This is a genomic window from [Mycoplasma] cavipharyngis (assembly GCF_042984175.1).
GTDB lineage: Bacteria > Bacillota_I > Bacilli_A > Mycoplasmatales > Mycoplasmoidaceae > Mycoplasma_N > Mycoplasma_N cavipharyngis.
The window spans coordinates 980,414-1,034,253 of the sequence record NZ_CP155569.1; the positions used below are offsets into that span (position 1 = coordinate 980,414).

A 53,840-nucleotide genomic window follows, 5' to 3' on the forward strand; every position below is an offset into this window, starting at 1 on the left:
ATTTCCTTACTTTAAAACTGAGTTTTATTATAAAGATTAAATTAATTAATCACTAGTTAATTTTAAAGATAATCTTGTTAATAAAAATTAATCGTTTTTTTATTTGCCCTTTAGATAACACTTCATTATCACTTAGTTGATTAAACCAGTGAGCATAAATCCAGCGATCAAGTGATGCAGTGGCTCATAACTTGTATGAGCCATAGGCGGGAGTATTTGTTCCCTCCAGTTTCAAGCTGTTAATGTTAGCATTTGTATCAATACTATCAGAAACATCAGCCACTTGATAAGCAAAATCACGGTTAATGCCCCCTAAATAAGTGTGGCTGAAAAAGGGTGTTTTATCTCCTCCAGTAACCAATCCCGCTAAATTCGCTCCAACTCAAATTCGGCGAAAATAAGGGTTGAAGGTGGTATTGTCTGAAGAAGATCCAATTTGGTTGTTTCATGGAAAGATGGGTTTGCCCATCACATTTGTTGGGTTGTTTTTGATCATAATTTGCTTGGAGGGGGAGCTGGCTCCCCCTACCAGACCACCCCCACTTCCACTTCCCCCACCAAACCCATACTGAATCATCCCTGTGGGACCTTCCCGATCGTTTTCACCAACCGTCAACTTCGGTCACAAATACCAGCTGTCAGTTTGTTTTTGCTGTGGTCAAAAATCAAGCAACTGGTTGTTAGCAAAACTAATTTTAGGTAAAGTTTGATTGACATCTGCTAGACCAATTCGTTGGATTTTGTCGTTGGCAAGACCTGTACTACCAAGACTAAACCCATCTGACTTCTCATTCACCCCTTTCGTACTATAATACTTATTCCAATTCTCAGGATTTGGTCCAGGTCCGTGCATAGCATCATAAAACATGTTGTTTGCCACCTTCATTAATGATAAATGATAAAACCAGAACTGCAAGTAAGGTAGAGGTTTAATCCCTAATGGAGGAACATATTTGAGTTTGTTACTACTAAAATTAATATTAGTAAATAAGTTGGGAGAAACGGGGAATACCTCAATTTGATTATGACTAAAGTCAATATTATTAATGTCTTTAGTGATCATTAAGCGGGTGGAACCAAAGTTGAGGCCTTTGGAACGGTTAGCATTATTACTTCCTTGGATTAATCCATCTGAGTCTGTAATAATGCCACTTGATGAGTCAAACATCATGTTATCATTCGTGTTGTTGGCATTCATATTTGTGCTTGGATTCACCTGATTAACATACACTCCTCCTTCCTTATTATTAAAATAAAAGTTGTCAGATGAGATGGCAGCAAGGAAGGAGGGGTAGTACAATAATTAAAAAAATCACTGTTATTCTTACAAACAGTGATTTGATTAAATATTAAAATTATTAAATTAATTTTAATAATTATTAGAACTGATATTTGTTTTTAGAGATTCAAAAGTTTTTTGAACAAAGTTTTTCAGAAAACCATCTGCAGTTTGATTTCCATTTCAATTAAAATCATGGACAAAAATTGCTTCAACTACTTGGGCGATAAATGTTTTAACATCATTTAAAAATACATTAGAAGTATTAATTTGATTAAAATTCAATTGTGCTAATTCTGGAATATTAAAATTATTTATTTCATTAATTTGTTTTAGAGCATCAATTAATTTTCTGAAAAAATATCCAGGATTTTCAACAATTAACTCAGATAAATATTGATTCAATTCTTGATCCTTTTTAAAGAAATCAATAAATCTAGTCACTTGATCTTTACTTCAAGTAGTTTGAATTGATAAATTATGTAATGCATTGGCAAGATTAGTTAGTGTAATTGGACTAATATTATCAACATTAAAAAAGATTAATTTATTAGTAACATTAGTTGCTGTTTGATATTTCTGATTTATTCGATTTTCTTCATCGATTAGATCTAAATTATCTTCTAAGTTGTTATAAAGATCAGTTAAAAACCCAGGATTATTATTCAATCATGTTAAAAAATGAGAATAATTATCGTTTTCTTGAAGAAAATTATTAAATTTAGTTTGATCTTTTAACCCTAATCATTCTTGAAGAAGTAATTGGTATAAATTAATCCCACCTTTTTGAGCAAACTCAATAAAAGAATGAGATTTATTAGCGCTTTTTCAAATTGTATTTAAATCTCTATCGTTTGAAATTTGTTCCTCTTCAATTTTTTTAGAAACGCTATTACTATCAGTCAAAATTGTTCTAATTAAATCTTCATTAGAAAGATCAACATCAAAAATTTTTCTAAATTGATTATTATCTTCTAATAAATATTTTTGATTTCAATTATGATTTAATTCAATTCATTGATCTATCCTATTTTGAGAATCAGTAGTTTGATTTAAACTTAATTTTAAGAAAATATCTTCAGCAATTCTTTTTTGACCATATTCAGTTGGATGAATATCAAATGGATTATGAGCAAATTTTTGACGATTTTGATTTCAACTAATAGAATCATCAACATGAATGAAATTAACTTGAGTTTTATTAGCCACATTTTTAATTGCTTTTAAATTTAGATCATCTAGAATGGATTGACTAATATTATTTAAATGAGAAAAAGATTCTGATGATATAGTTTTGCCAAATTCGCCTAGAGATTGATTAAATTTTTCAAGAACTTTTTGATTTATAACTTGATGAATTCTTAATAGTGGCATTGGATAATCAGTAATCACAATTTCTGCATTAGAATTAATTTTTTTGATTACACTAATTAAACTTTCATACTTATCTCTAATTGATGATATTCTGTTTGTAAATTCGGTTAAAAAACTTGTAGAAATCGACAAATAACCAAGCGGACTATTAAGTGAAGGGTCTAAAATTGAATTCAATAAATCATTTGTGAGAGAAAATCAATCATTAGCGCCTAATGATATGCTAATTAAATTTGCGCCTTTAATTTTAGTAATTAATTTTGAAAAATTACTTGAATCAAAAGTACCAAAATAATTTGTAATCCGATCTTTATAAGGATTTTCACTAATCTTATTTTGATTTAAGACTGATTTAAAATAACTTAAACGAGCATTTTCTTCATAATCACTTGGTTTATGATTTAAAAAATATAGTCAATCATTAATTTGTGATCCTGAAATTGCTAAATTATCAAACTCTTCTAAAGCAAGAGAAGGTGTATTTAAAATATAATTAGCTAAAAAAGCAGGATAACTTCAACCACTAACTTTTTGATTAGATTTATTAAAACTACCACTTGCTTCAATGCCACCTAAATCAGCATTATAACCAGCAGCAACTGAATCACCAATTGCAACATATTTTATTTGTTTTTTAATCTAAATTCTTTAGAAGTAGGATCATTATTATTATCTGATTCTAATTGATCATTTAATGATGATGGTGGTGATTGATCTTGTGAATCATTTGAACCATTATTAGAATTTTCAGAAGATCGATTTGAACCATTTGAAACAGGATCATCATTCTGAGATGAAGGGTCAGTAGATGGTTTAAAAGATGGGTCAATATTTGATTTTGTAGCTGTTGAACAAGCTGATAATAATAAAGTTGTTGTAACAACAAAAATAAAACCAAATCCAAAATATTTTTTTAATTTTCGTTTCAACATTTGATCTTGATAAAAATTAAAATGCCACAAGCAAAATTAGCATCTTAAAATTTACTCCTTATATTTTTAATTAGTTATTAGTTAATCCAAAATGGGATCATATTTTATCACAATGATCAATTATTTATTTATTCTAAATTATTGATCATTAAAAAATTATTTTAGTTTAGTATTCACTAATAAATTTTTTTGGATTAATGATTGAAAAAATTAAAATCCTAATTGTAGTTTTTTTAAATCAATGGAAAAACTAATTTCAAGCAAAAAATAAAAAATTTTTGACGTCAATTTTTTCACCGTTTAATTGTACTAAAATCAATTTTTTGTGATTTAGCAATCCGTTCATGAAATGCTTGAGAATGAATTGCAGCCATTTTTTTAGAATAAATTAATAATACTGTTTCATAATTTAAAAATAAAGAACGAAAGTCTCAATTATATGTTCCTGTATAAACTAATTTTTCATCAACAACAGTAATTTTTTCATGATTAAAACCATAATATTCATAAATTTCAATTCCTGATTCTAATAAGGTTTCATAATAAAAACGATTCATTGATAAAACAACTTTAGTGTGATCAGGTTCTCTTGGGAAAATTAATTTAATTTTAATCCCTGAATCAGCAGCAATTTTTAAAGAATTAATAATACTTGAATTTGGGAAAAAATATGGTGTGGCAATTTCAATTTTACTTTTAGCTTGTAAAATAATTTGGTTTAAATTATTGACAAAAATTTTTTCATTAACATCAGGTCCTGATTCAGCAAATTGCATAATCATATTATTTTGATTATTAGTTGGACGATAAATTTGAAAGTATTTTTCTGGATGATTGATTAAAGTATTATTAGTTAGTAAATTACCACAATGAAAGTTTCAGTCATAAGCAAATAATAAGTTTAAACTATTAACAATTGGTCCTTCTAAATAATAACAATAATCATTTAAAGGAAATTTATCTTTAGAAATATTGAAATAACAATCAGAAATATTAGCACTACCATAAATAGCATATTTATTATCAACAATTAAAACTTTTTTATGACAACGAAAATTAAGTAAGGAAAAAGTTTTTCAATAATGAAAGCCATTAAAATAATAAATTTCAATTCCTGCATCTCTAATTGCTGCTAATTTTTTTTTGCTTCATTTGTTAAATGCACCAATATAATCAACAATAATTCTAACTTCAACACCTTGTTTAATTTTTGTTTTTAAAATATCAAAAATTGCATCTCAAACTAATCCAGGATGAATTTGATAGTATTCTAAGTGAATGAATTTTTCAGCCTGTTGAAGTGTTTTAATAATTTCTAATAATGATTGATGGGGTTTAGCAAGAAACTTGACATCATTATTTTGATATACTGGTCGATCACAAGCTTGATTTAAATACTCAAAAACTAGTGGCATTTTTTTATTGTTAGAATCTAACTTAATTTTTTCAAAATCACTAAAATCTTCATACTGATTAAATTGTTTTAAATCATGACGATATTCTGCTAAACTTCTGCGTCTAATTCCTGAAACACCAAAATAAACAAATAAAGTTTGGCCTAAAAAGGGAATCAAAATAATTCATAAGATTCATAATGATTTAAATGATTCATAACGTTTAGAACTAATAATATAATTAGCAAGAATGATCGAAACTAAATAGTTAAATAAAAATGCTCCAAGAATAATATAATTTTTAATCGGTTGTTGGTTTTTAACCCAAAAAGAAAAAAAGAGAATGTAGATTACTACTAAAAAAATTGAAGCAATAAATCTAATTCAGATTTTTTTTGTGCTAACCATTATTAGAAATTAAAATCTTTCTTATAATATTTTCTACTTTCTTGCATAAGAGTAATTTAATATTAGACATTTTTAGATCATATTTTTTCATCAATTAAACTAATTGAAAAAATGTTGCATCTAAATATTAAATTTAGACACAACATTTTATTAATTTTAATAATAAGTTATTTAGTGAAAAATAAACTAAATTTAACCTATTTAAAAGGTGCTAAAATTTTATCTTTTAAACTAAATTTAGGAAATAATTTACGTGGTAATTTAATTAACAATACAAATGAGATAATTAAAACAAAAATATAACATGCAAAAATAATCATGTTACGACGGTTAGTTGCTTTTAGTTTGTTAGCTAAATATTGAGGATCTAAAATTTTATCAGGACCACCATATTCTGCTTCTAATTGCATAATTTGTGATTTTAGTCATAAACTTCTAATCACATGTAAAAATAGAAAAATAGTAGCAATAATTCCAATAATAATTAAATAAGTTCTTAAACCAAAATTACCAGTATCAGTTTCAGAAAATTTAGTTACTAATTTTGCTGATTCAGCTAAAGTTTTCTGACCACCAACATATCAACTATTAATTGCAAAAACAGCAATGAAAATTAAAATCACTGATAAAACTAAAGTAACATAAACAGCTGCTGCTAATCAAGCTAAAGAATTTTTTCCTGTTCTTAGTAAAACATAAGTTCTTTTAACATAATAAGTTGGTTCACTAGGAAATCCTGTTTCTTTAACTTTAGCATTTTCTTTAGCAAAACCTGAATAAATAATAATATTATTAATTCAAATTCAAATGATAACGCCATAAATAAAACCAAATGGTAATAAAATTGGCCAGTAACTAGAATTTAAATCTAATTGAATTTTTAAAACTCTTAAGTCAAATGATGGATAAAAAATTGCTAGACATAAAAGAATAAAACAAGCAGTTGCTGCTAAACCAACAATATTAGCAATAAAACAAGAAAAAATGCGAACATGAAACGCTCGAACATAAAAAATTGGTCGAGTGTCTTTTCTTCTATTCGCTTGAATACTTGATGAAGGAATTTCTGAATGGTGATAAGACTGTTTTGTTGCAATACCACTTTTTTCAGTTTGATCAGATCTTGGAATCGTTTGGTTAATCATATTTTTAAGCAAAAATTTTTAATTTCTTTTTATTTTGTTTTCAAGGATAGTTAATTTTTTCAGCAACACTATTAGCAGTATCTTCACCAACTAATTTTTCAACTACAGTAAATGCTAATTCAAAAGAATTACCTGAAGCTTGTGCAGTAATTAAATTGTTTTCAATATGCACTGGAACATCTAATCATGAATCTTCAAAACCACGTAGTAAATTTTTATCATTATAAGCAGTAAATTTTGTTTTACGAAACTTAAGATCTTCAATCACTGTATAAAAAACAATTGGTGCTGCACAAATTGCAATTAATCATTTATCTTTTGTTGCAGCAAATTTTTTAATTGCCTCATGTAATTTTGATTCACCAATGTTTTTTTGGGTTGCTGGTGGAATTAAAAAGCGATCATATCCAGGTCCACCAGGTAAAAAAATGGCATCATACTGATTAAAATTAACCGTGTTTAAATTGAAGTTAGTGTTAACTTTAACACCAGAATAAGCAAGGGTAAATCCATTACGAACTTCACAAACAATAATATCAACAACAATGCCAGAACGTTTTCAAATATCAACAGGAATGAATAATTCCATATCTTCTATTTGATTTACTGTCATTACAGCAATTCTAACTGCATTTTTTTTTGCCATAAATTAATACCTACAGTATTTCAAATCAACTAACTATTTTCAAGATTTGATTTTAGACTCTTAATTATAACATATTAGCATTTTTCAAGGATTGATATTTATCCCTCAATCTGATTTTCAATTTAGATAACTAAAATCTTTAAGTTGGTAATTTTAAATCTTAAACTTAAGATTGTTTAATTTTTTTAACTAAACAGTAAAAAAATAGTTAATTTAGATCAAAAAAGATCAATTAACAATTAATTTTTAATATAATGATAGGGTAATGTTGCTAATCATTAATGTTTAATTTTTAATTAAGAAGTGTGAAGTTTCTTTTTGAATAATTCATAACTATTAGATTTAGCATTAATTGTTTTTATCACTTTATAAAAATTAAAAAGTTAATTAAAACTAATATTATTAAAAATTACAAGATTGTTGACTGGATTGCAGTTGAAGGTTGATCAATTAGTTGTTATCTTATAATTTATCTTATTAGCAAATGATTAATTTTTAACTAATTTTAAAACTAGATTTATTTCTGAAATTATTTAGAAATTTGATGTTAAATTAAATCTATAAAAGATAAAAAATTAAAAAGTAGTTTATTTTTCTTGTTGCAGTTAATCTAAAAATAGTATTTTCGACTGTTTGATTGAAGTTTTAATTAGATAAGTTCTAATTTTATTGATTTTTGTTTTAGACTTTGTGACTAATAATTAAGCAAGCTTTAGGGGTTTAAAATTATTAAGCCATTTTGGAATTAATCAATTTTAAACGCTTATATGATGTGTTAATTCAAGTTGAAGAAGTTATCAGTAAAAGATAAAAAGTTACTAATTCAAAATAATTTTAAATTTGTTAAATATGTATTTTATGATTAATCAAACAATTAATCTAAATTAGCAATTTGTTTTTAGCATTTTTGGTCTAAGTTAATTGATTTTTGAAAATAATTGAAGTTTAAAGATGGTCTTTAAAAATTAATTAGTTGATTGTTAGTTATCATGCTTAATAAAATTTAAAATGACAAATTTTTAGTAAGACTTAGTGATCTTAAGGACACAATTTAGTTTGTTAAAGTAAAAATCAATCATTGATAAGTTTAATTTTATTGAAAAATCAAAAAACATAATTTTTGGCGATATTACAACTAAAGATTGTTTAATAGCATCTATTGCTTCTTAAATAGCAAACATTTAAAATGACCCCAAATTAGGGGTTATTTTTTTATTTACTTAAATTAAATTTAAAAAATAATATTTTATAATTTGAATCATACTTTTATGAACCAAAATGATCCTAAAATTATTATTGCTCTTTCAGGTGGGGTTGATTCAGCTGTAGCAGCAGTATTATTAAAAGAAAAACACCAAAACTTACATGCTGTTTATATGCGTAATTGGGACAGTGCTTTAAATCATGATTTATTAGGTCATAAAAAACAACAAAAAGGATGTAATGACGCAAATGATTTATTGGCTGTGAAAAAAATTTGTCAGCAATTAAACATTCCCTTAAAAGTTTATAATTTTGTTCAAGAATATTGAACTGATGTTTTCTTACCCAGTTTAGAACAACTAAAAATTGGTCAAACACCTAATCCAGATGTAGCATGTAATCAAAAAATTAAGTTTGGTGTTTTACTTGATCAAGTCTTAAAAACTTTTGGTAATAATATTAAAATTGCTACAGGACATTATGCTAAAGTTGAAAAAATTAATGATCAGTATTATTTAGCAACTGCAGCAAATCAATGAAAAGATCAAACTTATTTTTTAAACCAATTAGATCAAAAACAATTAAGTTATATTATTTTTCCACTAGCAAATATTGCTGATAAAAAAATGGTGCGAGCTATTGCTAAAAAACATCATTTAGCAGTTTGAGATAAAAAAGATTCAACTGGTATTTGTTTCATTGGCAAACGTAATTACAAACCTTTCATTCATAATTATTTAGATTATCAAAAAGGTGAGATTATTGATGTTAAAACTAAGCAAGTATTAGGGATTCATGATGGTTTATCTTTTTATACGATTGGACAAAGAAAAGGATTAAATCTTTCAGGACAAGAGCAACCAACATTTGTTTGTGCTAAAGATTTGACTAAAAACCAACTTTTTGTTTGTCGTGCAGATTTAATTGAAGTGTATTTATCAAAAACCAAAACACAAATTAATCAGATGCACTGAATTAATCAACCTTTAAAAATCAATGATCAAGTTTATTTAAGGTTTCGTCATACTGGTACTTTACATTTAGCCACAATTGCAAAAATTGAAGCTAAACAAATTTATTTGCTTCATAACAAAATTAAAACAACTGCTCCTGGACAATATGTTGTTCTATACTCTTTAGATCAAAAATATTGTTTAGGTGGAGGAATATTAGAAAAATAAGATTGTTAATAAAAAACTTACTATGATTAAATTAACTAGTCAAGAACTAAGAGAATTATGAATTAATTATTTTCAAAAAAATCATCATTTATTTATCCCACCACGATCAATTATTCCTGATAATGATCCATCATTATTGTTCATTAATTCTGGTATTGCGACATTAAAACAATATTTTTCAGGTCAAGTTGAACCACCAAGTAAAAGATTGGTTAATGTTCAAAAAGTAATTCGCACTAATGATATTGAAAATGTTGGTCTAACATCAAGACATCATACTTTTTTTGAAATGATGGGTTATTTTTCTATTGGTGATTATTTTAAAAAAGCAGCAATTAATTTTTGTTATCAGTTTTTAATTGAAGAACTAAAAGTCGATCCAAAATTACTTTACATTACTGTTTATCAAAATGATCAAGAAGCATATCAAATTTGAACTGATTTAGGAATTGATTCTAATCATATTATTAAGTGTGATCAAAAACGGAATTTTTGAGATGTTGGTAATGGTCCTTGTGGTCCTTGTAGTGAAGTTTATTATGATCGGGGTGAAATTTATGATCCCAAAAAACAAGGAATACAACTTTTTTTAGATGATCTTGAAAATGATCGTTACATTGAAATTTGAAACATTGTTTTTAGTGAATTTAATAATGATGGTAATAATCATTATCAACCACTATTACAAAAAAACATTGATACTGGTGCAGGTTTTGAACGCATTTTAGCAATTAGTCAAAATGTGCCAACTAACTTTGATACTGATTTGTTTCAATCAATTATTGTTGCAATTGAAAAGTTTGGGTGTAAACATTATCAAATTAATAATTACTTCATTAAAGATCATTATCAAACTAAAATTAATTATCTTTATAAAGTGATTGCTGATCATTTAAGAGCAATTGTAATGATCATTAATGATGGTGTTATTTTTGATAATAAAGGGCAAGGTTATATTGCTCGTAAACTATTAAGAAGAATTGCTGGGTTTGCTAAAATTTTACAATTATCTGATCAATTTTTAACTGCTGGAATTATTGCTGTGATTGAAAATTTAAGTTGTTATTATTCTGATTTAATTGATCATCAAAATAAAACAATTACTTTAATTAAAAATGAATATCAACTATTTTTAAGAACATTAGAACAAGCTTGAAAAGTTTTATCACAAGTAATTAATCAAGCAACTAGTAGGAAATTAGATAGTTATCAAATTTTTAAATTAATTGAAACGCATGGTTTTCCTAAAGAACTTTTAGATGAAGTATTAGATCAAAAAGGTTATCATTATGATCTTGCTGACTATCAAAAATTCTTTCAAGAACATCAAAGAATCTCAAAAAAACTAAAAAATATTAATGCTTTAAAAAACCAAAATAATAACTTAATGCAATTTGATCAAGTAACTAAATTTGATTATTTAAACCACCAATTAACTGCTAAAGTAATTGCTTTGTTTAATCAAGATTGAGAAATGGTACAATCACTAAAAAATGAACCAGGTTATGTTATTTTAGATCAAACACCAATTTATGCACTATCAGGTGGACAAGAGTGTGATTATGGTTGAATTAATAACTTTTATGTTAGTGATGTTTTTAAATCAGTTCACAACCAAAACGTTCATTATTTAGCTAATGTCACTTTAGATTTAAACCAAGAAGTAGTTGTTAAACATGATCAAGTTCGAAGACAGCAATTATCACGACAACACTCATCAGAACATTTATTACATGCTGCACTAAAACAAATTTTAAATCCTAACATTAAACAAGAAGGTGCAGCTAAAGCAGTGAATAAAATTAGTTTAGACTTTAGATGACACATTAAACCAACTGATCAAAATTTAGTTGCTTTTGAACAATATGTGCAAAATAAAATTGCTGAAAATCATCAAGTTGTTACTGAACTAACAACATTAGATGATGCTAAAGCCAAAGGTGCTAGTGCTTATTTTGAAGATACTTATAAAAAACAAACTGGCTTATTAAGGTTAGTAAAAATTTCAGAAGATAGTCTTGAATTATGTGGGGGCACTCATGTTCAATCAACTAATCAAATTGAAGATTTTTTAATTATTGGTTTAAGTTCAAAAGGAGCAGGTTCATGACGGATTGAAGCTGTTTCAGGTAATCAAGAAATTAATAATTTTCTAGTTTTGCAAAATCAAAAATTATTTGATCAATATCAAGAATTATTAGATAATTTAGCAAAAATTAATTTAGCACAATCTGAAATTAATCAATGAACTAAAAAATGAAACCATCAAATTACTAAAAATAATTGAATTGCTAATAAAAATTGTTTAAAAGAATTAAAAGAATTTAATAATCAACAAATGATTGTTTTTAATCAAAACCAAAAAAAACAATTAGCACTAACTTTAAAAGAACAATTATTAAAACAAGATAGTCAACAATTAATTCATTCCATTAGTTTAGTTGATCAAGATCCAAAAGCAATTAATCAAGCAATTAATAGTTTTTTTAATGAACTAAATGATTATTTAGCAATTGTTTTTAATGTTAAAAACAATACTCAACAATATTATTTAGCAGCAAGTAAATCATTTTGAACTAAAAAACAAACTTCAGCAATTGCAATTGTAGAGCAAATTAATCAAAAAATGCAAGGTTCAGGTGGAGGTAGATTTGAAGTTGCTCAAGGTAGTTTTAGTCAAGAATTTAGTAGTGATGATGTCATTCAATTAATTAAAACTAATTTACTTACAAAAAAAGATTAAGTATTTTCTTTTTTTAATGATTTTTTTAGTTTCATTACATCTAAAGTTTCATCTGTTAAAACAAAATTGTGACATTTAGTGCGCACTAATTTTTTTAAGTAGGCAACTGTATTTAGTTTTGTTGCTAAATCTTCAGCAAAACTGCGAACATAAAAACCTTTAGAAACTTCTAATTCTATTTCAATGTAAGGAAAATTAAAAGCAATTAATTTCAATTGAAAAATTTTAACTTTTCTTGGTGTAATGATTACTGATTTTTCAGTCCGAGCATATTGATATAATTTTTTACCATTAACTTTAACAGCAGAAAATTGATGGGGTGTTTGATAATATTCTAAGCCATTAAAATAATTAATTACATTAGTTAATTGAGCTAAATTAATAACAACATCTTGTGTAGTTATTAATTTACCTTCAGCATCAGCTGTAGTAGTTTTTTTATTAAGTTCAATAATTGCTTGATATTTTTTATTTTCTAATAAAAATTGGTTCAGTGTTTTTGTTTTTTGGTTAATGCCAATAATTAATAAACCTGTAGCTAATGGGTCTAAAGTTCCACCGTGGCCAATTTTTTTAACACCTAAGAAATGTTTTAAAAATGAGACAACATCTTGACTAGTTCAGTGAATTGGTTTATTAACAGCAAAAATTTGATCTTTTAAAAATTGTTCTAAAAAAGAATCAATTTCAGCTTTTGTGTATAATTGGTTGTTTTTTTTGTGTCATAAAAATCAATAATAATTAAATTTTAATTGATATTTATTAAATTAAAGTAATAGTGAGAAATCTTTAGCATAATAAAGAAAAGATTTTGAGTAAAATTTTTGGCAATAATAATAATATATAATGATTATGTCAATGGATAAATTAACAAATACATTAATATATGTATATATAGTATTGTTGACCAAAATTTATTATTAAAAAAGGAAATTATTAAGAAAAAAATTATTATGAATAAGCATTCTAGAATTTGAGACAAACGTTATGGAAACCAAACAAGTATTTTAGATTTTGCGGGCAGAAGAATGGATAGATCAGCATACGGAAACCCAAATTCCAAATATGGATGAAATCTACATCATGTTTTGCCTGAATCTCAAGGAGGTTCATCAGAAGAATCTAACTTGGTTTGTGCAAATATTAAAACAAATGAAGAAGCTGCTGATAAAACAAGTTTTGAAATAGATGGTATTCACTACCAAGTGCAAAAAATAGATGGTGTTTATAAAATTGTAAACCAAAAAACTAAAGAAGTGGTTAGTGATAATTAAAAAAATAACTAAATTAATTAAACAGGAACAAGTTCATATAACTTGTTCCTTTTATTTTCAACATTCTTTTTTATCAGAAAGGATTAATAACAGATATATAAGTTAGATCAAATATCCAATGCTTGTTTTGCTATGTTAGTATTTCAATAACTATTTAAGTCTTAAAAGACATTATCAAGATATAAAAATCTTTATAAATCAAAAAATGTAGTAAAAAATTGAATGAGAGTAAAAAAGATAATAATAAAATTTTTAGGTTTATGAAGTGCAATTTATATCAAGATTATTAGAGACTAAAATCAGATACAAATCCCAAACTAATAAGGCAATATAAGAGATTATGCGGATTTGAATCAACTTTTAGTACTTGCAAATATGAAAAAGTTATAATTCAGTAATAATTCATGACAGAGAAATTTTTGTACCTAAAAATTCTAATGCTAAAGGCTTACTAACTAAAGATTCTTATATTGATGCAAACAAAATTTATTATATTAAAAAACAGAACTAGAAAAATTTATTGATCAAAAAGAAGTTTATTATAACGAATATCTTGATCCTTTATTTAACAGATTATTTATTATGTATTATTAAATAATATGATGTCATTTTCTTTAAATTGTTCTTTAATTAAAGTCTTTTTTGATCAAGATCATCAAAAATTTAAAAGTAGAACAGATTATACTAATAAAAAATTACTCGATTATGAATATCATAATTTAATGGCAAGCGGAAAATATTAGTAATGATAAAAAGATGGGATTCAACACAATTTATTAATTTATAATTGCAAATAAATATGAAGCAACTTTTGATTTTCTAAAACCTTTTCAAAGTTTGTATTACAGTATTAAAGAAGAATTTATAGAATATAAGTTAGACAATCAATCATATTTTAAGGCGACTGAAATTCTTTATAGTCCACTAAAAGAATGGTATCAAAGTAGTTGGGATATTTTTAATCATTCAACATTTAATAATGAGTAAAAACAATACGAAAATGATTGCACAAAATCAATGATTATAAGACTTATTTAACCTATAAAGAAGAAAAAATAATGAAAGAATTGCATCAGCAGCGAAAAATAATATCTTTAATTGAATGATTAGAAAATTTAAATCAAAAAAAATTATTATTATCAAAGACAGAATTAATTGCTCTAAAAAATAATCCACTTGAACCAAAAACAAAACAGATCTTGTTTGAACATTTAAAAAATCAAGGAATTGAAGTTGATCTTAATGATAATTTAAAATAATTTAAAAGAAAATATTATGTGGAACATAAAGTAATTCTTGATTATCTAAAAGAATTTAATTTAGCATATTTTAAAAAATCAATTTAATTAAAAAAATCATTAAAACAAATAGTTAGCAAAAATTAATCAGCATTTATTAAGTGCTGATTTTTTTATCATATATTAATTAAAAAATTTAATTTTAAATAACAATCTTAGATTTAACTAAATCAAACAGGAAAACTGTATGAATAATAAGCAATAATTAAGCCAACATCAATTAAAACAAAAATAGCAGCAAATGCTAAAAAAATGACCATAAAATAATGGAAGTTACGCGATCTATTAGCACCATTAATAGCAACAAACCATGTCGTAAATAAGAAGAAATAGGGCAGAATTAAAAAGATAATTGCTAAAGTAGCAAAAGTATAACTAGCAGTTCTTAAATTGGCAATGTTATTAGCAAAACTAGCATTACTAGTAATAATGTATGCTTGTGGAACTAAAGATAAAATCGCAATAAAACCAGTTGCTAAAAATAACATGATTAAACTAATAAATGTTTCGATTTTTCAAATTCGTCTAAAGCCTTGCTGATCACGCAATTGTAAATCAGTATAAGTTAGAAAATCACTATTTTTAATTTCTTTTTGTCGATTAGTTTTAACTCTAATTTGATCATAACTTTTTCAATTATCAGTTTCTAGTTGATAATTGAAACGGGATCGATAAACTTGAGGATGATTTTCTAAACTGAAAATTTTAGTAATTTGTTTTCATTTTTGTTGAAATCATTTTTTACGATAATCTTCAACTAATAATTGTTTGAAAACAATTCTTTTATTTTTAATTTCAGCTAAAGTTTTCTGTTTTAGTTCATCATCAATTTTAGTAATTAAACCTTGAGCATTAATTACTTCTTCTAAATCAGTTTCAATGTTAGTAAAAGTCGCTTCAGGGTTATGAATCGCGTCATTATTATGAGTTAAAAATAAATTAGCTAGTTCTAAATCAGTTTTATGACTAACTTCATGAATTGCTGCATCTAAACTATCTTCAGCAATATAATCATCTTCAACTTTTTTGATTCTAATACTCATAAGAACAATTGATTTTTTCTTTTCTTATAATTTATTTTTTAATTCTTTTTAATGATTGATCAATTAAGGCTTCAATTTTATTGGCTTGTTCAATCAAATCATCATAAACAAAAGTGATTTCTGGTATTCTATAAATTGTTAGTTTTTGCGCTAAAATTTTTTTAAATCATCCCTTAACTTTATTAAGATTATCAATCACTACTTGGTTTGATTGATGACCAAACTGATCAACATAAACAGTTAATCAACTTTTATCATTACTTAATTTTACATCAGTAAAACTAATCTGACGATAACATTGATCATCAAATTCAGTAATTAAACTTTGATTCAAAATGCTTAAAATCGTTTTTTCTAAACGTTTAATTTGGTTTGATTTTTCTTTCATGAATTAAAGCTCTTTTAGTTTTATTTCTTTTTATTTTTTTTACTAGATTGATCATCTTGTAAGTCTAAACCTTGATGTTGCACTTCTAGTTTAATTTCAAATGCTTCAATTAAATCATTTTCTTTTAAGTCTTGAAAGTTTTCTATAGTAATGCCACAATCATTATTAACTAAAATTTCTTTAACATCTTTTTTACCATGACGTAGTGAATTTAATTTAGAAGTATAAATTAAAATGCCATCACGAATCACGCGAATAGAACAATTACGCACTAGTTTACCTGATGTTACATGACATCCACCAATTACACCAATTGCAGAATGTCTTCATAATTGTTGTACTACTGCTTCACCTAAAATTGTTTCAACTTCAATCGGATCAAGTGAACCTAACATTAATTGTTTCACTTCATCAATTAAGTTGTAAATGATGTTATGAAATCTAATTACTAAACCGCTTGTTTGAGCAATACTACGAATAATTTTAGTTGGTTTAACATTAAAACAGAAAATGGTGGCATTAGAAATTTTAGCTAATTGCAAATCTGATTCATTTAATGAACCAGTATTAGCACTAATAATTTTTAGATTAATTTTATCAACAACAAGTTTATCTAAAGAACTTTTAATTGCTTCTAAACTACCATGAACATCAGTTTTAACAATAATATTAACTCGTTTTGAACCATCAGTTGTTGTATTTTGATTATTAAGTAAATTAAAAATTCGTTCTTTTCATTTTTTCTCAGAAATTTTCTGATAAATGATTTTGGCACTTTTCTCATCTTTAAGCGCAAAAAACTTATCACCAGATTGGGGGATATCTAATAATCCAGCAATTTTAACTGGAGTTGATGGACCTGCTAATTCAATTGCTTCTAATTGATCATTATGCATAATTCTTACTTTTCCAGTTGTCGAATTTAAAGCTAAATAATCGCCCTTAATTAAAGTTCCATTTTGTACTAGTAATGTTGCAATTGGACCATAACCTTTATCTAAATGTGATTCAATAATTGTCCCATATGCTAAACGGTGTGGATTAGCACGTAATTCAGATAATTCTGCCACAAATAAAATTAGTTCTAATAAATCATCAATCCCTTGATTGTTTTTGACTGAACCTTCAACACAAACAACATCACCACCAAGACTTTCAACAACTAATTTTTGATCATATAATTGTGATTTAACTAAATCAGGATTAGCAGTTGCTAAATCCATTTTATTAATGAAAACAATAATTTTTACTCCAGCATCACGAGCATGATCTAATGCTTCAATTGTTTGTTGTTTAACCCCATCATCAGCAGCAACAACTAAAACGACAATATCAGTAACACTAGCACCACGAGCGCGCATTTTGGTAAACGCTTCATGACCAGGAGTATCTAAAAAAGTAATTTTTTTATCGTTTTTAATTACTTGGTATGAACCAATGTGTTGAGTAATCCCACCATGTTCGGTTTTAGTTACATTAGTTGTTCTAATTTTATCTAATAAACTAGTTTTCCCATGATCAACATGACCCATAATTGTTACTACTGGTGGACGTGGTTCTAAAGTTGTTTGATCATCTTCAAATGCTAAAGTATTTAATAAATTCTCTTCACTAGCAACTTGATCACGTTTTTCAAAATCATAACCAAATTCTAAACATAATTCACCAATCTGATCTTCTGTTAAAATCATATTAACTGTTACAGGAATATTTTTTAGAAATAAATACTTAATAATTTCAGCTGATGTTTTATTAATTTTTGTAGCAAACTCATTAACTGATAAGGCTGAAGTGAAGACAAAAACATTATTTTTTAAACCAGTTTGTGGTTCACTGAAAGATCTTTTTAAATCAAAATCAGTACGATCATCAACCTTTTTTTTCTCATAATTTTTATTTTTAGTCCGGCTTGATTGAGAATTATTAGTTTTTTTAGAACTAGTGTTATTAGATTTATAGTTAGTTTTTTTTTGGTGCATGCTTTTAAATATTCCTTAATAAGTTTAGTTTAAGAGTTTTTTAATAATTAAAAATTTAAGTTTAATACTGATCATCTTCATCATCAAAATCATGATTAGAATCACTTTGTTGTGATCGTTGAAATTCATCTAATAACTGACTATAACCTTGTTGGTGTTTATGAAAAATTCGTTCTGATAAACTAGTATAACTACTATATAAGTTTTCATCAACTAACTGATAATCAATATCTTCTTCACGAGCTTCAACTACAGTTTTAACATCAATGTTTCATCCTGTTAGTGAAGAGATTAGTTTGATATTAGTACCTTTTTTACCAATTAATGATAAATAACTAGCTGGATCAGTAATAAAAATAATATCCTTATTATCTAGCATTGAATAACCTAAAATCTTTCCAGGAATAGCACAATTAACTGCTAGTTTAATTGGATCATCACTTCATTCAATGACATCAATTTTCTCATTTAATAACTGATTAGAAATTTGCTTAATCTTTTTACCACCAGGACCAATACATGCACCAACTGGATCAACTGATTGAGTATTAGATCAAACAGCAACTTTTGATTTTTGTCCAGCAATTCGAGCAATCGCTTTAATTTCTACAGTACCATCACTAATTTCACTAATATTATCAGTCATTAATTTACGGACAATTTCAGGACTAGTTCGTGTTAAGTTAACTGGTCAACCTGAAGTGTATTCATGCACATCTTTAATATAAAATAAATAAGTTTGGTTAGGTTCAAGTTTTTCAATAATTTTATTACCAAAACGATCAGTTGTTTGAATCATTTCGTGTTTAGTAATATATGCTTGAGTTGTTTCACCTTCATCATTATGTAAAACAACAACAGCACCACGTAAGTCTTTGTTATTAACAATATCAATTTTTTCAACCTTACCTCAAATTACTTGGTTTTTATATTTAATTCATTTATCACAAGTCATACGATTAACTGTTTCAATAATTAGTTGGTTAAAAATACTTAAAATCGAACGAACAAATTTTTTATCAAACTGATCAATATCAACCCGTTCACGTAAAAAATCATTTAATTGAATTGTGATTTTATTTCTTTGAGCAATTTTTTCTGCTTTTGATCAAGGAATCAGTGTTTCATCATCCTCATCTCCTTCATTAAAATAAAATTGATCAGAAACAATTTTAAGATAACGTCACATCGTAATTTGACCAATGTTCAAATTAACTTCAACTTGAATGTGATTACTTGGAAATTCTTTTAAATAGACTTGTTTAAATGAGTCAGCTAAAATATGTGCTACTTTTTCAACCTTTAAATTATTTTTAGTAGCAACTGCATAAATGTGAGTAATTAAAGGGTTTTGAGTGTTATTCATGAATTAAAAAACTATTAGTAATTTTGAGATTTCTTCTTGTGATTAGCAAGAATAAAGGAGCAAGATTGATCAAAATCCCGCTCCTTTGTATTTAATATAATTAAGAATATATTTTACTATAAAAAAGTGATTAATTTAATTTTTATTTTATTAATTTGAAAATGCGTATTAAAATAAAATTGCTAGATATAATCTAATTAACTTACTTATTTAACTTATTGATCATCAAGTTTTTGTTTTAAAGTGTGATTGAAAATATTTATAAGTTTTGCTATTTGTTTTACTAACAATTGATAATTAGAATTATCAAGAATAAGATCAGTATAAAATTTCCATGGAAAAAAATAATCAAAAAAGAGTCAAAATTGGTGTTGATGTTGGAATTGCTAGTGTTGGATGAGCGATTTTAGATGCAGAAAATAATACTATTATTAAAAATGGTGTAAGGTTGTTTAAAACAACTGATGATCTTAAAACTGGAGAATTAAAGTCTCAAGCACGTAGGGCATTTAGAACTTATCGTAGAAGATTATCACGGATTAAAACGAGAAAACGTGATGCCATTTTATTATTTATGAAACATGGTTTATATGTTTCAGAACGTTTTTCATATTGTGTTGGTTTAAAAGTTAGTCAAGAATTATTAAACGAATTTAGAGATTATCTTGATTTTAAAAAAGGTGAAAAATTTAATGTTTATCACCATCGAAGAAAATTATTAACTACTAGTGATGATCATAAACTAAATTTCTTAAGAGCCATTTATTGGTATTTAACTAATCGTGGGTTTAATTATGGTGATAATGAAGAGGAAGAAGAAAAAGAAGAACTAAATTCAGAAGAAGTAGCTGAAAAACCTAAAAAGAAAAAAACTGCTGCAAATGCAGATGAAGCAACATCTGAAACTAAAAAAGAACCTGAACCAACAGCTAAATTTATTGAATACATTAAAGCAATTGAAAAAGATAAACATCCAGTTGAAGTGCAATTACTTCTAGAAGATGAAAAATATTTACCACAAGAATTTGTTGGTCTAACTAAAATTCATAAAATTAAAGGAATTATTAATAATATTTTTCACCGTGAAGATTATCAAGAAGAATTAGAAACTATCTTAAACCAACAAAAATATTTAAGTGATGAATTTCGTCAAGAATATCTTGATATTTTTAAACGTCAACGTGATTTTCAATATGGTCCAGGTAGTGATAAATCACCAACTAAATATGGTTTATGGCAATTAAATAAAGATGGTGAAGTTAAAAAGAAATATGAAAATCTTTGATTAAAAAATACTTCTAGATGTTCAGTATATCCTAAAGAACTAGTTGCTCCTGATGTTTCTTTTTCTAACTACATTTACAAATTTGCTTCATATTTAAATACTCTTTCTTATAAATCTGATTCTGAAGTTGAAAAACTAAATTTTCAATTCAAAAACCAATTACTCAATCAAGTTTTTGCAAAAGGAATATTTGAAATAAAAAAAATTAAAAATAGTGATATTCTAAAAGCATTTCAAACTCAACTAAATAATCCTAATATTGAAATGGTTGATATTGAAGGTTGATTAACAAATTTTGGTCAATCAAATAAATCTCAAGATAAAAAAAGTAAAAAAGCAATTGAAGAATTTCCAATTAAACCAAAATCATTAACTAAATTGTTTGATGCTTTTCAAAAATCGGGCTTTAGTTTAATTGAAGAATTAAAATCAAATAATTTTTATGAAGATAATAAAGAATTTATTAAACTAATTGATGATTTATCTTCTTTTTTAAACTGTTATCTTACTCCAAAATCACGATTAGATAATTTTGACAAAAAATTTTCAATTAATCCTACAAAAACAATTAATTTAAAAAAATTAATTAAAAGTATTTTTAAATCAGAAAACTTTGAACAATCAATTGACACATTTAAAAAAATATTAAGTGAGTTTAAAAAATCTGATTTTTCAGGAACAGCATCACTTTCATATGTTGCACTTGAACTTGAAATTCCTTACTTATTTCAACACAATTGAAATCATATGGAATATCTTAAAGAAGTAGGTAATTTCAGTCAAGAAAGCGCCTTAAAATACAACTTTGAAAAATATCCTAACATTAGACATTTAACTTTTGAATGGATTGAAAATGTTGCAACATCACCAACTGTTAAAAGATCTGTAAAACAAACTGTTAATGTTTTAAATGCTATTTTTGATTGGTCTAAAAAAGAAAAGATTATTATTGATTCAATTAGTCTAGAAATCCCTAGAGATCGAAATAATAAAGATGAAAGAGACAGAATTGCTAATATTAATAAAAGAAACAAAAAACTTAGAGAAGACTTTATTAAAGAAGGTCGTGGTAATCCTGATACTGATTTAGCTCGTTTTCTAAAGTATAAATTATGAATCGAGCAGAACTATTGTGATGGTTATACTGGTGAAAGAATTCAATGAGAATATATTGATAATTATGAAATTGATCATATCATTCCATATTCAATGTGTTTTGATGATTCAATGAATAATAAAATCTTAACTCATAAAGATAACAACCGTCGTAAGGGTAAAAGAATTCCACGAGAATGAGATTATTTTTCTAATGAAAAATTTAAAGCAATGGAGAAAAAATGATATCAATGATATGGTAAAGATGAAAAAGGTAAGTTTTATAAAAATAAGAAAAAACTTGATTTCTTATTAATTACTGCTAAAGAAATTCTTGAAGATAAACTAGGATTTATTGGTCGAAACCTATCTGATACAAGATATGTTGCTACTGAAATTTTAACTGCTCTAAAACATTTTTTAGCATGTCAAAAAGATCAGAATCCAATTTTTGATACAGAGTCTAAAGTTTTAATTATTACTGGTCAAACAATTAATGCTTTAAGAAAACTATCATATAAGTTAAGAAATCCAATTCAAACTTTAAGCTTGAATGATTCTGATAATAAAAACAATCAAAAAAATCATGATCAAGAACAATCAACTAATTTAGCAACTACTGAGTCAGAAAATAGTTTAGATAGTCAAGAAGAATCGAATCAAAATAATCAAGAACAATCTAACCAAAACGATTCAGAGAAAAAAACAAAACCAAAAGTTAAAGATCGTGATTGACACGGTCATCATGCTCAAGATGCCGTTTTGATTGCTTATGCTACTTCAATTCCTAAAATTAATAATATTGCTAAAAGATACTCAGGATCATTACCTGGTGCTAAAGAATATAATAAGAATGATAATGTTGAAGTAAATGAATTTCAAAAACGCAAAGCTGAATTGGCTGAAGAAGAACGTAAAAATAATCCTTGATTTAATGAAAAATTAAACGATTTAATTAATGAAATTAATTCTAAAAATACTGAAATTCAATTTTCTAGAAAGATTGAATTTTTAGCTAATACTCAATTTCATAATGAAACACTTTATGCAGGAAAACATTTAATTAATAAAAAAAATGAACTTGAGTTGTATCAAGTTAAGTCAAAAAATTTAATTGATTTAGATGAAAAAGATTTGAAAAAGTTTTTTGAAGTGAATACAAAACCAAATGAACTTTTAATGTCAAATGAATTATGAAATTGTTTAAAAACAATTTATCATAATTACAGTGGTGAAAAAAAGATCATCCGTTTAGAAGGGCGATTCAAGATCAAAGAGAGAATAGCAATAATGAATTTAAATATAATCCATTAAATGAAAAAGGATTAATAGTTAAATATATTACTAAAAACAATAAAACAGTTATTACTAAAGTTAATAAAATTCGTCATCTTAATAAATCAAGTAAAAATTTAACTCAAATTCATCAATTAAAAAATTCTAATTCATTTTTTGAATCATTTAATTGACTTTGAGTTGATCTATATTCATATCGAGTTAAAGGCAAATTAAAATATTTGCCTGTACCTGCAAATTCGCTTAATATTATGATTTATGATGATATTAGAAAAGTTAAAGATTTTGATCATAGTAGTGTTGAAAATTCTCAAAAACTTAACATTCCTAAACAATTACCAAATCCAAAAGCAGCCTATAAAGCAAAATATTATGATTATATTTTTAACAAATTAGGAAAAGATATTAAAAAAGTGGAAAACTTTAAATTAGTTTGTCGCATTTTTAGAAATACAATTTTTAGAAAAAGAGATGAAGCAAATAATCATCAATCTTTAATATATGCTGCTTCATTTATAATGACTGATAATAGATTCGATTTTAAACCTTTAAATTTTCAAAGAAAACAACAGGTTTTCAAAGTAATTACTTCACTTTTACAAGAAGGTTATAGAGAAATTGTACATCTAGATTATTTAGGCAATATTAAAAAAGTACAAAATTTACTTGCTGATAATGAATTTGCTGATATTCAAGAACAATAAAATGCAACATTATTTGATAAACAATATTTAAACTAAAAAACTTTCAAGTTAAATAATTTGGAAGTTTTTTAGTTAATATTAAGTAACATTTTAGATTTAAAATTTATATTGTTAGAAAACAAAAGAGAAATTATTTGTGGGTTGAAAAACAATTGTCATTTCTTCTAATGAAACCTTACGACTTTATTTAAATAATTTAGAAATTGAAAACGATAGTCGGAGAATTTTAATTCCAATGTATGATATTGATACAATCGTCATTGAAAGTTATACTGCTGTTTATAGTAATAAACTAATTGAAACTTTAATGAAACATAACATTAATTTAATTTTATGTGATTCTAAACATATGCCATTTGTTCAAATGATCCCCATTCAAGGTCATCATAATTCTTTAAAAATTTTAGAACAGCAAATTAAATGAGATGCTAATTATCGCAATTCATTATGAAAAAGAATTGTTAGTAATAAAATCACTAATCAAAAAGCTACTTTACTAAAATTAAATATTGTTTTCAATAAAGATATTTTTAAATACTATATTGATAACATTCAAGATTTAGATATTTTAAATTCTGAAGGTAATGCTGCTAAATATTATTGAAAATGTTTGTTTGGCAATAAATTTATTAGAGATTATAGTTGTCAAAAATTTCATCAAATTAATAGTTATTTAAATTATGGCTATAGTATTTTACGTGGTATGGTAGCACGATCAATTATTAAAAAAGGATTAGATCCAAGAATTAGCATTTTCCATCGTTCTTTTCTAAATTTTTTTGCACTAGCTTCAGATCTAATGGAAGTTTTTCGTCCATTAGTTGATTATCAAGTTTATCAATTATTACAAACAGAAACAAAATGAAATGTGATTAAAGAAGAAATTATTAAAAGTTTATCTAACTACAAAATTAAAGTTAATCAAAAAGAGTTTTATTTAAATAATGCAATTGATATTTATATTGAAAAATTACAAACAGGGCAAAATTTAGAATGAGTCGATTTATGAGATTAGTTCTTTTTTATGATTTACCATTTGATACTGAAAAAAATCGAAAAGTTTATACTCGTTTTCACAAATGAATTACTAAACGTGGTTATTTAATGTTACAATTTTCAGTATATTATAAAACAATTCCTGCAACCCAAAAATATAGTATTGAATTGCAAGCGATTAAAAATAATGCTCCTAGATTAGGTAATGTGCGTTTATTAAAAGTTAGTGAAAAACAATTTATTGATATGGATATTATTTGTGGTGAATTATCAATTAATGAAAAATATAATGGCGCAGAACGCTATATTAGAATAGACAATGATCTTGAAGAATAAAGGTAGTATTCTTGAATTAAAGAATTCTAAAATCATTTTTACTAATAATTTATTTGATCTGTGATTGCAAATCAAAATCAATAATGATAATGCAATCATAATTTCACCACTAACTAACTTAAAAGATTTGTATAATTTAAAAAATAAATCACCACTTTATAATTACATTCAACCTTATTTAACTGATCATTTAGTTAATGAACCATTTTTAATGAAATTAGAAAATCAATTAAATGAAAAATTTGGTCCTATATTTAACTACAATTTAAATAGTGCAAAATTATTAAATGATTTATTAGAAATTGAAAACCAACACTTAAACATTGATCTTTTAAGAAAATATTTAAAAGAACTTGTTCCTTATTTAAAAGGCGTACCGATTGTCATCATGGGATTTGATCAATATTTTATTGATCTTCTAAAAGAATCAAATCATTACAATCAGTTATTTTGTTTAACAACTAATTTATCTAAATTTAATTTAACTAAAAGTTATGCTGAATTATTAGTTTTTGATGTTAATCAAAAATCATTTCTTGAAGTAAAAGAATTTGATTTGTTAAAGAATTTTTTTGAAAACCAGTTAGGTAAATATTTATCAGATGAAGAAATGTTAAACTATTTAACTTCTTTTAATATTAAAGACATTTTAGAAAAATTTTAATAGTTATTCAAGTTTTAAATGAGTTTTCCCCATAGATTATAGATTTTCCCCAATAAATATTGCCCTTTTTTGAAAAAAATGTCGAAAACAGGTTTTGGTATGCTAACATTTCCTATATTGCCTAAGCCATGTAACTAAACTGCTTTTTGAAAAATCCGTTTTGGTATGCTAACATTTCCTATATTGCCTAAGCTTGAAAAAAATACGCGTATATGATATTTTTGTTTTGGTATGCTAACATTTCCTATATTGCCTAAGCTTAGATTTAGAGATAATGTTGATAACCTGAGTTTTGGTATGCTAACATTTCCTATATTGCCTAAGCATGACCAGAAAAACATTGATATGGTGTTAAGTTTTGGTATGCTAACATTTCCTATATTGCCTAAGCTAGACTAGTTCAGGTTAGAGTAATAAAATATTATTTGCTTGTTTGAATTGAAGAATTATTGTTTATATTTTTGTTTTTTATATGTTGAAGTAATTGTTCAATGATATAAGTAATTACTTCAACATTAACAGCATTACCAAACTGTTTGTATGCTTGATGGTCATTAGGATTAATTTTAAATCAATCAGGAAAACTTTGTAATCTGGCCGCTTCTCTTGGAGTTAATTTTCGTTTTACTTTACCAATAATTGGAATTTGCACCATAGCAACTAATGCTGGAAATAAAGTAGGAGCTTTAACTCGCACTCCTGAAGGACGAAATTGAATCAAACCATCTCATAATGATTGACAAGAAGTGCCACACTGTCATTCTAGTTTGCGTTTTGATAAAGGAAAATCATTTAAATCATTTCATTTTTTTAATCATTTATCAATAAATTTTTTGTTATATTGATAAAAATACCGGTTTTTAGCAATAAAATTCTTTTTTCATTCGTATTTAACATTACTATAATCATCAGTTTTTCTAAATTCTGATACTCAAACAGGAAAACCCAAAACTCCTTGATATTTTGCTTTAAAATATTTTTTAGTTTTTGTTTGTTTGTTCACTTTAATCATAGGAACATATTTAATTCCTTTAATAAATTGATCCCAACAAGTAATAATTTTTTCTTCAAGTTCAGAAATATAATATTTAGGATCAACATTAGTTTCTAAAATTTGAGAATCTAAAAAACTAATTTTATTACTAGTTTTATTAGGTAATTGCACATTAATTTTTTTAATTCCTAATGATTTATGGATTCCAATAATTACTACTCGTTCTCTTAGTTGTGGTATTCCTAAATGATGTGGACTAATAATTATTGGTTCTTCATTAATAACATAACCTAATTTTTTTAAACTATTGCTAATTGTTGCTCAAGTACGGCCTTTATCGTGTGAAGCCAAATTTCTAACATTTTCTAAAATAAAATAATTAGTTTGATGATGCTCTAAAATTTTGCAAATTTGAAAAAACAATGTTCCTTTATTTTGATCTTTAAAACCTAATCTTTGACCCGCTTTAGAAAAGGCTTGACAAGGAAAGCCAGCACATAAAAAATCATGATCAGGAATTGTTGCAGGATCAATTTTAGTAACATCATAACATGCATCAATACCATAATTTTCTTTGTATGTTTCAATTGCATATTGATCAATTTCTGCTGCAAAAACACATTCACCAAATTTATTCATTGCTTGATGAAACCCACCAATCCCTGCAAAAAGATCAATAAATTTAAACTTCCTTTTTCTCATTGCCAACTCTTTTTCTAATTCGATTAAAATTTGTAAGTAAATATTAAACTGTTATTAATATTTTCTTTATTTAATAAAAATTTTACTGATCTTGCTGATTTTTTAACATCAGAATTATGTCCTTGATGAAAATCAGAAGCAATATGATCAATGTTAGTATGATTTAGTTCAAATATATACATTCTTTTAAAATTAACTGAATGCTTCATTCGTTTTTGATAACTAATATGATTGTTTATTTGATAATTAAGATCAATTAGTTTCATTCTAGCAATTGCCATAACACTATTTTGATTAATGTCTTTAATTGTTTCATGTTCATAAACAATGTATCAAATCCGACCATACTGATTAATTGCTGCAATTGTATTGTTCTGATCATTACCAGGCATCAATTTCTTTTTAAGATCAGAAGATTTTAAATCACCATAAAAATTAAATTTAGCAAAATATAAGTCAAAGTCTAATCCTTTTTGCTTTTGATTAGCAGTATAGGACATAATTGCTTCACAATTTTCTTGTTGAATAAACTGAGCAATTTTAAATTCTAAAAATCAACCTGGTCATTCTGTTGCTTTAGCTTGATATCAACAATGATCCAACATTTCTTTAATACAATGATCAGCTCTTAATCATTGTTTAAAATTAAATTGTTGATTAAACTTAATAAATAATTGTAAAATCGGATTGAATTCAATTTCCTGATTAAAAAATTTTTTTAAATGAGTGCTTTTAATAACTGTAATTTGATTTTGATTAAAATCTTGTTTTTGAAAAATACCGTTGTATCAGCCTTGATATAAATCATTGATATAAACATGAGCAGAAGAAGAGTTCATTTTTTGATCAAAATAATCACTAATTCTAAAATCACAATAAATCTCAAATTGATTATAATGATAAATGCCAATAATATTAACAGTAGTATTAGACTGATTAATATGAGCAGTAATAAAATCTTTATATCAAGTTTTTAATTGGATTCGTTTTTTAAAAATTGGATGTGGTTTGCTTAAATATGTAATTGATGCAACAATTAAATAATGATTCAAACCATTGTTTTGGTATAAAAAAACATTTTTAAAACGATTAAATTTAATTGGAATAACACTATTTCCTAATGCTTTTTTTAAAGCATGAAGTAAATCAGATGATTTTTTTAATGGTTGATCATAATCAATAATAATTTGTCCTTGAGCATTAATTTGTTCACTTTTATTCACTTGTTGTTTGACTTTGATCATTAGAAACTAAAATTTTAACAATAATTTTGATATTTATTATTAAATAATTTGAAAATATTTAAATAATCAAAAATCATAACATACAGAAAAATTAAAAATAAATTTTTTGACCAAAAAAAGAGTAGGAATACATTTTAGAAGGGATTTAAGAATGTATTCTTACTTTGTTTTATTTTAAAATAATCAAAAAACTTAGTGTTGTGTTTGTATAACAATCATTTAATTGTTTTTTATTTTTTTATAATAATTTATTTTTAAAAATCATTTTTTAGCACATTTCTTAATTAAGTTTTCTAAAATCAAACCACAATATACAATAATTGATCCAACTAGAATTATCATTTTGTGAGTTAAACCTAAAACACCAATAAATGGACCAATTAAATAATCAGAATCAGATCAGTTTAAATGATTGGGATCAAGATTAGCATTATTTATAAGGTGATTAATAGTTTCATTATTAACTAAATTTCAATTACCAAGAAAAGTAATAGGAACAAAACTAGTTAGCATCCCTAAAATTAATGGTCCAATAATTGCACCAATAATTCCACCTTTAGCATTACCAAAAGCCCCAGGCCCCTGCGTCCGTAAAAAAAATGAATTATTAAACTAGGTAAAATTAGTGCAGAAATTAAATTTGTTTTAACTAAAACCGAACTTAACCCTAATGCAAGCATACCTCCAAGTAATGAACTGAAAAAGCCAATAATTATCGCGTTAGGTGCATAAGTAAAAACAATTGGAACATCAACTGCTGCTTTAGCATTTTTAATTAGCTTCTGACTAATCCCTTCAAACATAAAGATTAGTGGAGCAAGAAACGTTTTTGTTCCATATAAAATAATTTGAACTCCTGCACTAAAAGTTAATGCTAAAACAAACATCGTAATTACTCAATTACGCTCACTAAACAGATTAACAATCGCTTCATAACCATTTTTAGCAATTCAACCTTGTTTTTGATCAAATGTTTGAAATTGACCAATTTCATACATAATGCCACTAGGAAGAAAAATTAAAAAGCAAAACAACATACTAATAATGGCAAAAACAACTAAATAATTTGATAAAAACTTTAATTTTTTTTGATCATTGAATTGCTTCAGTTGATAAAATTGGTTTTTTGCTGATTTTAAGCAATGATTTCACCAATTAAACCAGTTAATGCATAAGCAAAACCATTACTATTGGCAATTGCAATTTGATCTGATTTAACAATTAAACGAACATAACGTTGTTGTAGTCGTGGTGAAAGTACCATATAGACTGCAAGAAATAATGAACCAGCAGTGAGAGCAATTGCATAATCAGTATTATTATTAACAAAGTCTAAACCAATGGCATACATGACACTTGCAACCATTAATGATAAGTAGAAAAGAATGTGACCTGATAAGAATAAGTATTTAAAACGCGATAATCAAGCAAGAATAATATTAGCAACAATGGCAACAACCATAATTAATGAACCTAGCTTTCAATTGGTTTTAATGTTTGATTAATAATCGTTGCTAATAAATGATGATTAGGAATGATTCCTTTTAAGTCATAAGTTACTTCCATGACAATTTGAAATTGTTCTAATGAATTAACTAACATAACTACACATGCGCCTAAAATTAAAAACCCAACAAAGACTTTAAAACTACTAGTAATAATTTTGGTCATTGATTCTTTTTTTTAAAAGTTCACCAATAATACTAAAAACAACAATTAAGAAAGCTAGAATAACAATAAAATCTTTAATGAAATTAAGAAATCATATAATTGATTTTGATTAGTTTATATATTAATGAATAAAAATAAAATAATTGGAATTTAAAATAATTTTTAGTTTTATTTTAATGATTAGTGTGTCTTAATTTAATAATAATTAAACTAATAATTAAGGAAAACCTGATATGATCAATAAACTTATTCGTTTAATAATTATAGAAAATAGACTAGAAACTAACTTTAGTAGTTTTATCAACTAAATTTAATAGAATATTAACTTGTATTGTGAACCTAACTAATAATCAACTTCTATTTCTCATAACGATTAGTATCATATAAATATGTTTGTTTCGTTTTAAGAACCTAATTATAGAATCAATTCTACCATTACCAGTCTGAATATATTCAAACATAAGAATTTTGATTTCTAACAAATTCTTTTCACTTTCTTAATAAAATTTTTTTAAAGATAATTTTAATTGGTTTAAAACTAATTTTACTTCTTTATTTACTAGGGTTTTTAGCATTATAAGAAGTATTTAAAAATTAGTTTTTTTATCTTCAAAACCAAAATATTTTTTTAAAAAAATTGTTTAATTTTAGTATTTTGTGCTATTTAAGAAATGATTAAAAAATGATTTAAGGTGATTAATTAATGATGAAGTTAGTTATAAAAACTTAATTTAGGTAATAAATCTTAAGTTGATTAACAATAAAAAATCCCTCTTGATTTTAACAAGAAGGATTTTTTTAAGAATGATTTATATTAAAACTAACTTAATTAGTTAATTCTCTTTTTTTGCTCATTAGCAATTGATAATAAAACGTCTGTAGTTTTTTTACGTTTTTTAATGTAGAAGTAGTAAGATAGAATCATTAAACCAATTGCAGCAAAGCCTGCAGCAATACCACCAATTACTTCTGGTAATAAAGCTTTAAAGTAAAGACTATAGTTAAAGGTTTTAGGACCTAAGTTAACCCCATTCTCATAGAATTGGTTAAATTTAACTTGAACAGTTAGTGAACCTAGGAAATCATTACTACTTAATTGAACTTCTGGTACGTTATTTTCTTGATCTGCTCCAGCTAATGATACTAAGTGATTAATTTGTTCTTGATCTAATTTTTTAACAACATCACTAGGTTTTTGACCAAAAAACTCCTGATTATCTTTAATTGAATTTAAACTAATATTAAATCTAGTATTAAAGTCTGAACCAACAGGAACAACTACTTCAGCAACATTAATTGGACCAGTTTGTTTCTCGTTTCTAATATAACCATTATTAATTTCTAAGTTTTTAACAGTAATTAAACCATTAATATGATCAATACTAATAAGATCTTTTAAGTCCTTAATGTTTGATTTAACATTAACTTTTGTACTTAAGTCAGTAAAGATTGAACTTAAAATGACAATACCATCATTAGAATCTAACATTTTTTTGAAATCAGCTAATGTATATTGATTATTAGCAATCATTTGTTTTCATGCAAATAATAATTTATCAGTAGTTACATCTTCTTTAGCATTAACAACTTTACGTAAGTAATTAATAATATTAGATTGACTATTAACAACTACTCTTGAAGTTACTAAACTAAAGTTCAGTTTTAATTCTTTAATTTCTAAAGGAGTATCATTCATCTTACCATTTTTTCATGGTTTATTTAGTTTAATACCCTTAATAATCAATGTATGATTACCTTGAACTTGTAATTCATCAATTGTTCCATAAGGCATAATACCATTTTCAGCACTACCTGTTAGTAAAGAACGATCAGCATTCAGAACACGAAATATTTTTTGTTCTAAGAACTTGCTAAAGACTAAACGTTTATCAGCATCAGTTGTTTGAGCACCGTTTTTTAAGCCTAAGAATTTTAGGGCTAATTCTGGAGTTTGAATTAAGAATTGTTCAAACTCTTTAGGATTATTAGCTACTAAACGACTATCTACGCCTTTGTTTAAGTATCATAAGCCTAAAGCAGGTACTTTAACATCAGTTTTAATATCTTCTTCACTAAGAGTTTGATTACTATCTAATGGTTCATTATAGAATGGGAATAGTAATTCAGTAATTTTTAATGTATGTTCAGCATTAGAAAACTCAATAACTGATGGATATGCTACACTAGTATCTTTTGCTCCTTGATAAGGAACATTAAAGGCATCAAACATACTAATTCAAGCAGCTTGAATTGCTTTTCATCTTGCAGTTGCTCTAATTGCAGCATTGAAACGATTATTTCTTAAAAACTCTAAGTCAATTTTTACTTGTTCAGGAGTAGCATTTTTTCATAAATCAGGTAAGAAACCAGATCTAATTACCCCTTTACTTAAGTAATCAGGAATATTAGGTTGTTTTTTAATATCATAATCTTTGAAAACTAAATAAGTTCCATTTCCTAAAAATCCAGATAAGGTTAGATCATCAAGTTTTTTAATTGATACATTACCTGAACTAATAAAGTTGATAACATAAATATTATGAATAACAAGAACGTTTGCTTGATTAGTGGTATTAATACTTTGAGCAATCGCATAAGTACGACTAGCATCATTAGTAAAGTTAGGACTAATAAATAATAAGTAACTAGGTAAATAGAAGTAGTTTGTGAAATCAGTCTTTTTGATTTCTTCATCTTGACTTTGAGTTTTTAAACTATCAATTGTTGCAAGATCAGTTTGATTAATTCGAGCTAAGTTATTAGCAATTAAACTTTGCTTAATTAAAGTAGCAGCAGTTTGAGCAGTTGTTCGATTTAATTTTGGTGCATTTAAGTTTTTAATTTCTTGATCAATTGCTTTTTTTCGAGTTTCAGTTTGATCATCATAACGAATACCATAGAAAAACGAACTATATTCATTTTTAAATCCATTTGGACTAACAATTGCATGATTGTACTCTAATTGCGTGCTCACCTTATTCCCCACATCATACTCCTTAGCTGTTGTCACCTCAAACTCTTTTGGTTTCTCACCCATTTTTTCCACAAAATTAGTCACTTTAATTGCACCAGATTCAAACTTTAGTTTACCCTTAATTAGATCAACTTTCACTTTAGTTACATCAACATGATATTGGTGTAACAACTTACCATCATTATCAAACGTCTTCACACCTTGATTTAAGCCATCAATATAAGTAGCAGCAGTTTTAGGATCAGCAAAAAGTTCAGCAATTTTTGGCACAGACAAATTAATTAAAAACGGACTTAGTTGCTCACTAAAAACAAAAGTGTTAGTAATTTTCTCACCTTGAATTACTTTTAGATCAATCATTTTAGTAATTGTGTGATAACTCTTATCTTCTTGTCAGTTATTAACTTTTATCCCATCAAAACTTAGAGTTCCTTTTTGATCATCACTACTAATTAGTTGAGATAATGGGACACTAATACTAACATCTTCAACTTTAATGTTTTTTAGTTCAAAAATCTTAAGATCAGTTAGTTTTAAATTGTTAGTCACAATTAATTGCTTAATTTGAAATAAAGTTAGTTTATCTTTATTAAGTCCTGCAGGAATTAGGTTGTTAGTATCTAAATAATTTTTAATGTTACTAATAACTTCACTATCTTGTTTTCAGTTCAACTTAGACACACCACGTTGAAATAAATAAATTGCAGATGCAGGCAAAGTAAGATAGGATGGACTTGTACCATTATTACTGCCATTATTTACTGGTTGTCCATTTTCAAATTTGACACCATGTTGATAATAGTTTTTAAGTTGGACATTAAAAAACTGAATTGTCCCCCTACTCTCATCAATTACCAAATTAGGATTGTTACCTCCTTGTTGATACTTTATTGCTTGACCCAAATCAGCTTTACTAATTGAATTACTACTACTTGCACCCCCACTAACAACAGTAAAAAACATTTGTGGATTAGTATTAAACATCTGCACCACTTGATCAATGCTTTTCCCTCTCAAAACATCTTTTAACTCTTCAGCTTTTTTCCACTTCACAATTGTACTTGTAGTACTAAATCCAGCTCATTGATAAGTTGCTATTAATGGGGCAATTTTTTTATTCTCATCAGCTGGTAAATTAATCGTTCAAGTTACAGTTCCAGTTAAATTGTTAGCTAATAAGCTAAAGGCTTTTTTCTTATCTTCTTCTGTTTTTTTAACTCATTCAGCATTGTTAGTTGTCACTGCATTCAAATCTAGTAAATCAGCTGCTGTAACTGCACTTGCAGGTTTTTTGATTAAGTCATAATATTTTTGTTTTTTGGTTTCATCAGAAGTATAAGCAGTTTCATTGAAGAGTTTAGAAGAAGCAGTTGTAGTAGTACTACTTGTTAGACTACTTCCAATAAAACTAGTACTTAGTTTTTTCAATCCTTGATACACAAACGTTTTTGACTTTCATTTGCTTGGAAACTCTAAACTATTATTATTACTAAACTTAAATGAAGGAACATTAACTTGAAAACTAATAGTTCCAGAAGTTGCATCTTTAGTTAAGTTAGTAATATACTGTTGATTAACATTGTGTAAATCACTATGATTACCATTAATAATATCTGCTGTTGTTTTAGTTGAATCAGCTAATAAATTACCTAAATAGTTGGTTTTAAGGGTGGCTGCAATTTTATCTTTAGTTATTTGATCATACCCATCTAACTGGTCCTTAATCAAATCTTGAATGCTCTTAGGTGCAGGCAGAAGGATTGTGTTTGATTCTGATTGATTGCTTTGCTTTGTTTGTGCCATATCCACATCAGTTCAAGTGCCTGTTTGATCTTCCACCTTTAACTGCCCCTTAACAAAGCCAGTCACAGTTTGATTAATATTTTGATCAATTGTTCGTGTTTCATTTTTAGTTGCTTGAACTTCATGATTTTTAGGCAACAACCTTCCATTAGCAGAATATCCTGGCAGATACACTTTAAACTGATACTTTAGTGTACCACTAGTATCATCAAAGTCTAAATGCACTTTAGTACGATCTAGTTGTTGTAAATAAACTTGATCAAATTGTTTACTTGATTTTCAAAACTGGTTTTGTCCAGTTAAAATATTTTCAGCACTAATAACTTGAGCAAATTTGTTAGTGTATTGGCTTAGGTTGAGGTTATTAGTGTTAGTCCCTGCTGGACTCACCATTGCTGCTCGGTTAGCTTGATTCTGCAACTCACTCTCTATCTGATCCACGACATAAAAATAGCTCGTATAACTATATAACCCATTAGTATTAGTATAAGCTGATTTGTATGGGGTATTCTCGCCTTGTCTAATCCCAAAACTACTAGGTTGCTTAATATTTGTCAATCATAAGTTTGGTGCAAAACCAAAAAGTGCTGCATTGTTGTTGTTAGTGAAAAATGATTTTAAACCTGGTACTTGTTGTCCAGAAGTTGGACTTAATGGATTAGTACTACTAGTCAAATTAATTAATATCATTTTATTATTCACTCCAGTAGTATTGTTTAAAGTTTGCCCACTAGGACTTAAACTAATTGTTTGATTGACATTATCAGTAGTAGTTGCATCATAAAAAACATTGCCATCATATACAGGTGTGTATGCTTGGCGGCGGTGAGATCTAGCAAAGCTTTTAGCACTTACTAAATATGTTCTAAATGGTTTATAGCGGGTTCAGTGGATGGGGGAAGAATTGCCTGAAGATTTGTCTCCAGTGAAAAAACTGGGGCTTCAATTCCCACTAAATTGTCTCACCCCCCATCAGCCATGAGGGTCTTGTCCGTTTTTTCCACTAATAAAATCACTAATGTTGGGGGGGATGGTGTTATTGCCAGATGAATCTTTAAACTTCTTAAAATCACTTGCTTTAGGTACGGTTCATTTGATGCCTTGACTATTATCTGATCCGTTTTTATAAGATGTACCCGCATAAGGATCAGGTTGTCCCTGTTGGTCCCCTCCATTACTAGTCATCTGGACATTATTATCCCACATGTTCCCTTCAGTCCCATCAGCCCTACTATCCTCCTTCTGCTCAAACAACCCATAACCATTAAATGATCTTATAGTATAAACACTATAAGTGTTTCAAATGTAGCTTGTTCCTGGTAAATATTGCTTAGTTTGTCCAATTTGATTAATTCAAGGATAAATACTATCAGGTTCAGGAACTAGTAGTTCAGCATTGTTATTGTCTGAGAAGGGACCTTTTTGGTCTCTTGAAGCAGAATTATACTTACTAATAATATCTTGTTGCTGCATATAATACCCTGACATCTTAAAATCCTCACGCCCTACAAACAAGTTGACACTTTTAGTTTGAGGAGCAATAATTGCATTTGGATCATAATTCACATTGCTTTGACTAAAAATCATGGGCGCAACTAAATGGTTGTTAGCAAAGTTGAAGTAGGGTTGATTGCCTCCAGAGTCAGCCATCATGTTGTTATTAAGACCATTATTAAAAGTAACATTACTATCAAACGTGTTATTACTATCTGGCACATCATTAAAATTACCAAAAGTTAGTCCTTTAATTGGAAAAGGCATTGACCTTCATCTAGCTACTTGCTCATCTGTGTATTTTCAAGATGAGCCACTCTTCTCACTTGTAGCATACACATTAATTCCATATGGGCCACGAATGCTTGGATCTTGGATTGGAAGTAGTCCTTCAGTATTACTTGTTTGCTGCAACGAATATCATGGAATGCCATACACTCCTAGTGGATCATTGTCTGTTCCAATTCCTAATAAGTTGTTAGCAAGATCAAAATAAGCGAGCTTAATTTTTAAGTAGTATCTAGGGATTTGTTTAATTTGGTTATTATTTAAGGAGAAGTATCTTGGGACACCATCTTTAATCGGATTGGTGTATTGTGCTAGTGCTTGGGATTTGGTGACATTAGAAGATGCCCTAGTTGTTTGATCTTTAGAAGAATTTGGGTTAGGATCTTGACACATCTCTGTGTCTGAACTTGCCCTAGCACACCAATCAAACGGATCAAGTACATATGAACTAACATCAATCATTTGCTTTAAATGAGCATTATTAGCAACGATTTTATATAGTTTTGGGAAATGAGACTTTTCAAACTTGATGGTGTACTTACTAAAATCATTGTTAGATAAATCAATTGTGTGTAAGGATTCTCATTTCAGAACGGGATTAAAAATTGAATCAAGGTTACTTAAGCTTAAGTTGGATAAATCAAGACTAGTGATGTTAGCTAATTGATTTTTAGTAAAACTGGAATTGACTCCTAAAGAATAATTTTGATCAGGATTAGCTTGTTTTAGAGCATTAACAACTTGATTGGCAATTAGGGGGTTGTTGAAAATTGAGATGATTGGTTTGGCGTCTGTATCTGAGTCAGGCCAAGTTGGTTGGGTGGAAGAAGTGGTTGTTTGAGCTTGAGTGGGGGAGGGTGGTTGGGTGGGGGTTAGCATCTGATAGGAGAAAGAGAGAGAAGTAGTAATAATTAAACTAATTAATAAACTTGGTTTATAGTGTTTAGTAGGAATAATAAAGGGTTTCATAGAAGAGTTTTTTTTGGGGGATTCTAATTATTTTTTGCTTTTTAGTTGTTTTTTAACTTTAAGTTGGGATTTGATTAGAGTTGGATTAGGTTTGCCAATAATGTTATTAAACATTGCTAAATAATAATTAAAGAAACTACGTTTTTTAGTAGCAGAATAACTTAAAGTGTTTTTATGATCATAGTAGTATTTAATGTACATGCCAAAGAAGACAATCATTAAGACTAATAAGACTAATAACCATGGTAAGTGGGTATTAACAAATGTTTTGGTATTTGAAGCAAATAAGTTAACAACAATTGAACCTGATTGTTGTTTTACTTGTTTACCATTTAAATAACCATTATTAATTTCATAATCAATTACAACTTGACCTGTAACTAAACTTGGTCGAATTTGTTTAATTACTAATTGTTGGTTGCTATTAGTATTATTGGCTACTAATGGGTTTAGTTGCCAGTAATTATAAGCTTGAGCAAAATTATTAGCAGTTAAATCAGCAATCGAACGACGAATTTCACTATTACTACTTAATTCAGGTAAGTTAGGTCCGTTTTTGTTCGTATTATCAGTTACTACAAATGAATTTTGACTTTTTAGTTGTAAACTAATCACTTTATTATTAGTTGCTGGTTGAGCTAAAAACGGTTGAATACTTACAGGATTAGGATTAATTGGATTATTAGTGTTTGATTGGCTTCTTTGAATAGCATCAGTTTGATAACTATTAACAATTTTAATTGCATCTAAAGTGAAGGCAAACTGACCTGTACCATCATTAATAACTAAATATTGTTTTAATTGTTCAGCTGGAGCATGATTTGCTAGTAAATCAATTAGTTTTTGTTCTAAAACTAAATTTAGTGGTGCAACTAAACTACTAAACCCACTTAATGATAAAAAGTTTCTTAAGAAAGTAGTAATAGCATCTACATTCATATAATTCAAATACAACCAGTTTAATAAATCTGAAGGCAGAATTTGATCTAAAGACACTTTAGTACTTAGTAAATCAATCATCTGATTAGGTTTAACTTGTTTTTGTCTCACCACAATCTGCTCCTTCTTAAAACCTTCAAGCACAACTGAGCCAAAATTAGGATGATAATATTTACCATTAGATAACACAGGGTTTTCAACATCAAAAATGACTTTTTTAATCTTTTCAACCTCCACCCCCTGATTAACCATTAAATACGGCTGATTGAAAATTAGTTGCTGACTAGTATTACTATAATACACATCATTAAAATTAATTACTGGTTTAATGCCAAAAGAAGTTAACATCATTTCTAATTGTTCTCGTGCCTGTTCTAATTGACTTTTCTCACCATTTTCTAATTCTTGATCACTAACAACTAATCCTGAACTATCAATTAAACCTCACTGGCTTAGTTTTATCTTATTGGGCAATTGATTATCACTTAAATCAATCACTTGATTATTAGTTTTATTTCTCAACTGCTCAAAATAATTTTGAGCACTAATAGTATTTAATCCTTGAAGTTGCACCACACCAAAAACACTAAAAGTTAATGAATTAAGCTCATCTTGATTTAGTACAACTTGTCGTGTTAGAGGATGAAAATTAGTTCAATTAGGCACTAATTGCAGTTTTAAGGCATTAGTAATACTAACTGTTCGTGTTGCAGTGACAAACTGAAAGTTTTTATTATTTTGATCAAACGATTGAATTGCATTTTTCACTTTAACTTTAATATTAACACTACCATTAACAAAATCAATGTTGTCAAAAGTAATTGATTCAAACTGGGTTTTAGGCACACTTTTAGTTGTTTTAGGACTTTGAGTAGTACTATCAAGATCACTGCTGAACAAGCCATTAGCAATACTATTGTTATAATATTTGTCATTCACTAATTGGTATTTTAGCAAATTAATCGCATCTAAAGATGATTGATATTGTTCAGGACTCAACTTGTTTAATTCAATTTCATTTGACACATACACCTTTTTAGCTTGATTTAATAAGCTTCTAAAACTACTAATAATACTAATGACATTTTGATTGTGTAAATTATTATTAATTACAGTTGTATCTTCTAAAGGAATAATATTTTTTTCTTTAGGTTCAAACCGATCAAAATAGTTTGATAAGAAAAAAGTAATTGGATCACTAAACCACTGATTAGCATTAGCAATTTCAGCACGATCATTACTATTAAAATAGTTGGTGACAAACAACGTGTTTGCAGGAATAGTAATTGACCCTGTTGCATCATTAATTATAATGTTACTAAAATTAAATAAATCAACTGTTGTATTATAAATCGGTTTTGCAGTTGAAGCAAACAAGACATGATTAAGAAAACCTGCTAAAGAACTAAAGTCATTATAATTAATGTTAGTAGTATTATTAGCTTGATTAAGTTTTAGTGCTCTTAATTGAGCTAATCATTCAGATGGTAGTAAGTGTTTTCATTGGGTGTTTAAAGCAGTGTTAATAATGGTTGTACCATCCTTAAAGCCACTAGTAGCACTTACTTGATTAGTTTGTGCTGTGCCTGGACTCACATTTTGGTTGTTACTACTTCCAATGACTTGCAACTTCGTTTGACTTGGATTTAGTTCAACATTAATGTTAGGTAATTTAGTTAGTGGGGTGTTAGCATCAGAACTATTACCAGCAAAAAACTTACCAAAATGATAACCACCCTTAATGCCTAAATTTTTAATTATTAGTAAGTTGGCATCTTGATTAACACTAATGGCTTGAGCTAAGTTAGTAGATGATAGAGGAGTGAAACTATTATTAGCATCAATAATGCCAAAAACTAGTTGGGATTTTTGATCATCTAAAAAAGTAGTACTTAAAGTACTATTAGTACTAGATTGGTTATTATTATTAAAATAACTAATTTTAATTAAACTTAATAATAAGTTGTTGACAGAGTTGGTTGAACTAGCATTGCTCTGAACTTGTCTTCGTGTTCTTCTAGGAGCAGTTGCTTGATTTTTTAAGCTTTCTTTTAATTGTGCTACAAACTGACTTGGATCAGTTGGAATGGTCCCATTTGATCCATCTGGCTTTATAAAAGCAATATTAGAGCGTTGATCATTTGTTTGAATTCACTCAAAAACTGAAGCAGTAGTATTAAAATGATCAATTGATCTACTAACACTTTTTAGTAATGTTTCAAATTGATCATCATTTTTTTGGTACCATCCCACACTAAAACTTAGCTTACCTGAAAAAGCATCAACAGTTAAATTAGTAATTTTCAAACTAGTATTTTTAGGTAATAACTTAGCTGTAACCAAATCCTCACTTGTTTGATCTTTACTTCATGTCTGACTATTAGTTCCACCTTGCTGCTGCTTAATCATCCCTGTGCTCTGATCAACCACCCCTTGTTTTAGTAAAACAAGCGGCTGTAACTTCTTAATATCAAGCTGATAATCATAAGCTGATAAGGATTTGTTAGCCTGATCAGGCTTAATCTCATAATCAAACACATTAAAGGTGTTAATGCTAATGTTTTGATTAATATTAATAAAACCATTGGTTGAACTACCACTAATTTGGATGCTAAAACTTAGTTTACCTTTTAAATGATCAATAATGATGTTTGAAACATATTGGTCTTTATTTGTTAAATAGTCTAATAAGAAGACTTGGTGATCTTTGATTAAAGGATCAGCTGAGTTAGCAATGACTGAAGAGGTGGTGAGATTATTGTTCATTGGGGTTTGACCACCATTACTTCCCACAATTTGATTTCTCTTATCTGCATCAACTTCCAAGCCCACAAAACTAATGCCAAAATGAGTATAAATCCATTGTCTTGCTGCATCTTCATCTTCAGGAACAAACTGGTTAGGATAATTATTCTGATCAGAATTAAAATCAGCCACAATCTTTCTTGTTGGATTAACTGAACTAGCAGAATTAGAACCACCCATCCCCTGCTGCTTACCCCCAGCCACAAACTCCACTTTCTGCTGCTTAAACCCACTTAATGTAATATCAACAAGCTTTACCTTCTGATTAAACTGGTCTTTAACATCAAAAGATAAGGTGACTGATTGAGCATTTTCATCTACTGATTTAACATTAATGACATTAACTTGTTGACTAATAAAATTTTTAACATAAGCTGAAGTGTCAGCTCACTCACTTAAATGGTTTTTTAAGATTTCAGAAGTAATCGTACTTGCAAAATAGTTTTTCAGATTAGTTGTTGTCTTAACATCAAAAGTTCTGGTGGAAGAAGCTCCACCATTCTTTGGATCCAATCTATAATCAATATTTTGAACTAAATTAAAATCATAACTATAGTTTCAGTTTTGTAATGGTGCACGAATCACTAGTTTAATTTTGTTGTAGTAGAAGGAAGGATCAGTTGAACTACTATTAGACCCACTAGGAGAATATTTCAATATCTTCTTATCAACCCCTAATGGGTGGATCGAAGATAGTTTTGTTGTTGTACTTGAACCATTGGCAACTGTTCAATTGCCTGCACCCACTCTTCCATTATAATAGGGTAGTTGACCAATTAGTTGGGTTAGTGGTTGTGTGCCATTGTTAATGGTAGACCCACCCCCTTGATTACCATTATTATTAGGCACCCCATTACTCTCACCTGGTGAATAACTAGCAATCACACTTTCATCAGTTGGCAAACTCAAATCATAATCAAGCCCATTAGCATTCGCATAAAAACTCGTTCAGTCAACATCTTTTCATTCAGCTGGAGTTATTTCTTTCCCATCTCCATACAACTTAAATTCTAGTTTTTGTGGGTGAGTTCTACCACTTAGTCTACCATTATTAGACCCTCATGAGTTTTGGTTGTTACCATTTTGCGGTAATGTTCGTGTGAGTAAATAAGGAATAAAGGAGTTGAATGATTGATAGGCATCATCATCACTAAAGTTGGAAGTACCAACTTGTTTGTATTTGTCATTGGAGGGGGAAGAACTTCCCCCTACCATACCACCCCCGTTTCCTGTGGAGGGGGAAGTAGGGTTCGACCCTACCAGACCAGTCCCATTTGAACCTCCAGTAGAACCCCCAAACCCTGGTAACACCAACCTACTAGAATCAGACTCATCCACATGAAAATCAAACGCATAAGTACTAGTTTGTCCTTTAGATAACACTTCATTATCACTTAGTTGATTAAACCAGTGAGCATAAATCCAGCGATCAAGTGCAGCTGTGGCTCATAACTTGTATGAGTTATAGGCAGGGTTTCCATCAGTGTTTTTCAACCCATCAATGTTAGCACCATCAAACGTATCAACCACATCAGCCACTTGATAAGCAAAATCACGGTTAATGCCCCCTAAATAAGTGTGGCTGAAAAAGGGTGTTTTATCTCCTCCAGTAACCAATCCCGCTAAATTCGCTCCAACTCAAATTCGGCGAAAATAAGGGTTGAAGGTGGTATTGTCTGAAGAAGATCCAATTTGGTTGTTTCATGGAAAGATGGGTTTAGCCATCACATTTGTTGGGTTGTTTTTGATCATAATTTGCTTGGAGGAAGTCCCTGTAGGTTGTGGCATGGCAGTTCCAGATCCATTGGAGGAAGCAGGGTTCGACCCTACCATACCACCCCCACTATTTGGACCTCCGGTCATTCCCCCACCAGAAAACCCATACATAATATTCCCTTCTGGACCTTCCCGATCGTTTGCACCAACCGTCAACTTCGGTCATAAATACCAGCTGTCAGTTTGTTTTTGTTGTGGTCAAAAATCAAGCAACTGGTTGTTAGCAAAACTAATTTTAGGTAAAGTTTGATTGACATCTGCTAAACCCACTCATTGGATTTTGTCGTTGGCAAGACCTGTACTATCAAGACCAAACCCAGCTGGCTTCTCATTCACCATCCCCGTACTATAATACTTATTCCAATTCGCTGGATTTGGTCCAGGTCCGTGCAAGGTGTCATAAAACCCTTGTTGATCTCCTGCCACCTTCATTAATGATTGATGATAAAACCAGAACTGCAAGTAAGGTAGAGGTTTAATCCCTAATGGAGGAACATATTTGAGTTTGTTACTAATAAAATTGATGTTAGTAAATAAGTTGGGAGATACAGAGATTTGCTCAATTTGATTATGACTAAAGTCAATATTATTAATGTCTTTAGTGATCATTAAGCGAGTGGAACCAAAGTTGAGGCCTTTGGAACGGTTGGAAATGAGACCAGTGGCATCAGTAATAATGCCACTTGCTGAGTCATACATGTTATTGCCTGTGTTGTTGGCATTAGAAGAACCATTTTGCTGATTAACATACACTTCTCCTTTATTATTATTAAAATAAAAGTTGTCAGATGAGATGGCAGCAAGAAAGGTGGAGTAGTCAGAAATGGTTTTGGGCGAACCATTAGCAATGGTTCCAGAAGAAGAACCAGAGGTTCCATTACTAGTAGTAGTAGTAGGCAAATGCCCATAAGTTTTGCCTGGAAGCGTCATTGTCAACCACTTCATGATGGCTTTGACTTCATCCCGATTCATAACATCACTCGCATCATAAGTGTAGGGTTCTTCAGAAGAAGAAGCAGAACCAGAAGAAGGTGAACCTTGGTTCTGACCAGAACCATCATCCCCCAACCCACTACCACTACTTCACAAACTTTTTAAGTACTGATAATAATCGTATTTGTCTTTAGTGGAAGAAGCAGGGGTAGCACCAGAAGCAGAAGTAGCAGACCCCCCATTCCCCTGGTTCATATTCATATTTGCAATCTCACTATCACTCAAATACCCCGTATTTTTCTGATTCATCCCATAACTACTAAAATTACCAATCACCCTAATTTGATTATGAGAAGCACTAATAGTTTTTAGTGCTGGAAAATTAGTAAAATTAACATTAGGAAAATAGTGTAATTGATTATCATCAACTTTAAGTGTACCAATCCCATCATATAAAATGTGATAATTAACTTTTTGAGTAATTGGATCAGGTTTAACACTTGCAACAAGATTGTAAATGCCTAAGCCAAAACGAATATAAGGATTAAAAATTTCAGCAATACTAGTTAAGTTGTTATTTGATAAGTCTAAAGTTAAGTTGGGCTTGTTGAGTGCATTAAATCAGTCATCTCGACTGAAACTAGTTTGTTTAGATTGATTAGTTGAACTAGTTCAGCCTAGAGTGGAGGCAATTGCTTGAGCAATTGCAGGTGTTGGGAATAAGTCTGATAGTTTGTTATTACTTGCTTCAATTTTAGGTCATTGGTCATTAGCAAACAACCCAGGTGGGGGTGCTTGTTTAACTAGTTTGACTTTTTTAGTACTTTGATCATAATGAACATATCTTAAGTTGATATAGTCATAGGCGTTGGCAGATAAAGTATTATCAACTGAGTTTTTCACACTTGTTGACATAGTGATAATGCCTGTAGGTGGATTTTTTTGAGTGAATGATAAACCTTGGGATTTAGTTGATTTATCTTGCAAGGTGGAGATGTCTACACCTAAAGGAAGTGATGAAGATGAATTTCCTACTTGTCCTTGCTGATAAGCTAGAACTCGTGCTTGACTAGGAGCTAGTTGCTTTTTAGTTGTTGTGTTGTTTTTGACTTGCTGGTATATGCTAATACTACTTGTAGCACAAATAATGACTGTTAGGATGTAGCCTAAAGTTTTAGTTAGAGATGGTTTGGAGGGGGTGTAGGTGAACATATTAAGACCCAATCTTTATTGACACTTGAAAAAAGAACATTACGAAAATTTTAAGTTCGCTAACCAACTTAAAATTAATTAAAGATATATTGTTGTTGTAATTCATCTTGATGATTTTAGACTAAGGTTCAATTTTAAATTCATTTAAATTTATTTTCAGCACTAGTAGATTCTGAATTTAAAATTGAAAAAACCTTATTTAGATTTAACTTATCCCCATATGTGTTTTTCTAAATAGAGAATAATTTTAGTTATTCAATAACTTATATATCTTTATTTTTTATATCAATGTATAGTTATATTTTTACTATTTAATACTATATATAATATAGTTGTATATTTATATAACAAATAAATTAAATAATTATTAAATTAATTAATATTAATTTCAATAATTTTTGTGTAAAACTATTGTTTGTTTTACTTTAATATCAAAATAATTATCTTTTTTAATTGTCTGATTAGAAACAATTATTAGTGTAAAATATTAAAGAATAATACTAATCTTTTTTTAACTTAAAATTATGATTTTAAAGTGAAGAAGATTTATTAAATTTAAAAATAAATCTTATTCTCATCCTAGTCTTATAAAAACAACATAACCTTGTATTTTAATCATAGGTTGTGTTGTTTTTATTATTTAATGTTAATCAAAAAGCTTATGTCACTTATTAATAGCAATTAATCCCTATTTGAAAAATTTAAATTATTAAAATATTGATTTTAATTTAACTTAAACTTTAATGTTTTTTCTAACTAAGTTTATTACTTAGTAAATATAGTTGTAAATTAGTTTTATTAGCAATAAAATTTCAATTTTTGTAATTGAAATTAATAAATCAATGCTTTTGCCAAAAATAATTTAGTAAATTTATATAAAAAGAAAGATATTAATGTCTTTTTGATTAAAAAATGCGCAATTAAAAACAATAGAGTTTTTTCAAGAACTATGATTAGTCCATATTGCTGCTTCATTTAAAAAATTAATTTTTTATCCTAAATTTTGAATCCAAACTTTATCAATAAGACCTAAAACGATTAGTGATTTTAAAGAGAAAAATGTTGATTCAATTAATAAGGTCCAAAATTATTCTCAAGCACATTATTATGAACGTAAAAAAAATGCTGCTATTGATATTAAAAATCTAGTAATTGACTTTGGTCAAACTCTAGCTGTTGATGATGTTAGTTTTAGCATTAAAAAAGGTGAATTAGCATCTTTATTAGGTCCTAGTGGTTCAGGTAAAACAACTTGTTTAAATGCAATTGCAGGATTATTAAGACCAACATCAGGTAAAATCTATTTTGAAGGTTTAGATGTAACCCAATTACAACCACAAGATCGTAAATTAGGCTTTGTCTTTCAAAACTATGCCTTATACCCTCATATGACTGTATATGCTAACATTGCTTTTCCCTTACATAGTGATCTTAATTGAAAAAACAATGTCATTACTAAAACAATTCGTTCTAAAACTAAACTATTATCACTAATTGCTAAACACTATCAAGTAAGTAATAGTGTCTTAACTACTTTAGAACAATTAAGTTTTAAAATTACTAATGTTACTAATGAGATTTTAAACTATCTTAATAGTTTAGAAACTGAATATAACGATTATGTTTTTGAATCTAAAAACTTACTAGAATCACTAACCGTACAAAAAATTGCTGCAATTAAGCAATTAGATCAAACTTATCTAAAAGCAGATAAAGTTGAGCGTTTAAACTTTAATTATCAGAAGAAATATAACGCTTTAAAAAAAGAGTTTAATCAAAAAATTAAAGTGGTTCAAGATAACTTATGTAAAAATCAAAAAGCACGATTACAATCTGGTTTATTAAAAAAGATTGTCAAAGTAAAATTTGAGTTACTAACATTTCAACATGATACGAAATGAAACTTTGAAACTTATTTTAACTTGATTTTAAATCATGTTTGAGCTGCTGCTAAGCAAAAACCAATTAGTAACTATTTTTTTCAAAAAAATAAGTTAGAACGATTAATTCCTTTTCTACCTGAATCTGAACAAGTAATTGCTCGTGATTATTATCGTAATATTCTTAAAATTGCTGAAGCAATTAATCTAGATGTGCTTGAAGTAGCTAATCGGGTAGAAATTACTAAAAATTTAAAGAAAAAACCAACCCAATTATCAGGTGGGCAACAACAACGAGTTGCACTAGCAAGAGCAATTGTTAAAAAACCTAAAATCCTTCTAATGGATGAACCTTTATCTAATCTTGATGCTAAACTAAGAATTAAAACAAGAAAATGAATTCGTGATATTCAAAAAGAATTGAATATCACTACTGTTTTTGTTACTCATGATCAAGAAGAAGCAATGTCAATTTCTGATCAAATTATTTGTATGTCTTTTGCTAAAGTACAACAAAGTGGTAGTCCATTAGAACTATATAATAAGCCAGCAAACGTGTTTGTAGCTAAGTTTTTAGGTACTCCTGAAATCTTTATTGATCAAGGTGAAATTAAAAATAACCAATTATTTTATCAAGAGCAAAATTTTGGTCAGTTTCAAGAACAAAATTTTGATGATCAAAAAGTTTTGTTTGGAATTAGGGCTAATAACCTCTATCAAGTTGAAACTGAAGAAGAAGCCTTATTATCAGGTAAGATTTTAACGGTTGAACTATTAGGTAAAGAAACTTTAGCTGAAGTTTTGTTAACTAATGATAAAGTGATTAATGTCCTATTAAGTTCTGATCATAATTATTTAGTTGATCAAAAGATTAATTTAAGTTTTGCACTAAAAGATGTTCATTTATTTAATCCAGTTAGTAAAGAAAGAATTAACTAATGAAACAAAATTTAACTAGTTATTTAAAAACTAGTGCTATTAACATTACTTATTGGTGATATTTTGTTAAGTTAAACTTAAGAAAATGATTCCAGAAAATTTTTAAAAAAGAAGTTGGTTTAGGTGTTTTAGAGCAAAGACATTCATCTTGAGAAGTCTTTTTACTAATTGCCCCATCAATTTTAGCAATTATTCTTTTTACAATTATTCCTTTTATTATTACTGTTAAATTATCATTTCAACAAACTGATTCAGCCCTAAAAGTTGAAGATCAAACAATTGGAATTAGTAACTTTACTAACTTAGTTTATAATGCCCCGTTTCTTAATGGGGTGAGAAACACTTTAATCTATTCAATTACTGCTGTACCAATTTCCTTATTTTTCTCAATTCTAATTGCTTCAGCAATTGTTCATGTAATTAGAAAATTTGCTAAACAAACTTTCTTATCAATTTTTTTTATGCCATATATTACAAGTGCAGTTGCTGTTGCTGCAACTTTCTTTTATATGTTTAGTGATGATGGTTTATTCAACTTATTACTAGGAACTAAAGTTAAGTGATTAACTGATTTTAGTAATGGTAGTTGAACGGCTTTTGGTGCAATTTTAATTTATGGTGTTTGATCAAACTTAGCTTTTCAAATTCTAATCTTAACTACAGCAATGTTAAGTGTGGAAAAAACATTATTTAAATCAGCTTCGATTGATGGTTCATCCAAACTAAAACAGTTTTTTAAAATTACTTTTCCTTCAATTAATCGTAGTTTAACCTTTCTAATTACAATTGGTGTTATTGGTGCCATTAAAGTCTTTCCTTTAGCATTATTTAACAATGATGTTAATGCTGCTAATAATGTTGGTGGTAATACTTTATTGCTACTAATCTACTTATATACTAGTACTGGTCAGAACGGTCAATCAGGTGTTGTTTCAATTATTCTTTTCTTATTAGGAATTGCAACATCTTTAACTTTAAACATTGTCTTTAGAATGGTTATTAAAGGCTTTATTAAATGGAGTGATTATCGTGTTAATACAAAAATCAATTATTTGAAATAAAATTAATAATTATTTATTTTATTTTCATAAAAAACCTGAAGCAACTTTTAGAAGCCAAAAATCAATTGCTTCAGTACTATTAGGTTTTTGTTTTAAAGTAGTTGTTTTAGTCGTCTTTAGTTTAATTATTCTTTTTCCCTTCTATTATATGATTGTGACATCATTTATTACTAATGATGAAGCTACTGATGGGACAGTTCGTTTAAGCCCAGTAATTAGAAGTGAAGTAATTGATACTAACTTTCAATCAGCTTTTAATTCTGGTTATTGATCAGCCTTAGGATTAACAGTTTTAATTACCATTATTTCAGTTGGTGCAAGAGTCTTTTTTTCTATGACTGCAGGTTATGCTTTTTCATTAAAAAACTGACGTTTTAAAAATGCTGTTTGGTTTTTTATGCTTCTAACACTAATGTTACCTGAAGTAGCATTATTATTAGGTCAGTATCAAGTTATTGTTACTTTAGAGTGAAATAACGGTGGGTTTTTAATTCTGTCAATGATTTTACCGTTTGTTGCTTCAACCTTTTCAGCATTCATGTTTAAAAACGCTTTTTTAGCCATTCCTGATCGAACTAAAGAAGCAGCAATGATTGATGGTATTAGTAACTTAAAATTCTTTATTAAAATTGCGATTCCAATGGTTAAAACAACAGTTTTAACAGTAGTAATCTTAACAGCGTTTGCTTCATGAAACTCATATACATGACCACAATTGTTATTAAACAACTATCGTGGTGATCAACCATTAGATGTACTATCAACTTGGTTATTTAAAATTGGTCGGGATACTGAAGATGTTAGTGCTGATATTCCTATTACCTTCCAAAACATTAAAATGGCTGGATCAATTTTAGTAATTTTACCAATGTTTATTGCTTATATTATCTTTCGGAAAGTGATGATGAGAGCAATTTCACGTCAAGGTACAGCAATTAAAGGATAATTGATTATTTTATAAAATATGAGTTTAGTTAAAGTTAAGAAAAAGCAAATAAAAAAGTCTGATTTAGTTAATAAGACAGTTGATTCTTCTAGTTTTTTTAAGTTATATTTAACTAAAAAAAAGAAACACATTAAACAATGATGAAAAGATCCTTATGCTAAAGATGTGCTATTAAATAACTTTAAAAATAAGTGATTTATTTTAATTAGTTTTATGATTGGCATTGCTTTATTAGCAATGATTATTTTAGGAATTGTTGGTTATTTAGGCACTCCTAATCCATAAAAACATTCTTTAATAGGATTATATAAATAACACTAAATAAAAGTTTAAGCAAGAAGGTTTAATTACTATCTCTTGCTTATTTTTTTTCTCTGATATTGATGATAATTTTGATCATAAGTTAAAAACATTTGTTGAAAAGTTAATAAGTCTAATGTTTCTGCTCGACAATTAGGATCAATTTTTAGTTGTTTTAAATAAACTAACATTTGCTCTTTAGTTCTAAAAAGTGGTTTAATGTTATTAACTAGTGTTTTTCGTTTCATTTGAAAACAAGTTTTAACAAACGATCCAAATAATGCTTGTTTTGCAACTAAACAATTAGTTTTTTTCTTTAGTTGAAAAACAACTGAATCAACTTTAGGAATGGGATGAAAGTTATTAGCACTAACTGTAATTAATAGTTCTAAATCACAAAAGGTTTGCACATAGACAGAAAGTGAGTTGTAGTCTTTAGTATTAACTTGAGCACTTAAGCGCTGATAATACTCTTTTTGAACCATTAAAATCGCTTCATTAAGATTAGTATCAGCTAAAAAATGTTTAATGATTTTTGTACTAATCGAATAAGGAATATTACCAAATAACAAACCTTCTTGTTCAAAATAATCTTGACTATTAAATTTTAAAAAGTCAAGATTAATCAAACTAACTTTTTCATTATTAGTAAACAATTTTAATAAATAACTAAATAACCTATAGTCTAGTTCAATTCCTCAATACTGTTTTTTACTTAAGTCTAATTGTTTAGTAATTGCTCCTAAACCAGGACCAATTTCCACAATTTGCTGATAGTTACTAGCATTAACTAGTTGAGCAATTTGTTTAGCAATCTTATTATTAACTAAAAAGTTTTGCCCTAGTTTTTTACTAGGATTAACTTTTAGTTCGTTTAAAAGTTTTTGATTAATTGTCATTAATAAGAATTAACTATTTAAACAATTCATTAGTTGGTTTAGTAATTCCTAAACGTGCTAAATAATCATCAATGACAACGCCTTGTTTGCGTTTTTTAACAATAATGTGGTGAATAATTACTGTTTGACTAATAGTAATTAAACCACTAAAAAAGTAATAAACACCGATTGCTGATGATAAGAACATAGTAAACAATAAGAAGAAGATTGTTACTGCTAATTGAATGTTTTTTTGTTTATTACCTGATTTTTTACCACCTAATGTTACTGGAGTTGCTCGATAATTGCGTTTTTTAGACAAAATTAGTGGTAAGCGTTGGCTAATAAACTGGGTTGGTAAAACAAACAGTAATAAGAAGATATAAATTCAACCACCTTGACTAAATTGTTGGAAGATTGAAAAGAATGGTACAGCACCAAGGTCTCAAATTCCAAATAAAATTGTTGCTTTAATTGGTCTTAACATACTAAACAAGCGTCAAATAATTAAGAAGATTGGTGAATCAATTAAAACCTTTTCAAAAGCACCTAAAGGATTAATTCCATGTTTCTTGTTATACTGACTAATCTCTTGGGTTTTACGCATTTTAGCTTGCTTATCAGTTTTCTCGATTTTGGCATATTTAGCATTAATTTCAGCAATTGCACCTTGATGTTCTAATTGTTTTTCAGTTAGTAATGATGATTTTAATGACGGTCAAAAACCAATTCCCCGCATTAAAATCAGAATGATTAACATCGCAAACAAAGTAGCAAAACCACCAAAAGCAACACTTTGAAAAGCATAAATCATGTGTAAACTGATTCAAGCAAACGGATAAATAAATCAAGCAATAAATGGTCCAAATGTTAAGGTGTATTGACTAAAGACTCAATACTCACCTGTTCCAGCTGAAGCAAGATCAAACCTTCAATCACCTGTTGTTCCTGGATCAAAACCAAATTCTAATCCTTGACCAACACTTGGAACAGTAATTACGTATGATTGACCATATTGTTGAAAACAACCTCATAAGGTAATAATAAAAGTAAATGAATAAACAATGAATTTAATTCATTTAATAATCATTTTACGAACTTTAGTTTTATCTCTAGAATTGTTATCATTCCTTTTGTTTAGTTCTCAAAAGGGTTTAACAATCTTTTCAGTTTTTACTGTTTGTGATTGTGAAAAATGGTAGATGGGGTAATTGGAGAAATACATTTTTTATTTTTTTTAGTAATTGCTTTTTTAAAATTAAATAAAATACGATCAACTTCTTTTTGAATTTTAACAAAATCATTAATCGTATTAATTAACTCTTTACGAAAATAGAAAACACAATTATATGATAATAGTGTTTCTAAGTGTTTTGATTGATAAACACAACAATCAACAACTCTACGACAATAATTCCGTTCTACTGCTTTTTTAAAATGTTTTTTTGAAACAATATAACCAAATTTAATGTTTTCGTTTTTGGTTGATTGATAGTAAAAAACAAAATTATTAGTATAAATTTTCTGGTTTTTAGTTTTAAGAGTTGCTTGAAAATCTTTCTTTTTAAGAATTCTAAATTTTCGCTTCATATTGCTAATATACTAATTTCTACTCTTAAAAATAATAATTATTTTTATACTAAATTTCTATTTTTCATCAGAAACTGTTAGTTTATAGCGACCCTTTTGACGACGTCGTTTTAAAGTGGCACGACCTGATGCAGTTGCCATTTTACTTAAAAAGCCGTGGGTTTTAACTCTTTTACGCTTATTTGGTTGGTATGTTCGTTTCATAAATAATGCCTCATGTATTAAAAACAGCAAAACAATAATCTAATAATTATCCCCAATTTTATCCTTAGTAAAATTATTATTAAATCAATTAATCAAATAATATTTTAATAATCTAAATTAATAATTTTGTTTTTAATAATTCTAAGAAGAAAATAGTAGATTCTATAACGCTTGATTATATCATAATAAAACAACTTTAATGATAATTT

Annotated in this window: 39 protein-coding genes and 1 CRISPR repeat array; of the genes, 16 read left to right on the forward strand and 23 right to left on the reverse strand. The window is 27.5% G+C overall.

Features of this window, described 5'->3' with window-relative positions; translation table 4 throughout:
- Nucleotides 1-52: 52 nt before the first annotated feature.
- From MCAV_RS03905 to MCAV_RS03930, 6 genes are all read right to left on the reverse strand, one after another.
- Nucleotides 53-1,300 carry a hypothetical protein gene (locus MCAV_RS03905; RefSeq protein WP_391591812.1) on the reverse strand — a complete coding sequence of 416 codons (1,248 nt, stop codon included), beginning with the start codon at nucleotides 1,298-1,300 and terminating at the stop codon, nucleotides 53-55.
- Nucleotides 1,301-1,369: 69 nt separating this feature from the next.
- Nucleotides 1,370-3,292: an SGNH/GDSL hydrolase family protein gene (locus MCAV_RS03910; RefSeq protein WP_391592252.1), complete on the reverse strand. Its 1,923-nt coding sequence runs from the start codon at nucleotides 3,290-3,292 to the stop codon at nucleotides 1,370-1,372.
- Complete coding sequence (locus tag MCAV_RS03915; RefSeq protein ID WP_391591813.1) at nucleotides 3,277-3,585, reverse strand: hypothetical protein; 309 nt, start codon at nucleotides 3,583-3,585, stop codon at nucleotides 3,277-3,279. Before MCAV_RS03915 ends, MCAV_RS03910 begins: the two co-directional genes overlap by 16 nt.
- A gap of 233 nt (nucleotides 3,586-3,818) precedes the next feature.
- The gene (locus tag MCAV_RS03920; RefSeq protein ID WP_391591814.1) at nucleotides 3,819-5,387 is read right to left on the reverse strand and encodes a phosphatidylserine/phosphatidylglycerophosphate/cardiolipin synthase family protein; all 1,569 of its coding nucleotides are present in this window, start codon (nucleotides 5,385-5,387) and stop codon (nucleotides 3,819-3,821) included.
- A gap of 197 nt (nucleotides 5,388-5,584) precedes the next feature.
- Nucleotides 5,585-6,532: an MSC_0882 family membrane protein gene (locus tag MCAV_RS03925; protein WP_391591815.1), complete on the reverse strand. Its 948-nt coding sequence runs from the start codon at nucleotides 6,530-6,532 to the stop codon at nucleotides 5,585-5,587.
- Between the two features lie 4 nt (nucleotides 6,533-6,536).
- Complete coding sequence (locus MCAV_RS03930) at nucleotides 6,537-7,178, reverse strand: DJ-1/PfpI family protein (RefSeq protein WP_391591816.1); 642 nt, start codon at nucleotides 7,176-7,178, stop codon at nucleotides 6,537-6,539.
- Nucleotides 7,179-8,431: 1,253 nt separating this feature from the next.
- Here MCAV_RS03930 and mnmA point away from each other — a divergent pair.
- Nucleotides 8,432-9,562: a tRNA 2-thiouridine(34) synthase MnmA gene (gene mnmA, locus MCAV_RS03935; protein WP_391591817.1), complete on the forward strand. Its 1,131-nt coding sequence runs from the start codon at nucleotides 8,432-8,434 to the stop codon at nucleotides 9,560-9,562.
- A gap of 22 nt (nucleotides 9,563-9,584) precedes the next feature.
- Nucleotides 9,585-12,305, forward strand: a complete 2,721-nt coding sequence (alaS, locus tag MCAV_RS03940; RefSeq protein ID WP_391591818.1) for an alanine--tRNA ligase — start codon at nucleotides 9,585-9,587, stop codon at nucleotides 12,303-12,305.
- Here the strand turns inward: alaS and truB are convergent.
- Nucleotides 12,302-12,901, reverse strand: a complete 600-nt coding sequence (gene truB, locus MCAV_RS03945) for a tRNA pseudouridine(55) synthase TruB (RefSeq protein WP_391592253.1) — start codon at nucleotides 12,899-12,901, stop codon at nucleotides 12,302-12,304. The genes alaS and truB overlap by 4 nt on opposite strands.
- Here truB and MCAV_RS03950 point away from each other — a divergent pair.
- The 5 genes from MCAV_RS03950 (at nucleotide 12,819) to MCAV_RS03970 (ending at nucleotide 14,838) form a co-directional block, all read left to right on the forward strand.
- Nucleotides 12,819-13,043 carry a hypothetical protein gene (locus MCAV_RS03950; RefSeq protein WP_391591819.1) on the forward strand — a complete coding sequence of 75 codons (225 nt, stop codon included), beginning with the start codon at nucleotides 12,819-12,821 and terminating at the stop codon, nucleotides 13,041-13,043. The two genes, truB and MCAV_RS03950, sit on opposite strands and share 83 nt — an antisense overlap.
- A 215-nt stretch (nucleotides 13,044-13,258) precedes the next feature.
- Nucleotides 13,259-13,579: an HNH endonuclease gene (locus MCAV_RS03955; RefSeq protein ID WP_391591820.1), complete on the forward strand. Its 321-nt coding sequence runs from the start codon at nucleotides 13,259-13,261 to the stop codon at nucleotides 13,577-13,579.
- A 367-nt stretch (nucleotides 13,580-13,946) separates the two neighbouring features.
- Nucleotides 13,947-14,090, forward strand: a complete 144-nt coding sequence (locus MCAV_RS03960; protein WP_391591821.1) for a hypothetical protein — start codon at nucleotides 13,947-13,949, stop codon at nucleotides 14,088-14,090.
- A gap of 326 nt (nucleotides 14,091-14,416) precedes the next feature.
- Nucleotides 14,417-14,566, forward strand: a complete 150-nt coding sequence (locus tag MCAV_RS03965) for a hypothetical protein (protein ID WP_391591822.1) — start codon at nucleotides 14,417-14,419, stop codon at nucleotides 14,564-14,566.
- 71 nt (nucleotides 14,567-14,637) lie between these two features.
- The gene (locus MCAV_RS03970) at nucleotides 14,638-14,838 is read left to right on the forward strand and encodes a hypothetical protein (protein ID WP_391591823.1); all 201 of its coding nucleotides are present in this window, start codon (nucleotides 14,638-14,640) and stop codon (nucleotides 14,836-14,838) included.
- 200 nt (nucleotides 14,839-15,038) lie between these two features.
- On the opposite strand, the gene MCAV_RS03975 is transcribed toward MCAV_RS03970, so the two are convergent.
- The 4 genes from MCAV_RS03975 to nusA all read right to left on the reverse strand — a co-directional run bounded on the left by MCAV_RS03975 (nucleotide 15,039) and on the right by nusA (nucleotide 19,653).
- Complete coding sequence (locus MCAV_RS03975; protein ID WP_391591824.1) at nucleotides 15,039-15,920, reverse strand: hypothetical protein; 882 nt, start codon at nucleotides 15,918-15,920, stop codon at nucleotides 15,039-15,041.
- 31 nt (nucleotides 15,921-15,951) lie between these two features.
- Nucleotides 15,952-16,308, reverse strand: coding sequence for a 30S ribosome-binding factor RbfA (gene rbfA / locus MCAV_RS03980; protein WP_391591825.1), 357 nt, complete (start codon nucleotides 16,306-16,308; stop codon nucleotides 15,952-15,954).
- 20 nt (nucleotides 16,309-16,328) lie between these two features.
- Nucleotides 16,329-18,287 (reverse strand): translation initiation factor IF-2, encoded by a 1,959-nt coding sequence (infB, locus tag MCAV_RS03985; protein ID WP_391591826.1) that lies wholly within the window; start codon nucleotides 18,285-18,287, stop codon nucleotides 16,329-16,331.
- Between the two features lie 61 nt (nucleotides 18,288-18,348).
- A complete protein-coding gene (nusA, locus tag MCAV_RS03990; protein ID WP_391591827.1) occupies nucleotides 18,349-19,653 on the reverse strand; it encodes a transcription termination factor NusA in 1,305 nt (434 codons plus the stop codon).
- Nucleotides 19,654-19,987: 334 nt separating this feature from the next.
- Here nusA and cas9 point away from each other — a divergent pair, with 334 nt between their 5' ends.
- The 5 genes from cas9 to MCAV_RS04015 all read left to right on the forward strand — a co-directional run bounded on the left by cas9 (nucleotide 19,988) and on the right by MCAV_RS04015 (nucleotide 26,029).
- A complete protein-coding gene (gene cas9, locus MCAV_RS03995) occupies nucleotides 19,988-23,347 on the forward strand; it encodes a type II CRISPR RNA-guided endonuclease Cas9 (RefSeq protein WP_391591828.1) in 3,360 nt (1,119 codons plus the stop codon).
- A gap of 203 nt (nucleotides 23,348-23,550) precedes the next feature.
- Entirely contained in the window at nucleotides 23,551-24,033 is a 483-nt protein-coding gene (locus tag MCAV_RS04000) for a hypothetical protein (protein WP_391591829.1), read from the forward strand.
- A gap of 136 nt (nucleotides 24,034-24,169) precedes the next feature.
- Entirely contained in the window at nucleotides 24,170-25,048 is an 879-nt protein-coding gene (cas1, locus tag MCAV_RS04005; protein WP_391591830.1) for a type II CRISPR-associated endonuclease Cas1, read from the forward strand.
- Nucleotides 25,039-25,365 carry a CRISPR-associated endonuclease Cas2 gene (cas2, locus tag MCAV_RS04010; RefSeq protein ID WP_391591831.1) on the forward strand — a complete coding sequence of 109 codons (327 nt, stop codon included), beginning with the start codon at nucleotides 25,039-25,041 and terminating at the stop codon, nucleotides 25,363-25,365. The genes cas1 and cas2 overlap by 10 nt, the downstream gene beginning before the upstream one ends.
- On the forward strand, nucleotides 25,349-26,029 hold the full coding sequence (locus tag MCAV_RS04015; RefSeq protein ID WP_391591832.1) for a hypothetical protein: 681 nt from the start codon (nucleotides 25,349-25,351) through the stop codon (nucleotides 26,027-26,029). Before cas2 ends, MCAV_RS04015 begins: the two co-directional genes overlap by 17 nt.
- Before the next feature lie 91 nt (nucleotides 26,030-26,120).
- A CRISPR array of direct repeats spans nucleotides 26,121-26,420; the repeat unit is 36 nt; unit sequence GTTTTGGTATGCTAACATTTCCTATATTGCCTAAGC.
- Nucleotides 26,421-26,450: 30 nt separating this feature from the next.
- Here the strand turns inward: MCAV_RS04015 and MCAV_RS04020 are convergent.
- The 8 genes from MCAV_RS04020 to MCAV_RS04055 all read right to left on the reverse strand — a co-directional run bounded on the left by MCAV_RS04020 (nucleotide 26,451) and on the right by MCAV_RS04055 (nucleotide 45,833).
- The gene (locus MCAV_RS04020; protein ID WP_391591833.1) at nucleotides 26,451-27,725 is read right to left on the reverse strand and encodes a DNA cytosine methyltransferase; all 1,275 of its coding nucleotides are present in this window, start codon (nucleotides 27,723-27,725) and stop codon (nucleotides 26,451-26,453) included.
- Between the two features lie 23 nt (nucleotides 27,726-27,748).
- On the reverse strand, nucleotides 27,749-28,969 hold the full coding sequence (locus MCAV_RS04025; RefSeq protein WP_391591834.1) for a hypothetical protein: 1,221 nt from the start codon (nucleotides 28,967-28,969) through the stop codon (nucleotides 27,749-27,751).
- A 219-nt stretch (nucleotides 28,970-29,188) separates the two neighbouring features.
- Entirely contained in the window at nucleotides 29,189-29,482 is a 294-nt protein-coding gene (locus MCAV_RS04030; protein ID WP_391591835.1) for a hypothetical protein, read from the reverse strand.
- An 8-nt stretch (nucleotides 29,483-29,490) separates the two neighbouring features.
- Nucleotides 29,491-30,144, reverse strand: coding sequence for a PTS transporter subunit IIC (locus MCAV_RS04035; protein ID WP_391592254.1), 654 nt, complete (start codon nucleotides 30,142-30,144; stop codon nucleotides 29,491-29,493).
- Nucleotides 30,105-30,431, reverse strand: coding sequence for a PTS transporter subunit IIC (locus MCAV_RS04040; RefSeq protein ID WP_391591836.1), 327 nt, complete (start codon nucleotides 30,429-30,431; stop codon nucleotides 30,105-30,107). The genes MCAV_RS04035 and MCAV_RS04040 overlap by 40 nt, the downstream gene beginning before the upstream one ends.
- Nucleotides 30,432-30,442: 11 nt before the next feature.
- On the reverse strand, nucleotides 30,443-30,640 hold the full coding sequence (locus MCAV_RS04045) for a PTS transporter subunit IIC (RefSeq protein WP_391591837.1): 198 nt from the start codon (nucleotides 30,638-30,640) through the stop codon (nucleotides 30,443-30,445).
- 829 nt (nucleotides 30,641-31,469) lie between these two features.
- A complete protein-coding gene (locus tag MCAV_RS04050) occupies nucleotides 31,470-38,168 on the reverse strand; it encodes a hypothetical protein (protein ID WP_391591838.1) in 6,699 nt (2,232 codons plus the stop codon).
- Nucleotides 38,169-38,195: 27 nt separating this feature from the next.
- Nucleotides 38,196-45,833, reverse strand: coding sequence for a hypothetical protein (locus MCAV_RS04055; protein ID WP_391591839.1), 7,638 nt, complete (start codon nucleotides 45,831-45,833; stop codon nucleotides 38,196-38,198).
- Between the two features lie 893 nt (nucleotides 45,834-46,726).
- Between MCAV_RS04055 and MCAV_RS04060 the strand changes: the two genes are divergently transcribed.
- Genes MCAV_RS04060 through MCAV_RS04075 form a run of 4 tightly spaced genes read left to right on the forward strand, consistent with a single transcriptional unit; the run spans nucleotide 46,727 to nucleotide 50,944 of the window.
- A complete protein-coding gene (locus MCAV_RS04060; RefSeq protein ID WP_391591840.1) occupies nucleotides 46,727-48,652 on the forward strand; it encodes an ABC transporter ATP-binding protein in 1,926 nt (641 codons plus the stop codon).
- The gene (locus MCAV_RS04065; protein WP_391591841.1) at nucleotides 48,652-49,713 is read left to right on the forward strand and encodes a carbohydrate ABC transporter permease; all 1,062 of its coding nucleotides are present in this window, start codon (nucleotides 48,652-48,654) and stop codon (nucleotides 49,711-49,713) included. The genes MCAV_RS04060 and MCAV_RS04065 overlap by 1 nt, the downstream gene beginning before the upstream one ends.
- Nucleotides 49,682-50,659 carry a carbohydrate ABC transporter permease gene (locus MCAV_RS04070; protein WP_391591842.1) on the forward strand — a complete coding sequence of 326 codons (978 nt, stop codon included), beginning with the start codon at nucleotides 49,682-49,684 and terminating at the stop codon, nucleotides 50,657-50,659. The genes MCAV_RS04065 and MCAV_RS04070 overlap by 32 nt, the downstream gene beginning before the upstream one ends.
- Nucleotides 50,660-50,677: 18 nt before the next feature.
- A complete protein-coding gene (locus MCAV_RS04075; protein WP_391591843.1) occupies nucleotides 50,678-50,944 on the forward strand; it encodes a hypothetical protein in 267 nt (88 codons plus the stop codon).
- 65 nt (nucleotides 50,945-51,009) lie between these two features.
- Here MCAV_RS04075 and rsmA read toward each other — a convergent pair whose 3' ends face one another.
- The 4 genes from rsmA to rpmH form a co-directional block, all read right to left on the reverse strand.
- A complete protein-coding gene (gene rsmA, locus MCAV_RS04080; RefSeq protein ID WP_391591844.1) occupies nucleotides 51,010-51,858 on the reverse strand; it encodes a 16S rRNA (adenine(1518)-N(6)/adenine(1519)-N(6))-dimethyltransferase RsmA in 849 nt (282 codons plus the stop codon).
- A 13-nt stretch (nucleotides 51,859-51,871) separates the two neighbouring features.
- Nucleotides 51,872-52,927 (reverse strand): membrane protein insertase YidC, encoded by a 1,056-nt coding sequence (gene yidC, locus MCAV_RS04085; protein ID WP_391591845.1) that lies wholly within the window; start codon nucleotides 52,925-52,927, stop codon nucleotides 51,872-51,874.
- Nucleotides 52,928-53,010: 83 nt separating this feature from the next.
- A complete protein-coding gene (rnpA, locus tag MCAV_RS04090; protein ID WP_391591846.1) occupies nucleotides 53,011-53,427 on the reverse strand; it encodes a ribonuclease P protein component in 417 nt (138 codons plus the stop codon).
- A gap of 57 nt (nucleotides 53,428-53,484) precedes the next feature.
- Nucleotides 53,485-53,631 carry a 50S ribosomal protein L34 gene (gene rpmH / locus MCAV_RS04095; RefSeq protein WP_391591847.1) on the reverse strand — a complete coding sequence of 49 codons (147 nt, stop codon included), beginning with the start codon at nucleotides 53,629-53,631 and terminating at the stop codon, nucleotides 53,485-53,487.
- Nucleotides 53,632-53,840 lie beyond the last annotated feature (209 nt).